Raw genomic sequence first — 57,671 nt, forward strand, 5'->3', positions numbered from 1 at the left:
CCTGCATTGGCACAAGATTGAGAAGCTACAAACAAACCGCTTGTTTTTGTATAGGTCACTGTTCCGGCGCAATTATCTGTAGCCACGGGTGCCTGACTTTGTGCAGCTGTTAATCCTTGTGTGTCGCTGCATTGCAAAGTTACGTTCAGGGCAGTAGCTGCTGTTATCCATGTTGGAGCGGTATTGTCCTCAATGGTTATTACCTGAGTAAAGATTGTGGAAGTATTGTTGCAAACATCTTTGGCAATCCAGGTATTGGTATAGGTTCCTGCATTGGCACAAGATTGAGAAGCTACAAACAAACCGCTTGTTTTTGTATAGGTCACTGTTCCGGCGCAATTATCAGTAGCCACGGGCGCCTGACTTTGGGCAGTTGCCAATCCTTGTGTATTGCTGCATTGCAAGGTTATGTTCAGGGCAGTAGCCGCAGTGGTCCATGTTGGAGCAGTATTGTCTTCAATGGTGATTATTTGTGTGAAAGTTGTTGAAGTGTTGTTACAAACATCTTTGGCAATCCAGGTATTGGTATAAGTTCCTGCATTTGAACATGTTTGAGAAGCCACAAACAAACCGCTTGTTTTAGTATAGGCCACTGTTCCACCGCAATTATCGGTAGCCACGGGTGACTGACTTTGGGCAGTTGTCAGTCCTTGCGTGTCGCTGCATTGCAAAGTAACGTTCAGGGCAGTAGCCGCAGTTGACCATGTTGGAGCGGTATTGTCCTCAATGGTTATTGTTTGCGTGAAAATTGTGGAAGTATTGTTGCAAACATCCTTGGCAATCCAGGTATTGGTATAGGTTCCTGCATTGGCACAAGATTGCGAAGCCACAAACAAACCGTTTGTTTTGGTATAGGTGACTGTTCCGGCGCAATTATCGGTAGCCACGGGTGCCTGACTTTGGGCAGTTGCCAATCCTTGTGTATTGCTGCATTGCAAGGTTACGTTCAGGTCAGTAGCCGCAGTCGTCCATGTGGGAGCAGTATTATCTTCAATGGTGATTGTTTGCGTAAAAATTGTTGAAGTGTTGTTGCAAACGTCTTTGGCAATCCAGGTATTGGTATAGGTTCCTGCATTGGCACAAGACTGAGAAGCCACAAACAAACCGCTTGTTTTGGTATAAGTCACTGTTCCGGCGCAATTATCGGTAGCCACGGGTGCCTGACTTTGGGCAGTAGTCAATCCTTGCGTGTCGCTGCATTGCAAGGTTACGTTCAGGGCAGTAGCCGCAGTTGTCCATGTTGGAGCGGTATTGTCCTCAATGGTGATTGTTTGCGTAAAAATTGTTGAAGTGTTGTTGCAAACGTCTTTGGCAATCCAGGTATTGGTATAAGTTCCTGCATTGGCACAAGACTGAGAAGCCACAAACAAACCGCTTGTTTTGGTATAGGTTACTGTTCCGGCGCAATTATCGGTAGCCACGGGCGCCTGATTTTGGGCAGCTGTTAATCCTTGTGTATCGCTGCATTGCAAAGTTACGTTCAGGGCAGTAGCCGCAGTTGTCCATGTTGGAGCTGATGTATCCTGAATCGTAATTGTATGTGATTTTGTTATTGTACCACAACTTGTAACAACTTTAAAAGTTCTCGTAACGACTATCGGACATGTGCCTGTGGCAGTATCTATATAAGATAATGTATAGCTTCCAATACTTGCACTGTTCGATATAGAACCTCCGGCTGTAGTCAATTGGGCCAAAGTTATAGTGGTATCAGTAGTTTTATATGGTAATCCAGTGATTGCTGCAGTAGCACATCCTGAAATAATTGCATCTTGAGGTGCTATTAATGCAGCAGCCGGACTAATTGTAACTGTTGACGAAGCTGAGGTTAGTTCACAATTTGTTGAACCATTTTTAACTTTTACTTTATAAGCCCCGCTTGAAGTAACAACTAGCGTTGAATTTGTTTCTCCGGGAATTACGGCATTATCTTTATACCAAACATAAGTTGGAGAAGCCGCATTTGTATTTGCTGTTAATGTAGTTGAACCACATGCTGTTAATGTCCCGGTTATGGTTGGTAAACATGGAACAAAATAGTTTGGAGTCGTTATTGTTTTTGAGTCATTAGCGCAAGCAGAATTTTTATAATTAAAAGTTGAAGAGCTAACAGTTTGATTACCACAAGCACTTCCGGTAGGAGTAAGTTGATAATTTAATGTTATAGTTTCACTATTTAAAAAATCGGTATTCCATGTAATAACTTGTCCGGCCGCTGTTGCTGTTCCTTTTGTCGTGGTTATAGAACCTATTGTAAAACCAGCTATAACAGTTTCCTTTTCAACCAAAGTCTGTGCTACCCAGGATAATTGTGTTGCAATCTGATTGTATATAGCAGTTAAATTTGCTCCGCTTTGCGTAATATAAGCGGCACTGCCTTGTATTTGGTCTAAAGTATATTTTGCTATATTTTGCTCGCTATTGTTAGTATTAATATTTCCATCAATTCCTCCAAATAGACCAACGGCAAATACCTGATTGTTATATACAACGCTCGATTTTGTAGTTGTTTTTGCATTTGTAGATGCATTTATAGCATCTGTAACGCATTGAGATGTTTTGCTAAAATTACAACTTGTACCTCCATTTGTACCAGTTCTGTTTGTTACTCCATCTGTCAATACAATTATGCTTCTTCCTGTACTGCAATCAAATCGTCCATTTGTTTCTAATTCGGTTTCAGCTCGTACAATTCCTGAATAGATATTGGTATAATCAGTAGCTTGAAGACTGTTAATTTGGGCTTTTATATTCGTTACACCAGTAGCATCAAGATAAGTAAGTCCTATTTTTAAAGAAGCTGAGGTACTATAGGCTACAATCGCAATTCGATTTTGCGGATTAACCTTAGCCTGATCAACAAATGCAATTGCAGCATCTTTGGCATAATCCATTGATGTTTTTAAATCTCCATCAATAGTATTTGACATACTTCCGGAAATATCAATTGCCAGAATTATATCAGAATTTCTAGTTGTGGGATTTGCTCCAGTTATATCTAATTTTACATCTAAAACTCCACAATTACTAGCATTGGCAGTGACTGTCTTTGTAGTTGTGATAGTTTGGCCTAGAACAATAGAGGATGAAAATAGAAAGAATGCAATGAAGCATAATTTTTTTGCATCTTGAAAATAATTGCTGAAATTGAGTAATGTTTTTTTCATTTTGAAATTATTTTAAGTACTAACAGATGGAAATTGAAAGTTTAATCATTAACAGGATTAATGACAAGAGTGTGTAAAACTGTATCGGACTGAGTAGAACAGTTTTTAGATTTGGCGATAACCTGATCACATGACCACTTGTTAGCTGTGGTACCGGCAGGAACAGTTACATGAATATAAAAATTGTAGGATTGGCCTGGATTGACCGTAATTTCACTGATTTTATTTTTTGCCGAATTAATAAAATCGGTTTTAATCGAAATATTACCAGATGTTGAACTTCCATCAGTATTACTACAAGTGGTATTTACATTGGAAATTTCTAAAGTATAAGTATCTGTTGATGATCCGTTATTCGTTAAGATCATCGAATAATAAGTTCCGTCCAAAGGAGTACTTCTAATATTCCTGTTATTTTCTGCAATCAAAGTTGCATTGCAAGAACCAGATTGTGCAAACGAAATTGTCGTAATTAAACAAAACAGTATAGAAAAAATGTTTTTTTCGAAGATATTTTTTTTGAAGGAAAAAATAAACTTACAATTGCTTACAAATTTTACTGCTTTTTCAAGAGTAGTTTTAGTTTTCATAACTTAGGGATTTTGTTTAAGGTATTTGCTAAATTTTAACACAATCAAAGTTATATAGAGTGTTTTATTTTGATTTTTTTTCTCTGTAACTAACCTAAAAACTCGTTGAAATGACTTTTTTTTGTTAAATAATGATAGAAAAAACATTTTTTTATGTCATTTTTAACAAATAAAAAATCACTGTTTTTTTACTTTTTTACTGCAAAAAGTAAATTTTACAATATTGTAAATAATTAATAATCAGTTATTTAGTTGAATTTTTAATGATTTGAATAAATCGACTAAGTGAATGTTTTAATGGATGAAGTACACTTTTTTTAAAAAATATTTATTTTGATTTTTAATTTTAATGTTTATAGCGCCATCTTTTTTCTTGTTAATTTTTTAGACTAAATGTTAACAGAAATAAAAAAGTGAGAACTATTAAAATTTCTTTTGTAAATTAGAACTTCAATAAATCAGAACTTCTTTTTTGATGTTTCTAAATAACTTCAGCCTATGAAAAATTTAATTTTAATACGTCATGCTAAATCAAGTTGGGAAGCACCATTAAAAGACTTTGACAGACCTTTAATGAAAAGAGGAATTTTAGATGCGCATGATGTATCGGCCAATATTTCAAAATTTCTTCCAAAAACCTACATAATATGGAGTAGTACTGCAGCGCGTGCATCAGAAACTGCTCTAATTTTTGCCCAAAATATTTCATATCCTATTGAGAGTATCGTTTATAAAGACGATCTTTATACTTTTGATGAAAGACAGCTCGAAAAGGTTATTAAATCATGTGATAATAGTTTCGAAAGCGTTATTCTTTTTGGACATAACGAGGCTATTACAAATTTTGTTAATAAATTTGGGGATGTTTTTATCGAAAATGTCCCGACTTCAGGTTTTGTATCATTGCAATTTGATAGTGAAAGCTGGGATAACATAAATAAAGGCAAAACACATAAAACAATTTTCCCCAAAGATTTAAAATAAATAAAGTGTACGAACAGAAATATATCGATAGAGAAAAAAGTTGGTTAGCGTTTAATGCAAGAGTGCTTCAGGAAGCAGCAGATAATACAGTACCACTTTTAGACAGGTTGCGTTTTGTTGGAATTTTTTCGAACAATTTAGATGAGTTTTTTAGAGTTCGTTACGCCGCAATCCGTAGATTAAGCCTTTCAGGAATTTCTGGCGAAAAATATTTAGGAGGCGTTTCTGCCCATCAATTAGTAAAAGATATTACTGAAATTGTTATTCAGCAACAATCTGAAAGTCTTCGTATTTTAGGTAATATTGAAGCCGAATTGGAAGCTGAAAACATATTTATTATCAATGAAGATCAAATTACACAAGACCAGGAAAGATTTTTGAAAGACTTTTTTATTCAAAAATTAAGTCCGGAATTAGTGACTATTATCTTGAATGATCTGGCAGAATTTCCAATTCTTAAAGATACTTTAGGATATTTAGCCGTGCGATTGGAGATGAACCAAAATGATGAAGTCCGTTACGCTGTTATCGAAATTCCTAAAACAATAAACAGGTTTGTCGTCCTGCCATCGCATGATGATAAACATTATGTTATTTTAATTGATGATGTAATTCGTTATAATCTGAAGAACATTTTCAATATTTTCGATTATAAGAGTGTTTCGGCACATATGATCAAAATTACCAGAGATGCCCAGTTGGATATCGATAGTGATTTGAGCAAAAGTATGCTTGAAAAAATTGCAACTTCAGTGAAAGACAGAAGAATAGGGGAACCAGTTCGTTTTATTTATGATAATTTAATTGAAGAGGATACATTGCGTTTTTTCTTGGATAAAATGAAAATTGTAGAAACCGATAGTATAATCCCGGGAGGAAGATACCATAATCGTCGTGATTATATGAATTTTCCAAATTTAGGAAGATATGATTTGCTCTATAAAACCAACGATCCATTACCAATTCCAGGATTGAGTTTAGGCGGAAGTATTTTGGAAAAAATAAATAAAAAAGATTATTTATTACACGCTCCATATCAGTCATTTTCCTATTTGACAAAATTTTTACGTGAAGCTGCTTTAGATCCAAAAGTAACCAGTATAAAAATTACTTTATATCGTTTGGCTAAGAATTCGCAAATTATCAGTTCTTTGATCAATGCTGCTAAAAATGGTAAAAAAGTAACGGTTCAAATCGAACTTCAGGCGCGTTTTGATGAAGCAACCAATATCTCGTATGCCGAGCAAATGCAGACAGAGGGTATTGAACTTATTTTCGGAATTAAAGGATTAAAAGTTCATAGTAAAATATGTGTAATTGAAAGGGTTGAAGACGGAAAAACAAGACGTTACGGATTTATATCAACCGGGAATTTCAACGAGTCTACAGCAAAAATTTATACTGATGTAACACTTTTCACTTGTCATCAGGGAATTTTGAAAGACATTTCTAAAATATTCGAATTTTTCGATATTAATTATAGAGTACACCGATACAAACATTTAATTGTATCGCCACATTATACAAGAACCAAATTTGTCAAACTGATAGATCGTGAAATTCTACACGCACTTGCAGGTAGAAAAACGCATATTAAGCTTAAAATGAACAGTTTATCTGATTTTAAAATGATCGATAAACTATACGAAGCAAGTAACGCAGGAGTAAAAATTCAGTTACAAGTTAGAGGAATTTGTTCTTTGATTCCGGGAATTCCTGGAATGAGCGAAAATATAGAAGCTATAAGTATTGTAGATAATTATCTGGAACATTCAAGAGTTTATATTTTTGGAAATGCCGGTTTAACCGAAGTTTATATTTCATCGGCCGATTTTATGACCAGAAACCTGGATGGAAGAGTCGAAGTTACTTGTCCAATTTATGATTTGGAAATTAAAAAAGAACTTATAGATAATTTTAATATTGCATGGAAAGGGAATGTTAAAGTGAGATATCATTCCTATAAACTAGATAATAAATACAAGCCCAGAAATCATCATGCCCCATTTAGAGCTCAGCTTGAAACCTATAAATATTACCAAAATAAAATTGCGGTATTAGAAGAGGTTCCGCAGAAAATAAATTAATAAAAACCAAAATCAATTTCAAATCATAAGTGAGCATGATTAATATTAAGAAATTTGCAGCAATAGATATCGGATCAAATGCCATGAGGCTGCTAATATCGAATGTTGTAGAACAAGAAGGCAAAGAACCACAATTTAATAAAAGTTCCCTTGTTCGTGTGCCAATTCGTTTGGGACAAGATGCCTTTACTGTAGGTGAAATTTCAGAAGAAAATATAGATCGAATGGTTGATGCCATGAAAGCATTCAACCTTTTGATGAAAGTACATAAAGTAGAACGTTATATGGCATTTGCAACTTCGGCAATGCGTGAAGCTTATAACGCTAAAGAAGTTGTCGCTTTGATTAAGAAAAAAGCCGACATAAAAATCGAAATTATTGATGGTAAAAAAGAAGCGGCAATTATTGCTTCTACAGATTTACATCATTTATTAAAAACAGATGAGACTTATTTATTTGTAGATGTGGGCGGTGGAAGTACCGAATTCACATTATTCTCTGACGGAAAAATGATTAATTCAAGATCGTTTAAAGCTGGAACAGTGCGTTTGTTAAACGATATGGTTTGCGATGTCGTTTGGGATGAAATCGAAAAATGGATAAAAACCAATACTGCAGACTATGAAGAAGTAACGCTGATTGGTTCTGGTGGAAACATCAATAAATTGTTCAAAATGTCTGGAAAACAGCAGGAAAAACCGCTTTCCTACATTTATATCAATTCACAATATGCATTCTTAAATTCCTTGACGTACGAACAAAGAATTGCCGAATTAGGGCTTAACTCTGACCGTGCCGACGTAATTATCCATGCAACAAGAATTTATCTTAACGCAATGAAATGGAGTGGAGCACGTCAAATTTACGTTCCAAAAATTGGACTTTCTGATGGTATTGTAAAAGCAATGTATTACGGTAAAATTTAATTTTACCCTAGTTTTTTTGCCACAAATTCCACAAATTTTCACGAATTAATTTTTGATATTTTGAATAAAAATTAGTGAAAATTACTGAAATTGCTTCGCCAGTTCGCTATCGCTCGGGTCGTGGCAAACTCTTTTTTAATATTAAAACTGATTTTCAATGAATAAAACCAGACTCGAAGCTTTTAGTGATGGAGTTTTAGCAATCATCATAACGATTATGATTTTAGAAATTAAAGTGCCACACGGTGAAGAATTTGCCGACTTAAAACCGCTTATCCCTAAATTTCTAAGTTATATTCTGAGTTTTATTTATGTTGGAATTTACTGGAACAATCACCATTATTTAATTCATAGCTTGACCAAAATGAACGGAAAAATTCTTTGGGCAAATTTACATTTACTTTTTTGGTTGTCTTTAATTCCGGTTGCAACAGGTTGGATGGGAGAGCATAATTTTGCAAAAGCTTCAATGGCTTTGTATGGTATTGTATTGTTATTAAGTTCTATATCTTATTTTATTTTACAGCGAATTATAATTGTTAATGAAGGAAAAAATTCATTATTAGCCAAAGTTATAGGACGGGATTTAAAAGGACACGCATCCTCTGTTTTATATATCTTAGGAATAATTGCTTCTTTTTACAATGAATGGATTTCCGGTGCTGCTTATTTTACTGTAGCTATGTTATGGCTTATACCTGATAAAAGAATCGAAAAGGCTTTTACCTCAAAAGATTGATTTTTGGAATAAAAAAAGGGTAAGTAATCTCCAAAAAAAGAGTAACAAGAATAAAAAATACTAAGTATGCAAATCCAATCCAAATGTAGAACGTAAAAGTTCAATATTCGGGTTGATTTCTAATAAACGATTGTAACGATCCTGGTCATTAAAACTTCTTTTGGTTTCTATGGCTTCATTTACAATAATTTCAATCGTAATGTCGTGATTGTGCAAATGCCCTCTCAAATGCCCTAAAAGTCCGTTTAACTGACTTTCAAAATCTAATTTAGAACCTTCGTTTGGCAATTCAAGTGTAATTGCTGTACCGTTTAATTTAGGGTCGTTAATTAATAATAACGATTCCATGATTTTAAAACCTTTTTCGCCCAAACGTTGCGCATATTTATTCCACTGTACCAACATTTCTGTTTCTGTAAAATCTTCCGTAGGTAAAACAGAAGTAGGTTTTACATAAGATTTATTGCTTTCCTCCATTTCTTTTTTCGCACGAATACTCGCGAGAGAAAAGGCAGAAACCTTTTTAGGTTGATTTTCGGTCGAGATATTTTGATTTTCAACAGCTGGAGAAACAGGATTTTCAGCTTTTGGAGTTGAAACTATTTCTTCTTTTTGTGAAGTTAAAGCTTCAGAAGAATTTTTTGAAGTTTCACTTTGACTTTCGACATTCGACTTTTGACTTTTGACTTCAACTATAGAATATCCTCCATTTTTAAAATAAGTAGGCGGAATTATAAATTGCTCAACTTTTTTTTTTCTCCATCAAAGTTGATAGAGGCTAATTGCATCAGGCATAATTCGACTAAAAGGCGCTGATTTTGACTTAGTTTGTATTTTAAATCACAGTCGTTAGCAATGTCAATTCCCTTTAATAAAAAGTCCTGAGAACATTTTTGCGCTTGCACACCATACATTTGTTGCGCTTGCTCACCAACTTCAAGTAAACTTAAAGTCGCTGGAGTTTTACTAACTAATAAATCTCTGAAATGGGAAGCCAGACCAGCAATAAAATGGTGTCCGTCAAAACCTTTTGCCAGAATATCATTGTAAGCCAATAATAGTTCCGGAATTTTATTTTCTAAAAGTAAATCAGTAATGCTAATGTAAGTTTCGTAATCTAAAACGTTTAGATTTTCAGTTACAGCCTGACGTGTTAAATTAGTTCCGCAATAGGAAACTACACGATCAAAAATAGACAAAGCGTCACGCATTGCACCATCTGCTTTTTGAGCAATAATGTGCAAAGCATCGTCTTCAAAATTAATTCCCTGACTTTGTGCAACATCAGCTAAATGTTCTTTAGCATCTTTTACAGTAATTCTTTTGAAATCAAATATCTGGCAACGAGATAAAATCGTTGGAATAATTTTATGTTTCTCTGTTGTTGCTAAAATGAAAATAGCATGTTTTGGCGGTTCTTCTAATGTTTTCAAAAAAGCATTAAAAGCTGCCGAAGACAACATATGAACCTCGTCAATAATATAAACTTTGTATTGCCCGGTTTGTGGCGGGATTCGAACCTGATCAATAAGGTTACGAATATCATCAACCGAGTTGTTTGAAGCAGCATCTAACTCAAAAACGTTAAAAGCAAAATCTTCATTTGGATCGTCATATCCAGGCTGATTTATTTTACGTGCCAAGATACGTGCGCAGGTCGTTTTTCCAACTCCACGCGGTCCGGTGAATAAAAGTGCAGAAGCAAGATGGTTGCTTTCTATAGCATTTAGCAAAGTGTTAGTAATGGCTTTCTGACCTACAACATCCTTAAAGGTTTGTGGGCGATATTTACGAGCCGATACTACAAATTGTTCCATATTCTTTTTTATTCGATAGCAAATATAGGGTATAATTTAATGATTTAAAAATTTAAAAATTGAAAGATTTTAAGTGTTTTGAATATCAGAAAGTAAGGTCTTATATTTAAACTTTACACTTCGAAATAAGGAATAATAGTCTTGTAAAAATGAATTCTAAATTACTTCGAAGCATCTTTTTTTTCCTGAAAATTATTTTTTCTAAGATTCATTCCATAAGTGTAATTTGTAGAAAGAATTACATCGTTGCAATCAAAATGTTTTATCACTCCATTTTCTTGCAAGGCTACAACCCAGCAAGTATTTTGATGCATTCCGTAATCGATAAGAAAAATAGCCTGACCCGTTCCAAGCGGTGTTTCAACTAATATAGAAGGTTTTAATTGATGTATCATGATTTATAAATTTTTTATAAAAATACATTTACTTAGAAATAAGGTAGTTATATGATTACGGGAATGCTTTACAGAATTAAGGTAAGTGTCGACATAAATAATATTTGTTATAATTTATTGAATTTCAATCATGAACCTATTTAAAAATTAAATTAGATCAAAAATTTTTGTAATAAAGAAATTACTATTTTTAATCCGAAAACGAATTCAATTTTATCAAAAACTAAATATTTTAAGAATCAATGAACGCAAAACAAATAGTTAAATTAAGTAACATCATCGGAATCACTTCAATACTTTTATTAGTTTATTGGGTGTTTACTTTTATAATGATTCAGGTTTTTGGGTTAAAAGTTTTTAGAGAAAATATGACTGAAACTTTTTACTTAAGTGTTTTAGGAATTCTTGCACTAATGTCTGGTTCGCTGATAATTAATTTAATGTTTAATTTGACCAGAATTGCTGAAAAACATAATCTGGATGAGATAAATAATAAGTCAAGCAGATTTAGATTTATTACTTTACTATTAATTTTTCCATTGATTACATTAATTCTCTTTGGTGGTGATTATTTGACTTCGAGCAAAAAAGAAAAAATGTTAATTGAATCTGCGAAATCAATAGTGAGTAACAATAAAGCTAACAATGATAAATTAATAAATTATACTTTTTCTAAAAAATATCTAAAGGAGACCGCAGATGCCTTAAAAATATTATCAAGCACTGACAAAAATTTTCCAAGCGTAACATTAATTGTTAAGGATTCGCTTAAAGGTTCTCCAGTTTATTTGGGTTTTAATTCTTATTTCAGAGAGAGTATAAAGGAAGAAATTCAACCACAAAAAGCAGATTATATTTATGAAACAACTCAAGAAGAAAGAGATTATTTAAATAGTGTTTTTGATAAAAACAATGATGAGCTCAGGTATAGTTCTCATGATGGAAATTATGAATTATTTTATCCGTACAAAAAAAACGGAAAAAAAATAGTGTTGTATTTTTCAGAACAACAGCGTTACGGTAAAATAGGAAGTTAACTAATTATGTATATGAAAAACGTAATTATTTTAACGACATTTTTTCTTTTGCAAAGTTTAAATCTTTTTGCTCAGGATGAATCTGAAATTAATCAAAAGTGGATACAGCTAAAAAATCAATTTAAACAGAAAACAGAGTTGGTTATTGAACTCACATCTAAACTTCAAAACTCAAAAAAAATAGATAAAAAGGAATTAGAAGAAACTGCATTTTACGCCAAGGAATTCAATAAGGTATGTGAGAATAAAGTATTGAACAAGGATACAGTTGGCAAAGTAAAACAAGCAAATGATGTATTGAATACTCATTTGGTAAGAACTTTAGTTAATTTAGAGTTTGATTTTAAACTCAAAAGCCAGGAAACAATACTTTTATTATCTGATCAATTAGCAGCTATTGAAAATCAAATTTTTATTGAAACTAAAAAATATAATGAAGTTTGTATAAAACGAAATAGAAAAGAACTTATGTTCGAAACTCGTGATAAAGATGCTTCACCTTCTATAAAATTTTAGTTTTTTCTTTCCAAAATGTTATCATAATTGTGAATGAATGTTTTGGAATCATTACTGTTTGTATTATAACCCGTCACTAATCATTAAAACATATTTTATGAAAAAATGTTTTTTAGTAATTGCAATTGTACTTTGTTCTATTCAACTTAAAGCTCAAACTGCTCAGGATTCGCTTGACATAAAACGTGTTGCTTTAGCTTATATCGAGTCACAACATACTCCAAATCCAAAATTGATGGAAAGTGCCTTGCATCCTCGGTTGGTAAAAAGATCGGTTTTTAGAAATAAGACTGCCCAGAAAGATTTTGTATCAGAATATTTTGCAGAGAATATGATTATTCTTGCCGAAACGTATAACGTAAAAGGAGATAAATTCCCAAAAAATCCAAGAAAGGATGTGAAGTTATTAGATGTTTCTGCAAGAACTGCATCGGTTAAATTAATAGCAGATGCCTGGATAGATTATATGCATATTGTAAAGGAAAATGGGGAATGGAAAATAATAAATGTGCTTTGGCAGTATAATGATGTAAAGCAGCATGAATAGTTTTTCTTTCTAAATTTGTTGTAAAGCAAAACAATTCAAAAAATGAAAACTTCCAACCCGATCATAACAGTCAACGAATCAGAAGGCCGTCAACTAAAAATTGCCGGTGGAAACTACCGAATTATAATCTCAGGAAAACAAACCGATGGAGAATATGCCGTAATCGAAATGTTGGTTCCTCCGGGCGCCGGACCCAATCCGCATTCGCATCCTGATTTTGCAGAGACTTTTTATGTTTTAGAAGGCGAAGTTTCTTTTAAATCAGAATTAGGAAGTTACGTTGCCAAAAAAGGTTCTTTTGTCAATATCCCAAAAGGTGGAATTGTTCATGGTTTTAAAAACCTTTCAAACGAACCGGCAAAACTTTTATGTACGGTGACGCCGGCTGGTTTAGATGATTTGTTTGAAGAAATAGCTGAATATCTTGAATCGGCTTCTTCAAATACAGAAAGCGAAACGAAAGAAAAAATGAATTTCTTTTTTAAAAAATACGGACAGCAAATGTTTCCACCTGATTATTTGGATTAGTTCTCCGTTTTCGGTCTCAGTTATGCACTAAAAAACGGAGACTACGACTCAATAACAACAAGCTGGAAAATATATAAATTTGATAATATTATTGTATAAAATATTGATGTTTAATTTATTAACTTTAGAAGTAATAAACTAAAAAAATATCATTATGAAAATCAGATCTATTTTATTGGGAATGAGTTTTGCTTTTTCTTTAGTGGCGTGTGCTCCTAAGGATGCAGATGTTCAAAAAGAAATTAACGAAAAACTAAGTAACACACCTAGTGTGCAGGTTACGTTTCATGAAGGTGTTGCCACTATTGTTGGAACTTGTGATGATGATGCTTTTAAAAAAAATATTGAACGTACAGTTAAAGCAGTTAAGGGAGTAAAAACGGTAGTAAATAATTGCCAAATTCCGGTTGCGAATGTTGAACCAGCACCGGCGGCTGTTGTAATTAATTCAGATGCAGATTTAGATAAATCGGTTAGCGAAGTGGTAAAAGCTTACGATGGAGTGAGTGCTACGGTTGTAGGAGGTGTAGTAACGCTTTCTGGAGAAATTAAAAGAAGTCAATTAGCACCTCTAATTCAAAGCGTGCAGGAATTGAAACCTAAAAAAGTAGAAAACAAATTAACTATAAAATAAAAAAGTTATGAGTTTACAAGAAAAATACAAAGAGTTAACAGATTTAGCTTCTACTTTGGGTGTAGCTAATTTGCAAATAAGAGAGCAGGATAATGTATTGTATATTGATGGTACAGCAAAATCAGCAGATGATAAAGAGAAACTTTGGGATAGCTACGGAACATTAGATCCTGATTACAGATCGGCAGATGTGGTGATGAATATTGAAGTGGCAGAAGGAACAACTACAGAATATACAGTGAAAAGTGGAGATTCTTTATCAAAAATAGGGAAAGAATATGGGGTTTCATGGCAGGATATTTTCGAAGCCAATAAAGATATTATTAAAAATCCAGACCTTATTCAACCGGGTTGGAAATTGAAGATACCAACTTCGTAATTTTTATTGCGTTGTTTAGAAAGTCTGTCATTTATGATGGACTTTTTTGTTTTAACTATTTTATTTAACCCTCAAGTAAAGCTTTGCGAACCTTTAAAGCCAACTATTAAACACAATAAAAAAAACTTTGCGTGCTTTGCGGTAAATACCATGAAAAGATTTTATCACTCAGAATCTGAACCGTCAGTTAGAGGCTGTTTTAAAATTGCGGCCCGCAAACGATTTTCATTTTTATCTCCCCAACTGCCCAAAGCTGCAATTATTGGCACTAAGGTTTTACCAAAATCAGTCAGGCTATATTCTACTTTGGGAGGCATTTGAGCATAAATAATCTTAGAAACTAATTCGTGTTGTTCCAATTCTTTCAGCTGAATATTTAAGACTCTTCTGGAGGCATCGGGAATTTTTCGTTGTAACTCGCTTGGTCGCTGAAATCCTTCATTAATAAACCACAGCAAACGGATTTTCCATTTGCCGTAAAGGACTTCTCCAATCAGGTCCAGACCACAATTTAAGTTCAGAGGAATTTTTCTTTCATACATATATACAAAAATAACCTAATGTTCTAAACTGTACAATAGGGGATAAATTTATCCCTATGCAATTCGATTTTCCGTAATTGTGTGAACCAATCATACTGTCGAAATTTGTCTAATAAAAAAAAGACAAATGGAAAAAGAATTTAATTTTAATGAAGAGTTATCAGGTAAAATTGCTTTGGTAACTGGCGGTACAAAAGGAACAGGAAAAGCGATTGCAGAAAGATTATTACAAGCAGGTGCAACGGTTATTATAACAGCACGAAACAAACCTGAAAGTGAAGATAACAAGATGCATTTTATTTCAGCTGATTTAAGTACTTCAATTGGAACCGAAAAAGTAATTGAAGAAGTAAAAACAACTTTTGGCAAACTGGATATTGTGATTAATAATCTGGGAAGCTCTGAAACACCGGGCGGTGGTTTTGAGGTTTTGACAGATCAGGATTGGGAAAAAACTTTTCAGGCAAATTTGTTCGCTGCGGTACGATTAGACCGTGGTTTTTTACCTGAGATGGTACAGCAAAAGTCAGGTGTGATTATTCATATCGCCTCAATTCAGGGAAGGTTGCCTCTATATGATTCAACTTTGCCTTATGCGGCGGCGAAAGCAGGATTGATTAATTATAGCAAAAGCTTATCTAATGAAGTTTCACCAAAAGGTGTTCGTGTCCTGACTGTTTCACCAGGATGGATCATGACAACATCATCAGTCAGAATGATGGAAAGAATTGCGGAGAGTTCGAATGGAACTATTGAGGAAGCTGCTGAAAGTGTTATGAACGCTTTAGGCGGAATACCTTTTGGCAGACCAGCAAATCCTGAGGAAGTAGCAGAATTAGTTGGTTTTCTGGTTTCGCCAAGGGCCAACTATTTAACAGGAACTGAATTTGTAATTGATGGCGGAACAATTCCAACGATTTAATTTAATAAAGTAATAAAAAATATAAAAATGAATTTACCCAATATAATTTCAGACTTACTTAAAGCTTATGCGGCTTGTTTTTCAGAAACGGCTTTAGTTTTTGATGAAAATGAAACTCACAAAGGTCAAAATGAAATAGAGAAATGGAATGAAAAAACCAATAAAATGTATCAGACCCAACTTGAAGTATTAGAATTTTCAACGAACGACACTACAAATATTTTGACAACAAATATTACCGGAAATTTTGAAGGAAGTCCAATTGTTTTCAAATATCATTTTGAATTAAAAGAAGGAAAAATTGATCGTTTGAAAATAACAAATTAATTATTTAAGCCGCTGAGTATAAAATTAAAATTTTAAATTCAGCGGCTGATTATTACCTTCCTTTTATACTCAAATCAAATAAAAATTTTGCGGTTTCCTGATCGGAGTCGGCGGAGAAACCTGCTACATAAACGCCCTTTTTGCCCGAATTCGATTTAATTCCGTATACAACTGCCTCATCGCCTGGATCTGATTCCCCTTCGTATCGATACACATGTACAATTTCAAATTTTTCAGGATTTTTTTTAATCATGTCCGAGTTCAGATTAAAATCACATGTAAATCCTTTTTCATGAAGTTGATCTAAAGCTTTTGAAACAGTTGCGTAGTGATACATTCTTGTCATGATAATTGATTTAAAAATTAAGGATTTTAAAGGTAACCAATTTAAAATTAAATTGTTATGAAAAATTTATAAAAATCTGAAATTTAAATGCCCAATTCTTCGTTGATAAATCGCTACTTTTGCACCGCAGACCGCCTTATCGTCGTTCCGATTCATCGGGAGGGAGGAAAGTCCGGACACCACAGAGAAGCATAGCGGGTAACACCCGTCGGCGTTAGAAATGGCGCAAGGACAAGTGCAACAGAAAGTATGTACAGGTAATGCTGTAGTGAAACCAGGTAAACTCTATGCGGTGAAATACCAAGTATATCAGCATTTAAGGGTTTCTCGTCCGTTGTTGAAGGGTAGGTAGCTCGAGTCCAGTAGTAATACTGGATCTAGATAAATGATAAGGCCCTGATTTATCAGGGACAGAATCCGGCTTATAGGTCTGCATTTTTTATATATTTGTGAAAGCTCTAAATCACTTTCATGAATACAATTACTCCAAATACTTCTCCGAAAATCAGGAAAAGTACTTTTAATACTATAATTACCAATCTTACTTTTTGGGTTTTAATTGCCATTATTGCCGGTGTTTTGCTTGGGCATTTTTCGCCTGAAAATGGTGTGAAAATGGAAATTGTTGGTAAAACATTTGTCGATATCATTAAACTTTTTATTGGACCAATTATCTTTTTGACGATTGTTTTAGGGATTTCCGGAATGGGAAATCTTAAAAAAGTGGGTCGAATTGGCGTGAAAGCTTTGTTTTATTTTGAAGTGGTTTCGACCATTTCACTGGCAATTGGGGTTGGCGTTGCTTATTTCTTTCAACCCGGTAAAATTGATAAATCAGGTTTGGCTTTGCAGGATGCGAGCAAATACACCAATCATGCTGCAGAAAACTTTTCGTGGTGGCAATTTTTCCTTTCTAATTTTACGTTACAGGTTCTTTTAGCTGCAATTGTTTGCGGAATTGCATTGAATTTTTATCAAAAGAGAGAACAGACGATTCTGGTATTGGAACGTTTCTCAAAAGTGGTTTTTACAGGATTAAAATATGTGATGTATTTGGCGCCGATAGGTGCCTTTGGAGGAATGGCGTACACGATTGGTAAATTCGGATTAGAAACATTGATTCCGCTGGGAAAACTAATGCTTTGCGTTTATCTGACGATGGCTTTATTCGTGTTTTTGATTTTAGGAAGTATTTTGAGATATTATAAAATCAGCATTCTTTCGATTCTAAAATACATTAAGGAAGAACTTTTATTAGTTCTGGGAACGTCCTCTTCTGAAGCCGCTTTGCCAAGTATTATGGTAAAACTGGAACAAATGGGCTGTAGTAAATCGGTTGTAGGTTTAGTGATTCCAACTGGTTATTCTTTTAATTTAGATGGAACTTCGATTTACTTGTCGATGTCGGTTATATTTCTCGCTCAATTGTATGATGTGCATCTGAGTTTTGTTGAGATTTTAACTGTAATCGGAATTTTGATGATTACTTCAAAAGGAGCTGCGGGCGTTACCGGAAGCGGATTTATTGTTTTAGCATCGACTTTGACCGCGATTCATAAAATTCCGGTTGAAGGTTTAGCCTTTTTATTGGGCGTTGATAAATTTATGAGTGAAGCAAGAGCGATTACAAACTTAATTGGTAATACAGTCGCAACCATTATAATTTCAAAAACGGAACACGATTTTGTGGAATTGAATCTGGAGCCTGTAATGGAAGAATAATCCACAAAGACAATCAAAAAAGTGAAAAACTTTGTGTCTTTGTGCCTTTGTGGCATTTAATTAGTTTATTATGAAAACAAGAATTGGAATTTTAGGACTTGGTGGAGTAGGAGGATATTTCGGTGCACTTTTGGCGAAAGCCTATTATAATTCAGCTGAGGTTGAAGTTGTTTTTATTGCCAGAGGCGCAACAAAAGAGGCAATTGCTGAGAATGGATTGAAAATTGTCAATGACGATTCTGAAATGGTTGTTTATCCAAAATTGGTTTCGAATAATCTGGATGAAATTGGTGTTTTAGATTATTTAATATGTGCTACCAAAACATATGATATTGAAGAAAGTTTACTTTCGCTGCAAAAATGCATTATTCCAAAAACCGTAATTCTTCCTTTGTATAATGGTGTTGATGCTCCTGATCGTATCAGGGAAATATTTCCGGAAAATAATATTTTGCAAGGTTGTGTTTATATTGTTTCGATGATTGCCTCGCCGGGAACAATTCGCCGATTAGGCTTTTATGAAAAACTGTTTTTTGGTTCAAAGACAACTTCAATTGCTAAATTAGAAGAATTGCAAAGCATCTTCCAAAAAGCTAAAATCGAAAGTTATTTGGTTGAGAATATTGAAGAAACAGTTTGGGAGAAATTTATATTTATTTCAGCTTTAGCTTCGGCAACTTCTTATTTAAATCAGAATATTGGCGAAATTCAAAAGAATAAAAAATCAATGAAAGTTTATGTAGAATTGCTTGATGAAATCGAAGAAGTTGCGAAAGCAAAAGGACTTCAATTGCCAAAAGATATTGTAAATCAAACTATACTTAAGCTTGAAAAATCACCTAAAGAAGCAACTTCATCAATGCACAGAGATTTATTGGCAGGCAGGAAAACAGAAGTAACTTCGTTGACACAATTTGTAGTCAACGAAGGTTTAAAATATGGCGTAAAAACTCCTCTTTACGAAAAGATTGCAAACGCATTATTATGATCTATGATTCGTCTTTTGTAGTTCTAACTAAACTAATTCCTGACGTAAAGAAAACGATTCCCAATATACCGTAGATAATTAAAGTTTTAACATCTCTAGTTTCTCCCGAAGTTCCAGCAAAAACAACTGCTGTATAAATAAGACCTACAATTCCAAGAATGGTAAGTATTCCTCCAAATAATCTTTTTAGGTTCATGATTTTGATTTTTAATGTTTATCAAATTTACTTTCTAAAAACTTTATAGCTGTTATACAATTACTTAGAGAACTTATATGATTTGCAGTTTCCATTAGTGCTTCTGATTTTAAATCCTCAATTGATTTTAGCACACACATCTTACCTATTCTACTGTAAGAAAATATTTTATTTTTTAATTTGATTGTATGGTTTAAATGTTATTTTTGTCTCAACCATTTAAAAACCAACAATGAAAAAAAAATACCTATTCGCTATTTTACTTGCCTTTTTAATTAATTCATCTTATGCCCAGGATGAAGCAGTTACATCTGTTCAAAAAAATCAATTTAAAATTAATATGTTTTTACCAGGCTTCGTTTATGAACATGGTTTTGATTCTAAAAATACTTTGTACTCTGAAGCAAGTTTAGGTTTGGGATTCTCATCGAATTCTAACAATTCAAATTTTGCATTTTTTCCACAAATAGTTGAACAATTTCGTCATTACTACAATCTTGAAAAAAGAGCGGCAAAAGGAAAAAGAACAGCTTTTAATTCGGGAAATTATCTTGGCTTAGCTGCTGCTTATAATTTTGAATCTATTTCGACAAATGATAATTATAGAGAATCGGTTCCTTCATTTACAATAGGAGCACTTTGGGGAATACAACGTACTTACAAAAGAAAGTTTAATCTGGAGTTTAGTGCAGGTCCAGGAGTAAATTTTGATAAATATGACACTGAATTTGTGCCCCTTGTTAACTTTACTTTGGGCTGGGTGATTGGAAATTAATTTTTATAAAAATAAAATATTAAAAAGCCTTGATTTATCAGGGCTTTTCTATTTTAAATTCCAAACCAATATTACGAACACTTTCAATCTTAATTTTTGGATCTGAATTAAAATATTTTCTAAGCCTGCTGATAAAAACATCCATACTTCGGCCAGAGAAATAATCGTCTTTTTTCCAGACAGACATTAAAATTTGATCTCTCTTTAATAATTGGTTGTGGTTTAGATATAAATACTCAATAAGAGAAGCTTCCATTTCTGTGAGCTGCTGAACGTGATTTTTATTATTGAGTGTTAATCGTTCATTATCAAAAACATAAGAGCCAATTTCAATTATGTTATTTCCGTCCAGACTTCTCTTTTGTTCGATTCTCTTTAGAATATTCTGCAAACGCAGAATAAGTTCGTCGACTTCAAAAGGTTTTATGATATAGTCGTCTGCACCCAGTTTTAATCCAATGATTTTGTCTTCTTTTAACTTTCTTGCGGTTAGAAAAATAAATGGAATTTCAGGATTGATTGTAATTATTTTTTCGGCCAGTGAAAAACCGTCCAATTTGGGCATCATTACATCAAAAACGCAAATATCAAAAGTTTGGTTTTTAAAATAGTCCAAAGCTATTTCTCCATTTTCTGCCCAGATTACTTCAAATTGATGCAGTTCTAAATATTGTTTTAAAATTGCAGCAAAATCAAAATCGTCTTCAGCTAAAAGTAATTTTTTCAAAATAAGGTAATTAAACTTTTAATAAAATAGTAAACTGAGTTCCTTTTCCTAAATCACTCACAACGTTAACAGATCCCTGATGCGCTTTCACGATTTGATTTACATAGTAAAGACCTAAACCTAAACCTTTTGTATTGTGCAGATTTCCTTGTTGTACGCGATAAAATTTTTCAAAAAGAAGGGATTGTTTGTTCTTTTCAATTCCGATTCCGTCATCTTCAATACTAATCGAAAACTGATTTGCTATGATTTTGGTTTTTATTGTAATTGTACTTGATCCATATTTTGCAGCATTTTCCAAAACATTTAAAAAAGCGGTTGTCAGATGGAATTTATCTAAAATCAAAATTGTTTTCTGAGTTTGAAAATCGGTTTTAAGATTGATTTTTGGAAATGTAATTCTAAAATCATTTACAATTGAAAGCAGAAAATCTTCGGTTTCTATTTTTTCTTTTTGCAATTCAATCTCATTTTCTGCCAATGAATTTGCCATAACCTGATCAATCAAATTTTGAAGTCTATTGTTCTGACGCGAAATAGTATTGACGATCGAATTAAAATTTTCATCGTTATCACGAATGTTTTTTTGTTCTAAAATTTTGGTAGAAATACTCAAAGTAGCCAAAGGTGTTTTGAGTTCGTGCGTAATATTATTGATGAAATCAGTCTTAACATCGCTCACTTTTTTCTGTTTGATTAAAGCTTTTATAGCAATTACAAAAAGTGTTATGAGCGTTAAAATGGAAAGTAGTGATAAGATCAGAATGAAAGTCATTCTTCTTAAAATAATCATTTCCCAATCAACAACAGAAACATACATCGAATCTTCTGTCAATAATTTATAATCCTGATTTTCAAAAGTTCCGTTGGTTGTTCCAACATAATTCCGAACTAAAAATGCATGATTTAACGAAGCTAAATTGCCGTATAATTTATTCTGAATAAAAGGTTTTTCAGAGAAAATAGTATCTGCTTTTTGGGCATTTTTGTACAGAATATATTTATTGAGTACAATTGCAAAATCGATTTTAAAATTGGGTAAATCTCTTTCTAATTTTCGTTTGATTTTCTGGGTTAATACATCATTGAATTCACTTTGAAGAATAGCTTTTTTAATGCCAATTTTGTTCGTTTTTCCCTGAATATAATTCTCCGATAATAATTTGTAAAGCGCTTCTTTTTTCGAAACAATAACAGAATCAATATCACTATAATTATTCGAAACCTGAGCAATTTCATTTTTGATTTCCGTATGAAACTGTGCCACTTTATAATCATAAGTGGTTTTTACCAAATAGCATTGCACAGTCGATAAAACGATCAACGCGACAACTGAAAATACTATTAATAAATTAATTCTTTGTTTCATTAGTTTATATGGCTCACGGATGAATCTGATTAAACGGATTTATTTTATTTTTAACGCAGATTTAAAAATAATTTTAGCAGATTAAAATTGATCTTTTTAAATCTGCGAAATCTGCGTGAGATTACTGAACGTTAATCAGTAAAATCTCCGGGCAAATTTTCTCAATTCAAAATTAATGCTTTTACGGTATAAAAAGCACGTTAACTCCGCATTAACCTTCAATTAACTTTCGTAACCTTTTTTTAGAAGCATTTTTGCATTCAATCTAAACCAAAATCTTTTTAAAATGAATGTTTATTTGCCTCTAAAACTCTTTATAATCCTATTGCTGTTTTGTTTTTCCCTTTTAGGAAATGCCCAGAATAAAACGCCAAAAGACAGTATTTCGAATAACCTGAACGAAGTTGTCATTACTCAAAATAAAAAATCATTTTCGAATCAAAACGGGAATATAAAATTGGATGTAGCCAATTCGATTTACAATGCAATTCCAAATACAGTTGATTTGTTAGCTAAAATGCCTACCATTCAGGTTAGTGCTGATAGGGAAAGTATTTCGGTTAGGTAAAGGAAACCCGTTGATTTATATTGATAATCAAAAGGTTGGCATGGACGATTTAAATGCTTTGGCTGTCGCCGATATTAAAGCGATAGAAATCATTCAGAACCCTTCTTCTAAATATGAAGCAGAAGCGCGTGTTGTAATTTTGATTACACGAAAGTTTAGTAAAAAAGACAGTTTTAGAACAGAGATTTCTGAGGTTGCTTCGTTTAAGAAAAATTACAATAATTACCTGGGATTCAATTTTAATTTCAAAAAAAACAAATTGGAGTTGAAAGCAAATTTTAATTACAATCTGCTAAAGCCGTGGGAAAATCACAGTATTGATTATAAAATGACAAATGTAGATATCGCTTCAAAATATGATGTAACAGCCGATAGTAAACAAAAGAAGCAGTTTGTTTTTGGGGGTGGTTTGTTCTACAAAATAAATGATGGCGATTATTTTTCATTTAATATAAATAGTAAGCTGCAGACAGACCTTTTTCCTATCAATACAATTACAGAAAATAAAAACCAGGACGTTGTAAATAATGTGGTGACGTATAGCGATAATGATGGTAAAAAGAACTTTGTGAACTCTTCTTTAAATTACAATAAAAAGATAAATTCAATTGATACACAGATTTTTACTGGGATGCAATATTCTGATTTTGACCAGACTTCGTGGAGTGAGGTTCAGAATAATTTTAATGATACGCAATTTGAACTGGCTCAGATTCGCGATCAGAAATTTAAAGTAAATGTTTTTTCGGGCAGAATTGACATTGAGAAAAAGTTTAAAAATGAAATGAAATTTGAAATCGGTGGACTCTATTCAGCGGCAAATTCAAAATCTGATTTTGACATTTTTTATTATGAAACCAATACAAATGAAATAAGTCATTATGATTTTAAAGAAGAGAATTTAGCCGGATACAGTCAACTTTCCGGAAAAATTAAGAAAATTGATTTTTCCGTCGGATTTCGTGTGGAAGATACCAATATAAACGGAAAGTTTAAAACAGATTTATTACCATTAATTGCTAAAAATTACACTAACTTTTTTCCAAAAGCACAGTTTACATTTCCTATTGATAGTGCAAAAAGTATCAGTATAAATTATGCAAAAAGCATTTCGAGACCTAATTATTCCTCACTAAGTCAGGGCTCAACTTATATAAACCCTTATTTTTTGTATGCAAGGAATATTAATTTGGGGCCAACAATTATTGACGAAATTTCGACTACTTTTCAATATCATGATAAATCGGTTAGATTGAGCTTTACGCACGCCAAAGATCCTGTTTATAATAGTTTTTCGTTTGATGATCAAAAAAATATAATGACTTTTCAAGATATAAATTTTGATAAAAGTTCTGGCTTTACGGTGGATTTTACATTGCCTTTTACCTATAAATTTTGGACAACAACTAATTCTTTAATTTTTATTTTAGAAAAAGTTGAAGATCATTCTGCAACATTTCTAGCTTCAAAACCGTATTTGTATTATGTCTCAAATAATGAATTTAAACTTCCAAAAGAATATGTTTTGATGTTGAATTTTTGGGGATTAACTAAACGATATACAGGTGTTTTTGAGACAAATCCGAGATTTATAGTCGATATGGCGGTTTCAAAAATGTTTTTTAAAAAATGGAATTGCACCTTAAGCTGTAATAATGTTTTAAAAAATAACATTGAAACAGAAAAATTCACAATTAATAATATTCATTCTAAAGCAAGATATGTTGTCGATAATCATGAAATTTCTTTAGCAATTAAGTATTCTTTTGGAAAGGTAAAAGAAACTGAATTTAAAGAGAAAAATAACGACGAAAATCAAAACAGAATTCGTTAAAAACAAAAATCCCTTGAAATTCAAGGGATTTTTTTTATGATTGTAAGGAAATTATCCCTCATCTTCTTCTGTTACTTTTTTTAATGAATCATCTGGTAATTCTTCATCATCGTCTGTCGAGTTTAATTCGAAGAAACTAAAAAACGAACCTCCGTAACTTTTCTGAAAAGAAAAATTACTCAAATGTTCCATTTTTGTGTATTTGGAATGTTCGATAATCATCATGCCGTCTTCATGCAATAAATCTCTTTCGAAAACGGTTAGCACAATTTTTTCAAACGCAGCCTGATCTAATCCGTATGGCGGATCGGCAAAGATAATATCATAAGAAGTTTTGCAGTTTTCCAAAAATTTATAAACATCACTTTTAGTAGCGGCGATATCAAAATCATATTCTGATGAAACTTGTTTAATGAATTTTACGCATCCAAAATCACCATCAACAGACGTAATGGGCGCACTTCCGCGTGAAGCGAATTCAAAGCTAATATTGCCGGTTCCCGAAAACAAGTCTAAAACTTTTAAACTGTCAAAACTAAAATGATTGTTCAAAACATTAAATAATGCTTCTTTACTCATGTCAGTTGTAGGTCTTACAGGAAGGTTTTTTGGCGGAAAAATGCGGCGTCCTTTGTATTTTCCAGAAATGATTCTCATGATTGAAATAAGATATAATGTTTTTGATTTTGTGCAGTAGAAAAGTTATTTTTTTCTTGTAATGTGCTTACATCTAAGAAGGAAACATTACGAATGTATTTATACGCGATGGCATAAAAAGGGTCATTTTTTTCTATAGTACCTAACAATTCGAGAGGGAAAATCTCAGGATTTAAATTCGATTGTTCGGCCGTAAAAAGTATATAATAAATAAAATCTTCCGGTGTTTGATATTCAAATGAATTGAATAATAATAACTTTTGATTTTGAACTACAATGATTTCAAAATGCTCCGGATTAAAATTAACGATCATTTTTTTATCGTCATTATTTCTTGAAGCTTCAAGAATTTTTTCGACTAAAATGCTGTTAACGTGTTTGTAATCAAAAGATCCAACATTGTCAATCAGGAAATTATTGATGTTTACATACGGAATGTAAACCGCGTTCATTTCGTAATTTGAAATGGTGTCAAACGTAAAAAAATCGGTTTCAAAAACTTTTGTAGTGTATTGTAAATAGCTACCCAGATAATTTTCATCAAAAAGCGGAGTAGGTACAAAAGTGGAAAGATTGTTATTATGAATTACCATAATTTCATCATAAGTCTCTTTTAATTCCGGATATTTTTTAAAAGCATCGCTATAAGATTCTTCTATTTTGGTCGCTTTTTGATTCGAATCAAAATGAATTTCATTAAACGAAGTAATGGTATTATTTAAAGTATCAAAACAACAAAAAGAAAATCCAGTCAGGGAAACCTGAATAGAAAGCTTTTTATAATTTTTTGATGTAATATTAGTATTTTGAAATGCCATAATTTGATTTTCAATTCATTACCTGTTGTAGTGTCAAGAAAGAATTTAATTCGAACACAAACTTACAAATTAAAAAGCAAGAATAATAATTGCAATTTCAAAAAACAATTTTATATACATTTTAAGGCAATGTTAAGTTTTTTTTCCACCGTATAAGTTATATAAGTTCACAGAATCAAGCTCAAAGTTCAAACATGAATTTTTATAACCCTATAAAACTTAAACTTTAATTTTCTTATATCACTTATATGGTTTAATTTTTTAATTGCCATTTAAAAAACCGTACTTTGTAGTTCAATTTTACCCTATGAATTCAGCATTGTTTTACGGCGTTTTACAAAGAAAATTTCCCTTTGCACCTACTTATAAACAGGATATTTTTTTTCAAAAAATCGCCATCTTTTTAACGGAACCTGTTAACGATACTATTTTTGTACTAAAAGGATATGCCGGAACAGGAAAAACAACGGTGATTTCAACTATCGTAAATAATCTTGGAGAAATTAATAAGAAGTTTGTTTTGCTGGCGCCAACGGGTCGTGCGGCAAAAGTAATCGCTAATTACTCGAATACGCCGGCTTTTACAATTCACAAAAAGATATATTTTCCGAAAAAATCATCTGGTGGAGGCGTAGCTTTTACCAAACAGGTCAATAAACATAAAAACACCATTTTTATCGTCGATGAGGCCTCGATGATTTCAGATAGCAATTCTGATTCGAAATTGTATGATAACGGTTCGCTTTTGAACGATTTGATTCAATATGTATATTCAGGAACCAATTGCAAAATGATTCTTTTAGGAGATACTGCACAGTTGCCTCCGGTCAATTTAGATATTAGTCCCGCGCTTGATATTCAAACTTTGGGCGTTCATTATGATAAGGAAATTGAGCATATTGAGTTGGATGAAGTAATGCGTCAGGAAGAAAATTCAGGTATTTTATATAATGCAACAGAGTTACGGGAATTACTGAAAGAAAGTTTTATTACGGAGTTTAAATTCAATGTAAAAAAGTTTAAGGACATTGTTCGTTTAACGGATGGTTATGATATTCAGGATGCGATAAATACAGCTTACAGTAATTATAGTATTGAAGATACTGCGTTTATTGTTCGTTCGAATAAAAGAGCAAATCAATATAATGAGCAAATCCGAACCCGAATTTTATTTAAAGAAAGCGAACTTTCGGTTGGTGATTTTTTGATGGTCGTAAAGAATAATTATTTCTGGTTGAAAGAAACCGATGAAGCGGGATTTATTGCCAACGGAGATATTATCGAAGTGCTGGAAATGTTTGGAATCAAAGAGTTATACGGATTTACTTTTGCAAAAGTAAAAATCAGAATGGTTGATTATCCGGACCAAAAACCTTTTGAAACGGTTTTACTTTTAGATACTATTAAAAGTGAATCTCCGTCGTTAACTTATGAAGAATCAAATCGTTTGTACGAAGAAGTAATGAAAGATTATGAAGATGAAAGTACAAAATATAAGAAGTTTCAGAAAGTAAAAGAAAACGAATATTTTAATGGTTTACAGGTGAAATTCTCATATGCTATAACCTGTCATAAGTCGCAAGGTGGGCAATGGGACACCGTTTTTATAGAACAGCCGTATTTGCCAAACGGAATCGATCGCGATTACATAAGATGGCTGTACACGGCAATGACGCGTGCCAAAAATAAGTTATATTTGATAGGATTTAAAGACGAGAGTTTTGAGGAGTAAAATTTTTCGCCACGAATTCACGAATTTTATTTGAATAATTCGTGAATTCGTGGCGAAAAAAAACTTTAGCATATGACAACATTAAACGATTTACATTCGATTTCATCAACGTTTTCGAATACAGATAAAATGCCGGTTTTGTTTCTGGGACACGGAAGCCCGATGAATGCGATTGAAGAAAATCAGTTTGTGGCCGGTTTTCGCAATCTGGCAAAAACATTGCCACAGCCGAATGCGATTTTATGTATTTCGGCGCATTGGTTTACCAACGGAACCAAAGTTACTTCGATGCAAATGCCAAGAACCATTCATGATTTTGGAGGCTTTCCACAAGCACTTTTCGATGTTCAATATCCTGCAAAAGGTAGTCCTGAATTGGCTGCAGAAACTAAAAAGATATTGGAACCTGTAAATGTTGATTTAGATGAACATTGGGGTTTAGATCACGGAGCGTGGAGTGTTATAAAACATTTATATCCGGAAGCAAATGTTCCGGTAATTCAGTTGAGTATCGATTATACAAAGTCTGGGCAATATCATTTTGAGTTGGCGCAAAAACTACAATCATTGCGTCATAAAGGTGTTTTGATTATTGGAAGCGGAAATATCGTTCACAATTTACGTTTGGTCGATTTCAGGAATTTTGACAAAGACAATTACGGTTTCGACTGGGCAATTGAAGCTCGCGAAACCATCAATAATTATTTGCTGGATGAAAATTTTCAGCCTTTGATTGATTTTGAAAAAATGAACAAAGCAATTCAATTGGCAATTCCAACTCCGGATCATTATTTGCCTTTGCTTTATACTTTAGGTTTGAAAGATAAAAATGATGAATTGGAATTGTTTAATGATAAACTTTTGGCAGGTTCGTTGAGTATGACTTCGGTAAAAATTATGTAAAAACAACTTTGTGAATCTCTGTGGTAAAATTATAACACAAAGCTGCACAAAGATTTACACAGAGATTCACAGAGATTCACAGAGAATAAAAATAAAAGAAATAAAATGAAAATAATAGCGGTAATTCCGGCGCGATATGCTTCAACACGTTTTCCTGCAAAATTGATGCAGGATTTGGGAGGTAAAACAGTAATTCTAAGAACATATGAAGCTGCGGTTTCAACTAACTTATTCGACGATGTTTTTGTAGTAACTGATTCTGATTTGATCTTTGATGAAATTGTTTCGAATGGAGGAAAAGCCATAATGAGCATCAAAGAACACGAATCTGGAAGTGACCGAATTGCAGAAGCTGTTGCAAATCTTGATGTTGATATTGTAGTAAATGTTCAGGGAGATGAACCTTTTACAGAAGCTGGTCCTTTAGAACAGGTTTTATCTGTTTTTAAAAATGATGAAGATAAAAAAATTGATTTGGCTTCGCTGATGCGCGAAATCACAGATGAAGATGAAATCAATAACCCGAATAATGTGAAGGTTGTGGTTGATCAATCGCAGTTTGCGTTGTACTTTTCAAGGTCTGTAATTCCGTATCCAAGAGAGAAAAATGTTGGAGTACGATATTTTCAGCACATCGGAATTTATGCTTTTAGAAAACAGGCTTTATTAGACTTTTATAGTTTACCGATGAAATCTTTAGAAGCATCTGAAAAGCTGGAACAACTTCGTTATTTAGAATTCGGAAAACGTATTAAAATGGTTGAAACAACGCATGTTGGGATAGGAATTGATACTGCTGAAGATTTAGAAAAGGCTAGGGCAATTTTAAATTCTAAGTAAAATTTTGATTTTATTTTAAAGATATAGTGCTGTCATCCTGAGGAACGAAGGATCATACAAGATATTCGACAAAGATTGGCGAATTACTTTGCGGAATTATCGCCCGGAGTTTCTAGTGTGATCCTTCGTTCCTCAGGATGACAAACTTTAAGTAAAAAAACAAAAAAGCTCCAAAATTTTTGGAGCTTTTCTTTTATCTAAAACATTCTAAATCCTTAATATAAATCAGGAAATTTAGAAGGATTAACTTCATGCATCATGCTATATACTTTTTCGAAAATATCTTCGGCAGATGGTTTCGAGAAATAGTCGCCATCAGTTCCGTAAGCCGGTCTGTGGGCTTTTGCAGCCAATGTTTGTGGTTTGCTGTCTAAATGAACATAAGCATCTTGTTCTTCCAAAATTTGCTGTAAAATGAATGCTGAAGCTCCACCAGGAACATCTTCATCGATTACTAGCAAACGATTTGTTTTAGCAACACTTTTTACAATATCCTTATTGATATCAAACGGAAGTAAAGACTGAATATCAATTACTTCACAATCAATTCCTAAATCTAATAATTCAGTTGCTGCTTGTTCTACTAATCTCAACGTTGATCCGTACGAAACTAAAGTAATATCTGAACCTTCTTTTAATGTTTCAACTACACCAATTGGTGTTTTGAATTCACCAAAATTCAAAGGAGTTTTTTCTTTTAAACGGTATCCATTTAAACATTCAATTACTAAAGCCGGTTCGTCAGTCTCCAAAAGAGCATTATAAAATCCTGCGGCTTGCGTCATGTTTCTTGGAACTAAAACATGAATTCCACGAATGGCGTTGATAATCATTCCCATTGGAGAACCAGAATGCCAGATCCCTTCAAGGCGGTGTCCACGCGTTCTGATAATTAATGGTGCTTTTTGTTTTCCAACAGTTCTGTATTGCAATGTTGCCAAATCATCACTCATGATTTGAATCGCATATAATAAATAATCTAAATACTGAATTTCAGCAATTGGACGTAAACCTCTCAGAGCCATTCCGATTCCCTGACCTACAATTGTAGCTTCACGAATTCCCACATCGGCAACACGAAGTTCTCCGTATTTTTCCTGCATACCTTCTAAACCTTGGTTTACATCACCAATGTTTCCTACATCTTCACCAAAAATTAGTGTTTCTGGATATTTGGTAAACAAAGCGTCGAAGTTATCACGAAGAATCATTCGGCCATCTGAATCCGGTTTAGCATTTTCTGCATATTCCGGAAGTACTTTTTGTACAGAATACACATTCAAATCAGAATCAGAATGTAAATGACTACTGAATCTTGGTTGTGTTTTTGCAATATAATCCGTAATCCAATTAGAAAGCAAAACTTTACTGTTTGGTACTTCTACAAAACGCAATATTTTACGCGCTATAACTAACATTTCCTTTTTTAAAGGCGATTTAATAGCGTTTAATTCTGAAATATATTTTCTAATTCTTTCTTTATGATTGATGCTTGCTTCCGCAATTTGCTCCAATAAAGCCAAAAGATTTTTTTGATCTTCAATAATTGGATTGATGAAAGAATTCCACGCCTCTTTTTTAGCTTCAAGGACTTCTTTTTTCAATTCAAAATCAATTTCTGAAAGTTCTTCAGGAGATGCAATATTGATGGCAATCATCCATAAACGCATCTGACGAATACAATCAAAATCTCTTTCCCAAGCCAGTCTTTCTCCATTTTTGTAACGTTCGTGAGAACCAGAAGTAGAGTGGCCTTGTGGTTGTGTTAATTCGTTTACGTGAATTAAAACCGGAACATGTTCTTCGCGCGCGATTGCTGCAGCTCTTTCGTAAGTCGAAACCAATTCAGCATAATCCCAGCCTTTTACTCTAAAAATTTCATAACCTTTAGAATCTTCATCACGTTGGTATCCTTTAAGAATTTCAGAGATGTTTTCTTTAGTAGTTTGGTGTTTGGCGTGAACAGAAATTCCGTATTCATCATCCCAAACGCTCATTACCATCGGCACTTGTAAAACTCCGGCAGCATTTATAGTTTCAAAAAACAAACCTTCAGATGTACTGGCATTACCAATAGTTCCCCAGGCTACTTCGTTTCCATCTACAGAGAATTTGTCTTTGATTTTGATGCCATCGACATTTCTGTATATTTTAGAAGCCTGAGCCAGTCCCAATAATCTTGGCATTTGTCCGGCTGTAGGTGATATATCTGCGCTTGAATTTTTTTGTTTTGTTAAGTCTTTCCAGGATCCGTCTTCGTTTAAACTGTGCGTTACAAAGTGTCCGCCCATTTGTCTTCCTGCTGACATCGGATCGAAATCTAAATCGGTATGACCGTATAGACCTGCGAAAAATTGTTTTGGAGTTAGTTCACCAATCGCCATCATAAAAGTCTGATCACGATAATATCCTGAACGGAAATCGCCATTTTTAAAGGCTTTTGCCATGGCAAGCTGCGGAACTTCTTTTCCGTCACCAAATATTCCAAATTTGGCTTTTCCTGTCAATACTTCTTTACGACCTAAAAGGCTACATTCACGGCTGGTTACTGCAATTCTATAGTCTTTCAATACTTCTGTTTTGAAATCTTCAAAAGTTAAAGTGGTATTGTTTTTTTCTATAATCATAATCTGGAAGGGTCATGTTGAGACTGCGAAATTACTTAAAAACAATCAATAATCATAATTCTTTAAAATAAATATAATTTAATTATTTGTATTTAAAATCAAAAAACTACGTATTTTATTTATGTAATTTTTAATAAAAACCATAATTTAATAATAAATATGTATCTTTTTGATTAAAATTTATTTGATTAAAGCCATTTTCGGGTAAAAAGATTGACTAATGTTTTAGGCGATAATGTTATCACAAATCTTATTTTTTCGTTATATTTTGTTTGGGTAATTTCCCAGCCATTATTAGAATAAACAGGAAAGAAGAGTTCAAAGTAATCCGGAACTAAATTTAAACGAACACCACTGTCGTAAACAAAATCAGCACTTTGATGTTTACTTTTCATAAAACCAATGTCTCCATAAAGCTCAATCCAGTTCCATACAGAATAGCTTGCATTTAGAGTTGTCATCCATTGATTGGCGAAAGAAGGTTCGATTTTCGATTTAAAACCACCTTCTGCCATCACAAATTGCTGACTGAAAAATCCTGTGCTTTCTGATCTCCCGTAAAAATTATAATCAAACATATAGTCTGTAGGACGGTCTAAGCCAAAACTGAAATAATCTGAATTTGTAGTATTATAAAGGAAACTTCCGGCATATAATCTCAAATTTAGTTTACGATTGTTTTCAAATAATCTTCTGTATTCAATTTCTCCAGCCAATTTTCCAAAATCTCCAGAAAACTGAACATCAGTCATAAAATTAAAATGATTGATTAATTCGGTTTTTGTATTTGAATAACGCGCGTTGAAAATAGAATAATTTGGAGGTGAATTATCAGTGATATAATCACTCGCTTCACGATTTACAATTACTTCACGAACTAAAAAAAGTTGCTTTCTGTTGTCCCTGAAATTTTTCTCCCGAATTCTAAATTGCACCATAGGGTTTAATCTCAAGTAAGTAGCATCTGGCGCATAATGGTAATAATTCTGACTGATCGAATACCGTACATTATAAAGTGTACTTTCACGATAGTATTCGCTCCATGAAAAAGCCGAAGAACCAGAAATTGTTCCTGCATTAATAGAGTAAGCCGGATTGATATCAAAAGTAAACGGCTTGTCTAAAATCGTTTTATTATGAAGACGGATTCCCGGAGTTAGTCCATCGTATAAATTATAACTTAATGTCGGAATATATAATATTTGATTGTAGTAAGGATCTTCCAGATCTTTAGCAAAATTAAATTTAATCGGGCGATTCGTTACTACAAGACTTTTCAATGATTTCCAGTTGTTTCTCTGGTTATATTCCGGAACTTCATTGTCATAATTGATAACAATTTTATCTGCATCTTTTCGATCAAAATGATAAACATAATCATTGTTTTTGGGTTCAATCCAAGTTTTAAAAACAACTTCATTTTTTTTGAGTCCGTAAATCGGAATTGGAGCAAATACGCCGGTTTTGTTCTTTATAGAAAACTGAACACTGTCCTTGGTTCTCGAAACATTTGTAAATTTATAATCGATAATTTCACGAGAATCAATAATAGTTTCAAAAAACCAATTGATTTTTTTGGGACTGTTTTTAGTTAATATATCTTCAAAATTATATCGATTGGTCTGTTTGGTTTTATTCAGATTATAAAATTCCTTAACACTTTCAGGAACAATATCATGATTCAGATAATCATCTAAATAACTCAAACTTAAACCTGCGCGATATTTACTGGCAATTTGCTCGTTGAATTTAATCAAAGTATTTTTCGGGTCTCCAAGCGGTTGATCCAGATTCTTACGAGCCATCAGCATATAATAATAACTGTATTGCTCGTTGAAAGTCAGATTGGTAATATTATAACTTTTAAAGAGTTTCATGTCAGAAAGCCTGCCCAGCATTTTCTGGTCTAAATGGTTTTCTTCCATGTATTTCATCATGGCGTAGATCTGAATTCCGTCATAAACCCAATTGTCTCTTCGTGGATCTAAGCGTAAACTATTCTTCAGATAATTGTTTAGATAAGTTTTTAAGAAAGTAATCTCAAATATAAATTCATCCGAAAACGGACTAATAAATGACGGCAATTGATTTAATCCATAAAAAGGATTTCGATCATAATCAGCCTGAGAAATAGTGATTCGTTCATGAGGATATTTTCCAATAAAATCATTGGCAAAATTGGCAACTCTATTGATAATAATAGCTCTCTGAATCTCATTAAGTTTCTTTGTTTTTAAATCCGAAAGAACTTCTAAGTCGCCATTACTATAACTTCTAAAACTGTTTTGTTTTTCTATAAATAAATTAAAATCAGTTCTGTTGTTCCCTGAAAAAGAATAGGTGCTGTAAGAAGAATTGGAATTCTCTTTTGACACCGAATTCAAATCGGTCGTAATCGTATAATTATTTGGAATCTTTATTTCAACTTGATAATCTATAGTCGCATTTGCAATATCGTCAAGATTAAAATTATTGTTTTTTACAAAATGATGGCTTTCAAATCGGGCGGGAGTTATAAACCAGTTTTTTAGGTTCATTCCGCCATTTTGATCAAAGCCGTAATGGGTAAATTTAGCACTCGGAATTTTAGAAATATAAGTCAGATGCAAATCTATTTTTTCACCCGGATATAATTTTCGGTTTAGTTTTACAACAATAAAATCCGGATTTTTATCCGTTCTTTCCCATTCCAGAGCTAAATTCGCAGAATCAGTCAAATTTAAAATCGTCGTATTTCCTCTTTCTTCTGGTTTGGCAACATGAAAGCCTCTGTAAAATTCATCTGAAAAACGTTTGGCCAAAGGCGTATTTTTATCCGAAAAAGCATTATTCCAATCATTCAAAACAATTGAAGTCAAAGAATCATTTGAAGTATTGTAAAACGTAATATCCTGTCTTACATTCAGTGTTTTAAGTTCAAGATTAACCGCCACATCCATCTTAGACTGATGTTGTGCATATTGTTTTATTGAACTGAATAAAACTAAAATGAAGAATATAAATTTATAAAATGATTTCAAGGATGGCTTAGAAATTAAGGGATATACTTAAGTTACGAGCTTAAAGTTGTTTTGGTTTTTTGTAAAAATAGCATAAAAAAAGCTGTTTAAAAAAACAGCTTTCAATTTTTATAAAAGTTAAGGAAATTTAACCATATAAGTTATATAAGTTCAATTAAGGTTTGCTTAAAAAATGATACAAAACAGATTATTTAATATCATTTATTGAGACAAAAAACACTAGAAATTTGGACTTAAATCGTATTTTTTGTAGAATTTATCCAGAACGTCAACTACTTCATCTTCAGTATCAACTACTTTAAATAAGTTTAAATCGTCAGGGCTTACAGTATGCATTTTTTCAACCAAAACCGTTTTAACCCATTCAATTAATCCTGACCAGAATTCAACTCCAACTAATATAATTGGGAATTTTCCAATCTTCTTGGTTTGGATCAAAGTAATCGCTTCAAACATTTCGTCCAAAGTTCCAAAACCTCCTGGCATTACTACAAATCCCTGAGAATATTTTACGAACATTACTTTTCTAACAAAGAAATAATCAAAATTTAGGTTTTTATCGTGATCGATATAAGGGTTAAAATGCTGCTCAAAAGGCAATTCAATATTCAAACCAACAGATGTTCCACCGCCTAAATGTGCACCTTTGTTTCCCGCTTCCATAATTCCGGGACCACCGCCTGTAATCACACCGTAACCCGCTTTACTAATTTTATAAGCAATTTTTTCGGCTAACAAATAGTATTTATCGTCTGGTTTTGTTCTCGCCGATCCAAAAATTGAAACACACGGACCAATACGTCCCATACTTTCGTAACCGTTTACAAACTCGGACATGATTTTAAAAATCGCCCAGCTGTCATTGGTTCTAATTTCGTTCCACGTTTTTTGTTTCAAACGATCCTGAATTACTTTATCCTCATCATTATCAAAATCTTCTAATCTCATTTTTGGTATATTATAATTTATATTTTTTTAAGGAGCTATTTACTTCGTCAGTCGCTATCGCTCGTGTTCTGCTGTCCACTATATCTTTTATATCCGCCGCGGCGGACACAAAAGGATGCCGTTCCCATCAGGGCTAGGGGACTTGTTTTCAATAGAAGAATCCTTTATTAATAGGTTTGTTCTTCAATTGATTTAGTAATAGGACTTTTAACTTTTCCGGTATGTTCTGTGGTTTTGGATTCAATAAGCATTATTAAACACTCCTCAACAGATGAAACCCTGTGATTTATTCCTTTTTTTACAACAAATAATTCACCTTTTTTCATAGTGAATGAGGGTTCATTTTCAATTTCCATTAAAAGTTCACCATCAACAATATAAAATAATTCGTCTTCATTTTCGTGATTATGCCACGGTATTTCCTGACCTTTTATTTTAGCCACTTTAATATATTGATCATTTACTTCATCAATTATTTTGGGTGAAAAATATTGGTCTACGTTACTGAATTTTTCCTTTAGATTCATAGATTTTATATTAGTCTTACCGGAATGAAAAATTTTTTCAAAAACGGCTAGCTAAATTAAGTCTTTTTTTCAGAATTGTCACAAGAATGTCTATTTATTAATTTAAATGTAACATTTGTGGATAGGTAGGTTTTAGTTTAGAATTCATTTTCAATTGATTATGGAAAATGAAATTTTTCAACATTTACAAAATCTATTAAAGTATGACTTTCCCACAGAACTAAATTATAGGCGTTATCAACGGATTAATCTGGAAGCCTGGGGACGTCGTTACAAATATTTCGTTCTCTCTGGAGCTTGATAAAGAGTTTATGTCAAAAAAAACGTAGGTTCTATTTATTTTGTAGGGATGGATTTTAATCCATCCCATATTGAAAATTGGGTTATTCCAGTTCTTTTTTCAAAAACTTAGCCGTGTAGCTTTTTTTATTTTTAGCTACTTCTTCAGGAGTTCCTTTAGCGATTAATTGTCCACCACCTTTTCCACCTTCAGGACCAATATCGATAATATAATCGGCAAGTTTTATAACGTCCATATTATGTTCGATCACTAAGATTGTATTTCCTTTATCAACCAGTTTATTGATTACATCCATTAAAACGCGAATGTCTTCGAAATGTAATCCTGTGGTTGGTTCGTCCAAAATATAGAATGTATTTCCGGTATCTTTTTTAGACAATTCCCCAGCAAGCTTAATACGCTGCGCTTCACCGCCCGAAAGTGTTGTACTTTGCTGTCCAAGTGTGATATATCCTAAACCAACATCCTGAATGGTTTTTACTTTCCTGTAAATCTTCGGAATGTTTTCAAAAAATGGAACTGCTTCATCAACCGTCATATTCAAAACATCCGAAATTGATTTTCCTTTGTATCGAATTTCCAATGTTTCTCTGTTAAAACGTTTTCCCTGACAGGTTTCGCATTCTACATAAACGTCTGGTAGAAAGTTCATTTCGATTGTTCTAACTCCAGAACCTTCACAAGTTTCGCAACGCCCGCCTTTTACATTAAAACTAAAACGTCCGGCTTTATAACCACGAATCATACTTTCAGAAGTCATCGTAAACAGGTTTCTAATTTCGGTGAAAACTTCGGTATAAGTAGCTGGATTAGAACGTGGTGTTCTTCCAATCGGACTTTGGTCAATATCAATTACTTTATCAATATGTTCCAGGCCTTCAATTTTTTTATACGGTTGCGGTTTTTTTACGCCATTAAAATAATAGGCATTTAAAATAGGGTAGAGTGTCTCGTTAATTAAAGTTGATTTTCCACTTCCTGAAACTCCCGTCACACAAATTAATTGTCCTAAAGGCAATTCGATAGAAACATTTTTAAGGTTATTTCCTGTTGCTCCACTTAGTTTTAAAAACTTTCCATTCCCTTTACGACGTTCTTTTGGAATCTCTAATTTCATTTTACCATTCAGATATTGAGCGGTAATCGTGTTTGATTTTAAAGTTTCTGCTGGTGTTCCAATGCTGATAATTTCGCCACCATATTTTCCGGCTTTCGGACCAATATCAATGACATAATCAGCGCGTTCGATCATGTCTTTATCGTGTTCTACTACAATAACCGAGTTTCCTATATCGCGTAATTGTTCTAAGGAATGAATCAGTTTTTCATTATCTCTTTGGTGTAAACCAATACTTGGCTCATCCAAAATATATAATACACCAACTAATTGTGAGCCAATTTGGGTTGCCAAACGAATACGTTGTGCTTCACCACCTGAAAGTGATTTTGAACTTCGGCTTAAAGCCAAATAATTTAAACCAACATTCATCAAAAAGTTCAAACGATCTTTGATTTCTTTAACGACTTCAGAAGCAATCAAAAGTTGTTTGTCTGATAAATGACTATTTAAATCCTGAAACCACGCTGTTAAATCTGAAATATCCATATCACACAATTCGGTGATATTTTTTCCATTCACTCTAAAAAACTGCGCTTCTTTTTTCAAACGTGAACCTTCACAAACCGGACAATTTACTTCGTCCATAAAATCTTTTGCCCAACGTTTTATAGTAGTTGAAGCGCTTTCGTCATATTGATTTTTGATGAAATGCGAAATTCCTTCAAAATCAATTTTATAATCGCGCGTAACACCTAAATCTTTTGAGTTTACTGTAAATTTATCTTTTCCGCCATGAAGAATCATGTTCATTGCTTCTTCCGGAATTTTCTCAATAGGATCTGTTATTTTAAATCCGAATTTTTCTCCAATAACTTCTAATTGCTTGAAAATCCATGACGATTTATATTCGCCAAGTGGAGCAAAACCACCACTTTTAATTGATAATTTTGGATTCGGAATAATTTTTTTAATATTGATTTCGTGAACCGTACCCAATCCGTTACAATGCGGACAAGCACCTTTTGGAGAGTTAAACGAAAATAAATTTGGTTCCGGATTTTGATATGAAATTCCTGTTGAAGGACACATTAAATTTCTACTAAAATAACGTACTTCATTGGTGTCCTGATCTAAAATCATTAATACATTTTCACCGTGATGCATAGCGGTATTAATACTTTCTGATAATCGTTTTTGATTATCTTCAGTATCTTCAATCAACATTCGGTCGACTACAATTTCGATATCGTGGGTTTTGTAGCGATCCAGTTTCATTCCTGAAACCAAATCCTGAACTTCGCCATTTACACGAACTTTTAAGAAACCTTGTTTGGTAATTTGTTGGAATAATTCGGCGTAATGTCCTTTTCTGGCTTTAATTACAGGAGCCAAAATATTGATTCGTTTTCCATTAAAATCCTCAATAATCAAATCTTTAATTTGCTCATCAGAATAAGAAACCATTTTCTCGCCTGTATTGTAACTGTAAGCGTCAGCACCACGAGCGTATAAAAGTCTTAAGAAATCATATATTTCAGTAATAGTTCCAACAGTAGAACGTGGACTTTTACTGGTCGTTTTTTGTTCGATAGCAATTACTGGCGAAAGTCCATCAATTTTATCCACATCCGGACGTTCGAGGCCACCAAGAAACTGTCTGGCATAAGCCGAAAAAGTTTCTACATAGCGACGTTGTCCTTCGGCATAAATCGTATCAAAAGCCAAAGATGATTTTCCCGAACCTGATAAACCAGTAATTACGACCAGTTTTTCACGCGGAATTGAAATATCGATATTTTTTAGATTATGAACTCTTGCACCAAGAACTTCAATAGTATTGTCTTTTTCTAACATAATTTTGAGCAAAACGCAAAGTTACCACTTTGATTTATTCTTTTTATACTAGAGCACAAAACTTTATGTTACAATTAGTAACAAAATAACTTTCATTATGAATGTTTTTCTTTTTGAAAAATATAGAAATTGAGACTTTTTATTCTATCGTCATTGAACGAAGTTTCATTCTATAAGCTTCAAGAGCTATAGATTTGGAAATGAAGCCATAATATTTGTCATTTCGTAAAACAGGAAGAAAAGCTGATTTTGATTTTTCGAACTTGCTCATCACGATTTCCATGCTGTCAAAAGAGGAAATAGTGGCTGGTGGCGTTTTCATAACATCTTTAATCAAAGTATATTTTACACGATATGTATTAAAAATAATTTCACGGATATCATTAAAATGAACCACACCAACGAGTTCTTTTTCATGTGTCACAACCGCAAAAACAACCTGATTAGAATGCGAAATAAGATCAACTAATTTAGTAAGGTTTTCATCTGGATGGACTGTCAAATAATCGCATTGAATTATAGTATCAATATCTAAAGTTGATAAGATATTGGAATCTTTATTGCTTGTAAAAGCGTGACCTTTTTTGGCCAGGCCTTTTACATCTAGTGAATATTTTTCAAAACGTTTTGAAATCGCAAAACTTATGGAAGATACAATCATTAGCGGAATCATTAAACTGTAACCACCAGTTATTTCAGCAATTAAGAATATCGCGGTTAACGGTGCATGAAATAATCCGCTCAAAATACCTGCCATTCCAACCATAGTGAAATTAGTAATTGGTAATTTTGCTAAACCAATCATGCTTATAAATTTTGAAAAGAAAAAACCTAAATAAGATCCTAAAAATAGGGATGGAGCAAAGTTTCCTCCATTTCCTCCACTTCCGATAGTTAATCCGGAAGCGAAAACTTTTACCATCATGGTGCAACCAACAAAAAGAAGTAAAACCCATTGGTTATTTCTAAAATCTCCAAATAAGGTATTATCTAAAATTTTCCCCGGATCAGATTCAGATAGTGTCTTGATGCTTTCGTAACCCTCACCAAAAAGCGTAGGAAAAACAAAAATAAGTAAAGCTAATAACGAAGAACCAATTAATGCTTTTTTGTAAGCACCCATTTTCAATTTCGCAAAATAATGCTCTACTCTTTGAAAATTTCTGGCGTAATACACAGCAATAAAACCAGTTAATATTCCGAGAATTACATAAAAAGGAATGTTGTGATAATTGAAAGCTTCCTGTTTCTTAAAAGACAACAGAATAGTTTCATCTAAAACAATAGCAGAAACCAAAGCTCCGGTCGCTGCCGAAATCATAATAGGAGTAAAAGCTGAAATACTCACATCGACCAATAAAACTTCAATAGCAAATAAAACTCCGGCAATGGGCGCATTAAAAGCTGCAGCGATTCCTGCCGCCACACCACAGCCAATGAGTAAAGTTCTGTCTTTATATTGTAATTTATAATTTTGGGCAAAGTTAGAACCAAAAGCAGCTCCAGTAACTACGATTGGACTTTCAAGTCCGGCAGAACCTCCTAAACCAACCGTTAACGAACTGGTTACAATTTGAGCATACATTTGTTTCTTCGGAATAATACTTGCTTTTTTTGCAACAGCATATAAGATTTGAGAAGTTCCTTTTTCGATTGTTCCATTCAATATTCTTTTTACAACAAAAACCGTAAGTACAATACCAATAATAGGCAAAATACTGTTGATGAAACTTAATTTTAAAATAGCATTAATATAAGTTGCAAACGAAAAAACGCTATGCGCAAAAGTTTTTAAAACGATAACGGCGAAGGCGCATGAAATACCAATTAAAACACTTGATAAAAAAATAAACTGCTTTGGTGTCATTAAGGATTGCGCCAAAGCAATAATGCTTTCTAGTTTTCTAAAATATTTTTTTAGCATTCTGTTTGTAAAAAGTTAGGGATATTGCAAATTTAGCTCTTAACATTCGAATTTGTATAAATTTAAGTACAAATCTTTATAAAATTTAAAAACCAACTGCTTTGTCATCGCCTCGAAAATCGGCACCAGCTTCAAGGGTTTTGTTTGGAAGTACCAAAATTGCATCAACTTTACCGATTATAGGAGTTGGATTTTCGTTAATTAAATATCCTTTTGCTTTAAGTTTATTGATAGTGTTATTATCAAAAGTACTGGGCTCAAAAGTAATAAGATCCGGAAGCCATTGATGGTGAAATCTTGGTGCGTTTACAGCTTCCTGCATACTCAATTTATATTCGTAAACATTTAATATAGTTTGCAAAACAGAGGTAATAATCGTTGAGCCTCCGGGAGTTCCCACAACCATAAAAAGTTTTCCGTCTTTCTCAACAATTGTTGGTGTCATTGAACTTAACATACGTTTTTGCGGTGCAATACTATTCGCCTCGTTTCCTACTAATCCAAACATATTTGGAGATCCTGGTTTAGCGCTAAAATCATCCATTTCGTTGTTTAAAAAGAAACCTAATTCGTCACAATAATATTTGGATCCGTAGCCATCATTTAAAGTTGTTGTCGCTGCAATCGCATTTCCAAATTTATCGACAATAGAGTAGTGGGTAGTTTCAGTACTTTCATTATAAGTTACGTTTCCTTCTTTTATTTCTGAGGATAAACTGGCTTTATCAACATTAAAAGTAGACATTCTATCTTTTAAATAATCTTCAGAAAGTAGTGCGTTTACTGGAATTTTTACAAAATCTGGATCGCCAAGAAATTGACTTCTGTCCGCATAAGCCCTTCTTTCTGCTTCAACAATTATCTGAATGGCTTCGGCTGAATTATGTCCCATTTTTGCTAAATCATAAGGCGCAACCATCTTTAGAATTTGAGCCAGACAGATTCCGCCGCTGCTTGGTGGAGACATTGAAGTAATCTTTAAATCTTTATAGGTAAACTGAAGTGGTTTTCTCCACTTTGCGTCATATTTGGCTAAATCCTCTAAAGTAATAATGCCGCCTTTTTTCTGAAGATAATCGACTAAAATTTTGGCAGTTTCACCTTTGTAAAATTCATTTCTTCCGTTCTTCGAAATTCGTTTTAAAGTGTTGGCAAGAGCAGGATATTTAATAGTATCATTTTCTTTAAAATTAGTAGCTAATAAAGTTGTTGATCCATTAACTTTTACAATAGCATTACGATAATCATTCAAACTTTTTTCCTGTTTTTTGGTTACAATAACTCCTCTTTCAGCCAGAGCAATAACAGGTTTTAAAATTTCGTACATTGGCATAGAGCCAAATTTTTTATGAACAGCAAAAACGCCTGCAACAGTTCCGGGAACGCCAATTGCTAAAGCTGTTTCAGTACTTTTTCCTTTGATTACATTTCCATCCTGATCTAAAAACATATCTTTTGATGCGGCTAAAGGTGCTTTTTCACGATAATCTAAAGAACCTACTTCCCCATTTGCTTTTCGATACACCATAAATCCGCCTCCGCCAATATTTCCTGCAAACGGAAAAGCAACAGCCAGAGCTAATTCGGTGCCAACCATCGCATCAAAAGCATTTCCTCCTTTTTTCATAATATCTGCACCTATTTTAGAAGCTTCTTCTCTTGCCGAAACAACCATGGCTTTTGAAGTAACCAATCCGGTTGGATTTTGTTGTGCAAAACTAAATGCAGAAATGAAACAGCATAAAAATGTGATTTTTTTCATAACGAGAAAATATTGGTTTTTATAGAATCAATTTGATTTTATAGAGAAAGTAATTTTTGTTTGGCCTGATCTTGTATTTCCTGGAAGAAATCGGTGAATTCCTGCTCAAATTCGGCATAAAATTCTTTTAGTTCTTCACTGGCAAATTGCATTTTGGATACGTTTTTCGACCTTCGGTCCATTTGAGTTAAAATTTGATGTATGCCTTCAACTGTCCTGTAGCTTAAAAGCCAGTTTCTTTCAATCATATAAGGCATTAAACCTTGAGTTTTTTCGGTTAAAACATCATAATTTAAATGAAGTGAATTATAGAACCGATTGATGAAATCTTCTAATTTTTCATCAGAATATTTTGTCCAGTTTTTTGCTAAAAAGTGATCGTAAATAATGTCTACAATCACGCCGGCATAATGATGGTATTTTTCATGTAATCGCTTGGTACTTTGCCTGAAAATATCATGCGAATCGGTATAAGTGTCTATAAAACGATGAAGAATAATTCCCTTTTGTACATCTTCAGGAAAATGTTCAAACTGTTTCCCACGAATGCCATCCGCCATAAAATTGCCGATTTTGATCAAATCATTATCACCAGAAAGATATATGTGGGCTAGGAAGTTCATTTTTTTTAAGTTGCTAAAGTTCTGAGATGCTAAGTTGCTAAGGTTTTTTACAGCTGGTATCTCGAAGTTTCGAGACTGAGTCCTTAAGAAACTAGGTTCTCTCTTGTAAATGTATAAAAACTTTTTCAAATCGTTTTTGTAATAAATCTTAGAAACTTACAACCTTAGCCCGTTAGCAACTTTTTTTTGGAAATCTTAGTATCTTAGTACCTCAGAACCTTAGTAACTTTTCTATATTTGTAAATAAAATAACCATAACTCACAAAGATGACTTTAATAAAATCAATATCCGGAATTCGCGGAACTATAGGAGGAAAAGTTGGTGATAACCTGACTCCTGTTGACGCTGTGAAATTTGCATCGGCTTACGGAACCTTTTTAAAAAATAATACTTCAAAAGAAAAATTAACGGTTGTTATTGGTCGTGATGCCAGAATTTCCGGACCAATGATTCATAATCTGGTTGTAAATACGTTGATAGGTTTAGGAATTAATGTAATTGATCTTGGACTTTCGACTACACCAACTGTCGAAGTTGCAGTTCCTTTGGAAAAAGCAGACGGTGGAATTATTTTAACGGCTTCTCATAATCCAAAGCAATGGAATGCTCTTAAATTATTGAATGAAAAAGGAGAATTTTTAAGTGGAGCTGAAGGTGCAAAAATTCTTGAAATTGCAGAGGCGGAAGCTTTCGATTTTTCTGATGTAGATAATTTAGGAGAAATCACAGTAAATGATGCTTATATGGATATTCACATCGACGAGGTTTTAAACTTGCCTTTGGTTGATGTTGAAGCTGTAAAAGCAGCTAAATTTAAAGTTGTTGTTGACGGAGTGAATTCTTCTGGGGGAATCATTATTCCGAAATTATTAGAATTAATGGGCGTTGAAGTTGTAAAATTATATTGCGAACCAAACGGACATTTTCCTCATAATCCAGAACCTTTAAAAGAACATTTGACTGATATTTCAGAATTGGTAGTTAAAGAAAAAGCACATTTAGGAGTTGTAGTAGATCCGGATGTTGATCGCTTGGCTTTTATCAGTGAAGACGGAGAAATGTTTGGAGAAGAATATACATTAGTGGCTTGCGCCGATTATGTTTTAAGTAAAACTCCGGGAAATACAGTTTCAAACATGTCATCATCACGTGCATTGCGCGATGTTACTAAAGCACATAACGGCAACTATGAAGCCAGTGCTGTAGGTGAGGTGAATGTGGTTGAATTGATGAAAAAAAATAATGCTATTATTGGTGGTGAAGGTAACGGTGGAATTATTTATCCGGAATCTCACTACGGACGTGATAGTTTGGTTGGAGTTGCTTTGTTCTTAACGCATTTGGCAAACAAAAAAATGTCAGTTTCTGCATTACGTGCTTCTTATCCGGAATATTATATGAGTAAAAATAAAATTGAATTAACGCCACAAATTGATGTTGATGCGATTTTGGTTGCCATGACAGAAAAATACAAAAACGAAGATATTACTACAATTGATGGTGTAAAAATTGATTTCGCTACAGAATGGGTTCATTTAAGAAAATCAAATACAGAGCCAATTATTCGTATTTATACTGAAGCTCCTTCACAGGAAAAAGCAGATGTTCTTGCACTTCGAATTATAGATGAAATAAAAGCAATTGCCGGAATTTAGTTAGAAAAAATTCTAAGATTCTAAGTTGCTAAGATTTTTAAATCAGTTTCCAAAAAAAAACTCTTTCATTAATTTGAAAGAGTTTTTTTTATTTAGGTGAGTTGGTTATTAGTTTTTGATGATTTTTATTGATTTTTTTACTGCTCCATAACTAGCATTAACAATGTAAACGCCTGTCGAAAGCTTATCTCCAATTTTAATATCTTCATTTGTAAAATGATTATTTGAAGAGTGGCACACAATTCCTTTCATATCAATAATTTTCAAACTTAAAGGTTCAGTCACATCCGATTTAATATGGAGCGTTGATTGTGTTTTAACTGGATTTGGATAAACGGTAAAGAAATCTTTTTCAAGAATTGGATCATTTACGCCTAAGTTTGCAACAGTAACATCGATAAAGTTAAAATTCATATCATTCGATTTGAATTTAACTTTAAGATAAACTTCTCCTTTTGGTAATGCAACTCCGCTTACAAGTTTGTCTACATAGGTTTGGTAGCCACCTGTAATTGGAAAAGTTTCATCTGTTTTTACTACAACGTCATTAACTAAAACATCAAATTTCCCAGGAATTGTTGGGGATGCCACTCTAAAGTTTAAATTATAAGTTCCGGCATTAGTAACATTTAGCATAAATTCATTCCAGTCTCCGGCTTCAATAAAACATACATTTTGACCAGTTCCGGAATCTGTTGTGTTTTGTAGACCTGTACCTTTTCTTCTGTAATGTTTGTTGGCTGTAATTCGACCAGGAACATTCATTTTTTTAGTTGTATAGGTTGTATTAACATATTCTATTCCTATTGGCTTTAAGACTCCGCTTTCTGGGGCAAATAATTGTCCTTCAAGCATGTCTGTCCAGGTTGGATCAACTCTTCCACTAAACCACGAATACCTGTAAATGTCAGGATCATTTTCAAAACTGGTTATAATTTCTTTCATGAAAGCCGTTTTTTCAGCAGCAGTTTGAATTACCCTGTTAGCAAATTCAGTAACCCAAACAGGGCGATTGTATTTTTTGAGAAGTCCTGTAACGCCAATCACTGCACCGGAAGAGCTGTCATAAGTATGAAAAGCAATATAATCAACTTTACAATTGGGACATAAAAGAAAAAATTGATCATGCCACGCCACAGGGCTGGTATAACCACCATAATTGACAGGGCCATTATAGGCGGGTGCTGCACTTACGATTTCCAGATTTTTTGCAGCTGCTATTTTTTCGATATTAGCCCACGCATTTACTGCTTCCTGGGGTGTTAATCGGGCACCATCATTGAAATTAGGTTCGTTAAAAGCTAATAAATATTTTGCACCGGGTTTTATTTTATTGATGAAGTTTTGTACATCATCAACTGAAGCTTTTCCCCAGGCCATTGGTACAAATTCAACACCAATTGACTCGTAAGTCGGATTAATAGCAGGTTCTGGAGATGGACTCCAATTATACCACCAGGATACACCAGGTTTAAGCGCGGTTAAATCCTCTATTGAATGATATCCGTAAGCGATGCCACGTTTTGGGCTTTGAGCGAAAGTAGCTATTGAAAAAAATAGCACTAAAAATGTAAGAAATAGGTTTTTTGTCATAAATAGATAAATTAGATTGGGGTAAATTTTATCGATTTCAAATGTATGGTTGTTTTTGTAACCAATTGTGTATTTCTTATCAAAAAAAATATTACAAAAACTCATCAGAATTATTTTGACATTTTAATTATTGATTTGAACAAAAAAGTCCAAAAAGCAATACTTGCTTTTTGGACTTTTAAATATTTTAATAAAAGAAATTATTCAACGCGATGTTTCCATCTTTTGTGCGTCCATAAATAATATTCAGGAGCTTCATAGATTTGTTTTTCAACTTCTCTTAAGTATTTTTCTGTGATTTCGAAATTCTCGAATTCTTTAGGATTGTCAGCAATTGGTACAATTGTCGCTTCATAATATCCTCTTCCTATTTTTTTTACTTTAATAAAAATAACACTCAAGTCATATTTTTTGGCCAACATTTCAGCTCCTGTATGAACCGGAACTTCTATTCCCATAAATTTCATCGAATGAAAAATTCTATCTAATTTCGGTGACTGATCACTTGCTAAACCATAAAGACTTAAAATTCCGTCACGTTGGTTTTGTGCCATTAACGGAATTGCTTTCTTGGTTTCAACCAACTCGGCATCGTATTTTCCTCTTATTTTTCGAACCAGTTTATCAAAATAAGGATTGGCAATTTTTTTATAAACACCAACTCCGTTAAAAATCATTCTTTTATTAAGTGTCAAAAGCCATTCCCAACTAGCATAGTGAGAAGCTACTAAAACAACGCTTTTTCCTTTTTTTTCATACTCATGAAAAAGATCCATATTAGTAATGGTAAATCTTTTTTCCATTTCCTCAGGTGTAATGCTCATCGTTTTGACCATCTCCAAAAACATATCACACATGTGCTGATAAAATTTCTTTTCGATTTCTTTTCGCTCTTTATCACTCAGGTGTGGCAACGTTAATGCGAGGTTTTCGCGAACAACTTTTCTACGGTAACCAATAACATGATATACCAGAAAATAAATGAAATCTGATAGCCAGTAAAATATTCGGAAAGGAAGTATAGAAATAAGCCAAAGAAAAGGATAGGCTAAAATATAAACAAGAAATTGCATCTAACTTTTTTTTTACAAAGATAAAGTAAAAATGAATAACGTTGGATGTTTTGGTTTGTACTCAAGTTGTATTTGAGAATGATTATATTTACCACTCATTTTAAACATTTTTTATGAACACCGTTAATACCGTTTTGGTTGGAATTATAGTTGCCAATGCATTGATTAGTTACAAAGGTTTTAATGATCTTGCTTTTTTTAGAAAATATGAATTTCATGTTGGAAGTATTCGTTCTGGTGAACAAATCAGAATGCTGTCTTCTGGATTTTTGCATGTTGATATGATGCATTTAATATTCAATATGTTGACACTTTGGTTCTTCGCGCCAGTTGTGATAGAGTGGCTTGGAACAATTTCTTTCGTTTTAATTTATTTTGGAAGTTTAATTTTTGGAAGCTTGCTAACAATGTTGTTTCATAAAAATGATTATAGTTATCGTGCCGTTGGAGCTTCGGGTGCTGTGACAGGAATTTTGTATTCTGCCATTTTATTACAGCCGGATATGATGCTGGGAATCTTTTTTGTCATTCCGATGCCAGCTTATCTTTTCGGAATTTTATATTTATTATATTCAATTTACGGAATGAAAGCCAAAAATGACAATATTGGTCACACAGCGCATTTTGGAGGTGCTATAGGAGGTTATTTGATTACTTTGCTAAAAGAACCTTCGTTAATTGTAGATCATAGTTTGATGGTTATATTATTGGCAATTCCGATTTTAATACTTTTTGTTATGGCCAAATTAGGAAAGTTGTAATGCTGGCATAACTTTTGAAATGCCCTAATCAATAATTTTAAAATATAACAAAAATGAAAAAAGTAGTATTATTCTTAACAATCATGTTTATGACTATGTCTTACGGCCAAGAAATCAAACAAATCCCTCAGATCAATGTAAATGGAGAAGGAAAAGTAAAAATAGCTCCTGATCAGGTTTCTATTTCAGCTACAGTTGAAACAAAAGGAAATAATGCTAAAGACGTCAAAAAGCAAAATGACGAAAAAATGGATGCTGTTTTAAAATTCATCAAAAAAATGAATATCCCAACAGCAGATTTCAGAACAAAACAAGTAGCGCTTAATCCGCAATATGACTACGAAAAAAAGAAAACAAGTTATAATGCAACACAAACAGTTGAGATTTTAGTGAAAGATTTGTCTAAATATGATGAATTGATGGAAGGTTTAGTTCAACAAGGAATTAACCGTTTAGATAACGTTTCTTTTGAATCATCTAAATTAGCACAATATCAGTCAGAAGCTAGAAAATTAGCAATTAAGGATGCAAAAGCTAAAGCAGAAGATTATGTTTCTGTTTTAGGTCAAAAAGTAGGTAAGGCGTATACTATTTCAGATAATTCACAAATTTATCATCCACAACCAATGTATGCTGCAATGCGAATGAAAGAATCTGCAGATGCCGGAGCTTCAAACGAAACTTTAGCAATTGGAGAAATCGAAATTACAGCCAATGTAAGCGTTAGTTTTATTTTAGATTAAGGATAAAATAAATTTCAATATTTAAAATCCCAAATTCCAATTGTTTAATTGAAATTTGGGATTTTTCTTTAAAGCTATTTGAATAGTAAATAAACAGGATGGCTTATTTAAAATAGTAATTATTTTTAAGATTTTGTAAGCAAGAGATTGAAATTCACCTTAATGTCATCGGCCACTTTTTTACTTACCAGTTTCGGAATTTCAATATCAAAATCTTCAGGCTTTACTACAAAATTCCCTGTTACAGTAATTTTATCACCAGATTTTAAAATTTTGGCATTTGTAGTTATTTTTTTTGTTTTTCCGTGTAAGGTCATGTCTCCCGAAATCTTAAATATTTTAGCTGTTGATGAAAGTTTTGAGACATCAAAATCTTCAACCGCACCTTTAAATGTTGCTTTAGGAAATTTATCTGATTCTACATAGTTTTCATTAAAATGTTCTTCCATTAATGCAATCTTAAATCGAAAGCCTTTCATAAGAGTTAAAACGGCAATTTCTCCAGTTGAAGATTCTAAAATGGCAGACGTATTTTTGTTTTCTGCTGCAACTTCTTCAAAAGATTCAACAGAAGCTTCAAATTTTAAGTTTCCGGTTTTTGTTATATATTTCTGAGCCGAAATAGGGAGTATTCCAACAAACAAAAAGAGAAGTACAATTATTTTTTTCATTTTTACTGTTGATTTAATTTTCCAATAATCCATCTGTATTCCATTGCAGAATGATATTTATTTTATCCTGTGGCATTCTTCCTGATTGTGGCATTTGCCCGGGCGTTCCGTTTTGCTTCTGAATTCTGTCTAATAAATCAGTATTTAATGTTGCGTCTTTAACCTGAGTATAAGTTTCTAAAGGCCTCAGCCCTGAGCCAGAAGCATGACAGGCAATGCAATTTGCATCAATAATAGACTTGACATTTGCTGTATAAGTAACTTCATCAACTATAACAGTTGGTTCTTGTAAATCTTCATAAGTTCTAGATTCACAACTGTATAAGGATAGTATAATACCAGATAAGTAAATATATTTTTTCATATTTTATACTTTTAAAAAACTCTATATAAATTAAATCCAAAGAAAAAATCGCCTTTGCCCCAATCGCCAGAAGCACTTGTGAGGTAACCACTTTCGGTCATTGATTGAGAATTGGTAAAAAGCAATTGAAAAACGTGACCTCCGGTTTCTATGTCTAATCCAACGGATAGTGGATTATTATAAAAGTCTGGTTTATTAAAATTCTGACCATATTCTAAATTAAGAGAAAGTCTTTTCGTTAATTTTAATCTTCCACCGGCTCCCAGAGTAAATTGGTTATCGTTTTCTATCTCGGGATTATACAGGTTTTTATGGATAAATGAAGGAGCTAATTCTAAAGATAGTTTATTAGAGAATTTTCTTGAAATCAGAATTTGATTTATATAAGTTAATCGATCTGAAAATTCAATTTTAGGATAATCGTCCTTCTTTAATCCACTATTAAAATCTATCGTACTGTAACCAACAATATCAACAGGAAACGTTTCACTTTGTCTTATAAGCTTAAATTTTGCCGATGCTTCATTTATTTTTAACAAAGTATGATGAGATGCACTTACAGAAAGCCAATCGGTTACGCCATAAATTCCTCCAATTTTTGTAGTTGCATCATCAAAACCGAAAAATTCTGAGATTCCACCTTTTACAGAACCAAATCGATGAGAAATAACAAGATAAAATTCTTTTTTGGCAGCTAGTTTGGTAGATTGAAGGGTTATAATTTGCAAAGCTTTAAATGTGGCTGTCACGCTTTTATCGACTACTTGGGTTGAATCCAGTGTAGAGAGCAAATCGTCTTGAGCATTGCTATAAAGACAGATTAAAAAACTGGCTATTATGAATATTTTTTTTTTCATATTTTAATTTTGTTGAATACTGCATTGATCAAATTTTACTATTTCGAATAAATCATCAAAACCAATACATCTCCCTTTTATATTGATTTGTTTATTTATCAAAGCCTTTTTTACTTTTCCGTTCATTTTGCAAAACACTTTTTTGTCTATGACCATGGTAGAATCGGTAACTTCTGAAACTATTCCTTCAATTTCAATTGTTTTATTTAAGTATTTAGAATCAGCTTGTGACGGATCTACAGCATATTCTTTTTCTAAATTTTCAGCTGTAATTGTAAGTATTGATTTTTCATTATTGATGTCTCTGGCATCTTTGTATAAAATATTTTGGTAGATATAATAAGGGCCAAAACTTATCACTAATAAAAATATCAGAATCTTGATTCTTGTTTTATTCATGTTGATTTTGTGATTTTAAATTTTGCAGTAGTATGCAGAGATTTTCGGTTTTTATTATTTCAAATTAGCCCAATTTCTATTGGACTAATTTGAAATGCTATTTACTGTTTTATATAGCAAGAGGTATGTCTTTTACGGGTACTGGCCAAATTCCCGGACTAGGAAAACTAATTCCTTTATTTGCACCTCTAACGTTCGCATCTTGTCCAAAATAATACAAAGGCCAGCCATTGTAAACCAATTGAGACTTACCAAATACTGTTATAACACTAAATTTAGATTTGTCAAGAATAGATGGAACAACAATTTTGTCTGTTTCATATATTGGCCAAACAGCATTGTTTGAAAAATCTGCTTTTGTGAAATTGTTCTTCTTGAAATTATCACTTTTAAAAGTATAAAGTGTAAGCCCTTTAGCATCTGTAAAGTAGGTGGTTAAACCATCTCCAACGGTATAATCTGATTTATAGTTTTTACCATCGTGACCTATAAGTTGACTTCTTACTATCATAATAGAATAGTCTGGTTTTGCGATAAACCAGGTGCCATCAATTCCATCGCCTGTTGTTTTGCCAGCAGCTTCTGGAGTATTGACTCCACCGCCTCCGTATCCATCGCCTGCAGAAACAGGTGCGTAGTAGTACAATGGCCAGCCCATATAGGTTAATTGTTTTTTACCCGATGTAGTGGTTATAGTTGCAAAATCTGACAATGTTAATCCTGCACCTAATTTATCTGCAGTTAAATTATCTACAAAAAAAGCAGGCCATAGGGCTTCACATCCTCCGGTACATGATGTTTGACCGTTCGCATCTGTTGCGAAAAAATATAAAGATCTTCCGTTTTTATCTGAAAGATAAGATCCTAATGTCACACTTGTAGAAAGCTTAACCCCATCATTTTTTACTTCTGGAGGGGGAGTTGTAGTATTGTCATTACCGTTATCACTACTACAGCTTAGAAAAAATGTTGCTGCTACAAGGGCAACTAAAGCGAATTTAAGTTGTTTTAATTTCATTGTTTTTTTGATTAGATTAATTATAGAAAAGGGAAAAATATACTTTACAGAAAGAGTAAAGTGTTTTGTTGTTTGATTATATATCAAGGATCACATAAGTATTCGTTCAATAATTTTTACGTTACGAACTGTCATAAAAAAAATAGCTGCGCTGGTTTAATACTAAGTTTTCTAAAAAAGTCATGTTTTATTCTTTTGATAGGTTCAATAGTAAAACAGCCTTGATGTAGATTACCCTACCAAAGAAGTGATGTTTTTATAAAAAAAAATAAAAAGAGGACAAAAATCTCTTACAAACTTTGTAGAAACTGGATTAGAGAGAAATTCTAAAGCTCAGATTAGGAGTTCTTTGCAGTGCGAATGTTTCAACTTCTTCTATAGAATTTGTTAGAGAACTTATTCTATAATATTCGCTGATTTCATTTTTCCTGTTTAAGATATTTAAGATGGATATTCCTAATTTGTATTGAATTCCATTTGCGGTTTCCCATTTATAAGTAGAGGAAATATTAACCTGCGAAAAAATATGCAGATTGGTATTGTTTGGTTTATTGTAAACCAATATTGGATCTGACGGATCAATTTGAGAGAGGTTAGGAGAAGTTTTTGGCCTTCCGGATGACCATTTTGTTCCCAAAGCAATTTTGAAATTATTTTTCTCGTAGATTCCCGCCCACGATACAGTGTGCATTACTTCAAAATTGTTAGGGAAACTTGGATATTCATAATTAGAAAAATGATAATTATTATGGTTATAAGTATAACTTAGCCAAGTCAGAAAGTGATTCATTTTTTTCTGAATCAGCATCTCTGTTCCCCAAACTTCATAATCGCCTGTCATTCTAACAAACTCTAACTGGTTCTGAAAACCCTGGCTGGAAGTTGTAATACCATTTACTTTTTTATAGAAATTTTCTATATCCAGAAGCCAGTCATTCTTTTTGTAGAATAAGTTTAAAGATAGTTGTTTACTTTTTTGAATAGGAATTGTGGTGTTATTAGAGATGATCCACCGCCTTTTTTCAATGCCAAAATAATCTTTTTGTAAATCAATAATTTGTTGTGAATTTTGACTTTTTAGCTCACCCAATAATTCTAAATTCAGGCTTTTATTAATGCCGTAGCTAAACTGTATTCGGGGTTCTACAATATATTTTTTAAATTTTTCAATATAATTCAATCGGGCTCCTGCCTTAAAATATATTCGGGAAAGCGTATCGTTGTATTTTCCTTCTACAATTAAAGCGTGGGTTCTCAGAACGTCTTTAACTTTACGATAGAAATCCGGATTGGTTACCTGTTCTAAATTAGTAACGCCTATTTCGTTGAATTGATACCCATCATTAAAACTAAATTTAGAGGTAATCGTATGGTTGTTTTCTAAATTAATTCCATTATTATTAACTGTATTCTCCTGAATAACGATTTGATCTCCAATGGTGGTTTTTTGGTTGGCCAAAAGTTCATACGAAGAGTTATAGACATTAATCTTAGTTGTATTGAAATTGTTCCAGTTTCTTTTCCATAATAAATTCCCGCCATAATTTTGTTGGCGTAAAACATTGTTTTCTGATCTGTTTATGTCATATACAGTTGCACTTTGAAAAACCTCCAGATTATCTTTAATAGTAATTAAATCGAGTATTATTTGGTCTTTACTTCCAATTTTTTGAGCATATTTAAGGGTAGCATCGTAGAAACCAAATTTTTTGTCACTATGATAATTGACATTTTGTTTTTCTGAAAAATCAGTTATTGTAGTGTTTTGAAATACTTTATTAAAGTACTCTTTATATGTAGGCGTTTCTACAAAATCGGTAATAGATTTACGTGCGGAAATTTCGACATAACTTTTTTTCGAAACATTGTACTTAGCATAAATATCAGCATTAATCATATTTATTCCTGCACTAAAAGTATTTTTCTCTGCTGTTTCGGGAGTAGAAGAAATAGCTACGACACTGGATACACTTTCTCCGAAAAAGGCAGAACTCCCATTTTTATAAATAGAAATGGTATGTGCCAAATTTGGATTGAATACCGAGATTAAACCAAAAAAATGCCCCGTTTGAAACATTCGTATTCCGTTCCATAAAAATAAATTCTGATCGTGTGTACCACCACGGACATTGATGCTCGATACACTTTCGTCAATACTGTTTACACCAGGTATTTGCTGCATTGTTTGTAAAGCATCAGGTTCAATAAGCCCTGGAAGGATACCAAATTTCTTAGGTTTAATTTCAAATGAGCCGTCTTTGTTTTTTGAAATTCCTGAAGCCAAAATCGCATTGGTTTTAATTTCTGCAAGTTCTGTAATTTCAGGTTCTAATAGTATTTGAAGGCAATTTTTAGAATCCGTATTATTAACTACAATTTTTTTGGTTGTAAATCCGATGTGACTAATCAAAAGTGTAGTTGCTTCTTCTTTTTTAAACTCAAAATAGCCATTTAAATCAGTTGTAACCTGAGTTTTGTTAGGTAAACTAATATTTGCTTTTTCAATAGGTTTTTTATCTGTATTAGAAAAAATATATCCACAAATTATCTGTAATTCATTATCTTTTTTATAAATATTAATGAATTTGTTTCCTATATTTTCAAATGATAAATTGGTGTTTTTTGCCAAATATTGCAATTTTTGATCTAAAGAAAGAGATCTTTTAGGAGGGATTAATTGCAGGCCGGCAATATTATCTTCAGTGTAATTAAAGCTAACCTGATGTTGTTGCTCAATATCAATTATGATTTTTTTAAAAAGCATAACTTTCCCTTTGTCCTGAGCAAAAAGATTCAGGACAAGGAAAAATGTAAAAAACAAAAAATGAAATTGTTTGGGGAGCAACATTTATTTTTCGTCAAAAATTATTTTATTTTCTGAGACTTTTTTCGCCTCTAAATGATACGTTGTACTAATAATTTGCAAGGCTATATCCAGGTTTTTAGCAGGTAACTTTCCTGTAAATAAGGAAATTGTATCTTTTGTGTTTAATTCGATTTTAATATTATATTGCCTTTCAACTTCGTCTAATAAGGTTCTGATATTTTCTTTATAAAAACATATTTGATTTTCTGTCCATTCTGGTTTTAAGGAATGTATACTCATTTTAGTTTGTTTACCATTTTCAAAACTAACGCCTTGTCCGTGAGTTAATAAAATTTGAGTATCGGCATAATTTACCTTAACACGCCCTTCATAACACACTACATCAAATCTGTTTTTTCGGGCTTTAACATTAAATTGAGTTCCTAAAACCGACACTTTTCCAAGATTGGTATGCACTTCAAATCGTCTGCCCTTGGCTACTCTGAAATAAGCTTCTCCTTTTAATTCGAGATTTCTATTATTGTTCCAGTTCCATTTTTTATAGTTTATTTCAGAACCGGAATTTAGTACCACCTCAGAATTGTCGGGTAATAAAAAAGTTGTTTTTTCGCCATAATTTGCTGTTTGTGTTTGAGGAATAAATAACTTCAACGCAAATGTAATTCCAAGAGCCAAAACCAATATTGCCGCAGCTCTAAATGCCCATTTTTTATATAAAGGAACTACTTTTGGAGTTACTTTTTTCTGACTCAGAATACTAGACAACATAACGCTTTCATCCAAATCACCTACTTCTAAATGATCCGTATAATTTTTTATTTTTTGATATTTTTCAAAATCGGGACTTGCTTCAAATTCAGCCAATTCATCTTTCGATAAATCATTGTTGAGCCATTTTGCTAATAAGCGATTTTTTTTCATTGTACTTGTATTATATATTAAAACAATTGGAACTAAATTTACCCTACTTTTATAAATCAATTTCTTTACGTAAGCTTAATAAAGCTAAATGAATTCGTTTTTCTACTGCTTTTACGCTAATATTTAAATCAAGAGCAATTTCGCTATATTTCTTTCCGTCAATACGATGCATTAAAAAAGCTGTACGTTGTTTTTCATTTAAGTTTTCAATAGCTTTTAAAAGTTTGGCTTGAAATTGTTTTTCCTCTAAAAGATATTCGGGATTTTCATTAGTTTTATCTAAACCGGTAAAGTTTTTTTCATATCTCAAAACGACTTTTTGATGAGCAATTTCGTTGAGACTGCTATTGTTTGCAATCGTATAAATATATGATTTTGCTTTTTCCAGTGGTACAGATGCACAGTTTTGCCAAAGTTTAACAAATGCTTCCTGTGCCACATCTTCTGCCTGATCGATATTTCCAAATTTGTAAAAAAGAAAATTTCGAAGCGCTTTTATGTGACTTTTGAAAAAAGACGAAAAAATTATT

At 32.8% G+C, this 57,671-nt stretch carries 53 protein-coding genes and 1 other RNA gene (1 of these 54 cut by a window edge); 24 read left to right on the forward strand and 30 right to left on the reverse strand.

What is annotated here, in order from left to right:
- Both AC1RRN_RS06770 and AC1RRN_RS06775 read right to left on the reverse strand, forming a co-directional pair.
- Positions 1-3,167 (reverse strand): VWA domain-containing protein (locus AC1RRN_RS06770; RefSeq protein ID WP_492966577.1); only part of this gene is annotated, 3,167 nt, incomplete at its 3' end.
- 41 nt (positions 3,168-3,208) lie between these two features.
- Positions 3,209-3,757 (reverse strand): hypothetical protein, encoded by a 549-nt coding sequence (locus AC1RRN_RS06775; protein WP_492966578.1) that lies wholly within the window; start codon positions 3,755-3,757, stop codon positions 3,209-3,211.
- Positions 3,758-4,255: 498 nt separating this feature from the next.
- On the opposite strand from AC1RRN_RS06775, the gene AC1RRN_RS06780 reads away from it, so the two are divergent.
- The 4 genes from AC1RRN_RS06780 (at position 4,256) to AC1RRN_RS06795 (ending at position 8,493) form a co-directional block, all read left to right on the forward strand.
- Entirely contained in the window at positions 4,256-4,741 is a 486-nt protein-coding gene (locus AC1RRN_RS06780; RefSeq protein WP_072976070.1) for a SixA phosphatase family protein, read from the forward strand.
- Between the two features lie 5 nt (positions 4,742-4,746).
- Positions 4,747-6,828, forward strand: coding sequence for a polyphosphate kinase 1 (ppk1, locus tag AC1RRN_RS06785; protein WP_492966579.1), 2,082 nt, complete (start codon positions 4,747-4,749; stop codon positions 6,826-6,828).
- Between the two features lie 35 nt (positions 6,829-6,863).
- Positions 6,864-7,754: a Ppx/GppA phosphatase family protein gene (locus AC1RRN_RS06790; RefSeq protein WP_072976074.1), complete on the forward strand. Its 891-nt coding sequence runs from the start codon at positions 6,864-6,866 to the stop codon at positions 7,752-7,754.
- A 157-nt stretch (positions 7,755-7,911) separates the two neighbouring features.
- Positions 7,912-8,493 carry a TMEM175 family protein gene (locus AC1RRN_RS06795; protein ID WP_492966580.1) on the forward strand — a complete coding sequence of 194 codons (582 nt, stop codon included), beginning with the start codon at positions 7,912-7,914 and terminating at the stop codon, positions 8,491-8,493.
- A gap of 60 nt (positions 8,494-8,553) precedes the next feature.
- Here the strand turns inward: AC1RRN_RS06795 and AC1RRN_RS06800 are convergent, their stop codons facing one another.
- The 3 genes from AC1RRN_RS06800 to AC1RRN_RS06810 all read right to left on the reverse strand — a co-directional run bounded on the left by AC1RRN_RS06800 (position 8,554) and on the right by AC1RRN_RS06810 (position 10,705).
- Positions 8,554-8,970, reverse strand: a complete 417-nt coding sequence (locus AC1RRN_RS06800; RefSeq protein ID WP_492966581.1) for a DUF8439 domain-containing protein — start codon at positions 8,968-8,970, stop codon at positions 8,554-8,556.
- Between the two features lie 254 nt (positions 8,971-9,224).
- The gene (dnaX, locus tag AC1RRN_RS06805) at positions 9,225-10,310 is read right to left on the reverse strand and encodes a DNA polymerase III subunit gamma/tau (protein ID WP_492966582.1); all 1,086 of its coding nucleotides are present in this window, start codon (positions 10,308-10,310) and stop codon (positions 9,225-9,227) included.
- Between the two features lie 161 nt (positions 10,311-10,471).
- Complete coding sequence (locus tag AC1RRN_RS06810; protein ID WP_492966583.1) at positions 10,472-10,705, reverse strand: hypothetical protein; 234 nt, start codon at positions 10,703-10,705, stop codon at positions 10,472-10,474.
- Between the two features lie 242 nt (positions 10,706-10,947).
- Between AC1RRN_RS06810 and AC1RRN_RS06815 the strand changes: the two genes are divergently transcribed.
- The 6 genes from AC1RRN_RS06815 (at position 10,948) to AC1RRN_RS06840 (ending at position 14,346) form a co-directional block, all read left to right on the forward strand.
- On the forward strand, positions 10,948-11,742 hold the full coding sequence (locus AC1RRN_RS06815) for a hypothetical protein (protein ID WP_492966584.1): 795 nt from the start codon (positions 10,948-10,950) through the stop codon (positions 11,740-11,742).
- 12 nt (positions 11,743-11,754) lie between these two features.
- Positions 11,755-12,258 carry a LemA family protein gene (locus tag AC1RRN_RS06820; protein WP_492966585.1) on the forward strand — a complete coding sequence of 168 codons (504 nt, stop codon included), beginning with the start codon at positions 11,755-11,757 and terminating at the stop codon, positions 12,256-12,258.
- A 97-nt stretch (positions 12,259-12,355) separates the two neighbouring features.
- Entirely contained in the window at positions 12,356-12,805 is a 450-nt protein-coding gene (locus AC1RRN_RS06825; protein WP_492966586.1) for a nuclear transport factor 2 family protein, read from the forward strand.
- A 42-nt stretch (positions 12,806-12,847) separates the two neighbouring features.
- On the forward strand, positions 12,848-13,333 hold the full coding sequence (locus tag AC1RRN_RS06830) for a cupin domain-containing protein (protein ID WP_492966587.1): 486 nt from the start codon (positions 12,848-12,850) through the stop codon (positions 13,331-13,333).
- 154 nt (positions 13,334-13,487) lie between these two features.
- The gene (locus tag AC1RRN_RS06835; protein ID WP_492966588.1) at positions 13,488-13,967 is read left to right on the forward strand and encodes a BON domain-containing protein; all 480 of its coding nucleotides are present in this window, start codon (positions 13,488-13,490) and stop codon (positions 13,965-13,967) included.
- Between the two features lie 7 nt (positions 13,968-13,974).
- Positions 13,975-14,346: a LysM peptidoglycan-binding domain-containing protein gene (locus AC1RRN_RS06840; protein WP_492966589.1), complete on the forward strand. Its 372-nt coding sequence runs from the start codon at positions 13,975-13,977 to the stop codon at positions 14,344-14,346.
- A 164-nt stretch (positions 14,347-14,510) separates the two neighbouring features.
- Here the strand turns inward: AC1RRN_RS06840 and AC1RRN_RS06845 are convergent, their stop codons facing one another.
- A complete protein-coding gene (locus tag AC1RRN_RS06845) occupies positions 14,511-14,888 on the reverse strand; it encodes a winged helix-turn-helix transcriptional regulator (RefSeq protein ID WP_492966590.1) in 378 nt (125 codons plus the stop codon).
- A 127-nt stretch (positions 14,889-15,015) separates the two neighbouring features.
- Between AC1RRN_RS06845 and AC1RRN_RS06850 the strand changes: the two genes are divergently transcribed.
- The gene (locus AC1RRN_RS06850; protein WP_492966591.1) at positions 15,016-15,810 is read left to right on the forward strand and encodes an SDR family oxidoreductase; all 795 of its coding nucleotides are present in this window, start codon (positions 15,016-15,018) and stop codon (positions 15,808-15,810) included.
- A gap of 27 nt (positions 15,811-15,837) precedes the next feature.
- Positions 15,838-16,137, forward strand: coding sequence for a nuclear transport factor 2 family protein (locus AC1RRN_RS06855; protein WP_492966592.1), 300 nt, complete (start codon positions 15,838-15,840; stop codon positions 16,135-16,137).
- 52 nt (positions 16,138-16,189) lie between these two features.
- Here AC1RRN_RS06855 and AC1RRN_RS06860 read toward each other — a convergent pair whose 3' ends face one another.
- Complete coding sequence (locus AC1RRN_RS06860) at positions 16,190-16,483, reverse strand: SH3 domain-containing protein (RefSeq protein WP_056194495.1); 294 nt, start codon at positions 16,481-16,483, stop codon at positions 16,190-16,192.
- A 123-nt stretch (positions 16,484-16,606) separates the two neighbouring features.
- On the opposite strand from AC1RRN_RS06860, the gene rnpB reads away from it, so the two are divergent.
- From rnpB to AC1RRN_RS06875, 3 genes are all read left to right on the forward strand, one after another.
- Positions 16,607-16,924: RNase P RNA component class A (gene rnpB, locus AC1RRN_RS06865), an RNA gene on the forward strand.
- Positions 16,925-16,954: 30 nt separating this feature from the next.
- Positions 16,955-18,205, forward strand: a complete 1,251-nt coding sequence (locus AC1RRN_RS06870) for a cation:dicarboxylate symporter family transporter (protein ID WP_492966593.1) — start codon at positions 16,955-16,957, stop codon at positions 18,203-18,205.
- A gap of 70 nt (positions 18,206-18,275) precedes the next feature.
- Positions 18,276-19,193 (forward strand): ketopantoate reductase family protein, encoded by a 918-nt coding sequence (locus tag AC1RRN_RS06875; RefSeq protein ID WP_492966594.1) that lies wholly within the window; start codon positions 18,276-18,278, stop codon positions 19,191-19,193.
- A gap of 1 nt (position 19,194) precedes the next feature.
- On the opposite strand, the gene AC1RRN_RS06880 is transcribed toward AC1RRN_RS06875, so the two are convergent.
- Positions 19,195-19,389, reverse strand: coding sequence for a hypothetical protein (locus tag AC1RRN_RS06880; protein ID WP_492966595.1), 195 nt, complete (start codon positions 19,387-19,389; stop codon positions 19,195-19,197).
- A gap of 232 nt (positions 19,390-19,621) precedes the next feature.
- Here AC1RRN_RS06880 and AC1RRN_RS06885 point away from each other — a divergent pair, with 232 nt between their 5' ends.
- Positions 19,622-20,164, forward strand: a complete 543-nt coding sequence (locus AC1RRN_RS06885; RefSeq protein WP_492966596.1) for a hypothetical protein — start codon at positions 19,622-19,624, stop codon at positions 20,162-20,164.
- Positions 20,165-20,201: 37 nt separating this feature from the next.
- Here AC1RRN_RS06885 and AC1RRN_RS06890 read toward each other — a convergent pair whose 3' ends face one another.
- Positions 20,202-20,891, reverse strand: a complete 690-nt coding sequence (locus AC1RRN_RS06890; protein ID WP_492966597.1) for a response regulator transcription factor — start codon at positions 20,889-20,891, stop codon at positions 20,202-20,204.
- A gap of 10 nt (positions 20,892-20,901) precedes the next feature.
- Positions 20,902-22,260, reverse strand: coding sequence for a sensor histidine kinase (locus AC1RRN_RS06895; protein WP_492966598.1), 1,359 nt, complete (start codon positions 22,258-22,260; stop codon positions 20,902-20,904).
- 286 nt (positions 22,261-22,546) lie between these two features.
- Here AC1RRN_RS06895 and AC1RRN_RS06900 point away from each other — a divergent pair, with 286 nt between their 5' ends.
- On the forward strand, positions 22,547-22,828 hold the full coding sequence (locus AC1RRN_RS06900; protein WP_492966599.1) for a hypothetical protein: 282 nt from the start codon (positions 22,547-22,549) through the stop codon (positions 22,826-22,828).
- Positions 22,829-22,868: 40 nt separating this feature from the next.
- Positions 22,869-24,662 (forward strand): TonB-dependent receptor domain-containing protein, encoded by a 1,794-nt coding sequence (locus AC1RRN_RS06905; RefSeq protein WP_492966600.1) that lies wholly within the window; start codon positions 22,869-22,871, stop codon positions 24,660-24,662.
- Between the two features lie 51 nt (positions 24,663-24,713).
- Here AC1RRN_RS06905 and AC1RRN_RS06910 read toward each other — a convergent pair whose 3' ends face one another.
- Together AC1RRN_RS06910 and AC1RRN_RS06915 are read right to left on the reverse strand one after the other, a co-directional pair.
- The gene (locus tag AC1RRN_RS06910) at positions 24,714-25,319 is read right to left on the reverse strand and encodes an RsmD family RNA methyltransferase (RefSeq protein ID WP_072976100.1); all 606 of its coding nucleotides are present in this window, start codon (positions 25,317-25,319) and stop codon (positions 24,714-24,716) included.
- Positions 25,316-26,137, reverse strand: coding sequence for a DUF3822 family protein (locus AC1RRN_RS06915; protein ID WP_492966601.1), 822 nt, complete (start codon positions 26,135-26,137; stop codon positions 25,316-25,318). Before AC1RRN_RS06915 ends, AC1RRN_RS06910 begins: the two co-directional genes overlap by 4 nt.
- A 307-nt stretch (positions 26,138-26,444) precedes the next feature.
- On the opposite strand from AC1RRN_RS06915, the gene AC1RRN_RS06920 reads away from it, so the two are divergent.
- The 3 genes from AC1RRN_RS06920 to kdsB all read left to right on the forward strand — a co-directional run bounded on the left by AC1RRN_RS06920 (position 26,445) and on the right by kdsB (position 29,612).
- A complete protein-coding gene (locus tag AC1RRN_RS06920; RefSeq protein ID WP_492966602.1) occupies positions 26,445-27,869 on the forward strand; it encodes an ATP-dependent DNA helicase in 1,425 nt (474 codons plus the stop codon).
- A 72-nt stretch (positions 27,870-27,941) separates the two neighbouring features.
- Positions 27,942-28,772, forward strand: coding sequence for a 4,5-DOPA-extradiol-dioxygenase (ygiD, locus tag AC1RRN_RS06925; protein ID WP_492966603.1), 831 nt, complete (start codon positions 27,942-27,944; stop codon positions 28,770-28,772).
- A gap of 105 nt (positions 28,773-28,877) precedes the next feature.
- Entirely contained in the window at positions 28,878-29,612 is a 735-nt protein-coding gene (gene kdsB / locus AC1RRN_RS06930) for a 3-deoxy-manno-octulosonate cytidylyltransferase (protein ID WP_492966604.1), read from the forward strand.
- 215 nt (positions 29,613-29,827) lie between these two features.
- Here the strand turns inward: kdsB and AC1RRN_RS06935 are convergent, their stop codons facing one another.
- From AC1RRN_RS06935 to AC1RRN_RS06970, 8 genes are all read right to left on the reverse strand, one after another.
- Positions 29,828-32,239, reverse strand: a complete 2,412-nt coding sequence (locus tag AC1RRN_RS06935) for an alpha-ketoacid dehydrogenase subunit alpha/beta (RefSeq protein ID WP_492966605.1) — start codon at positions 32,237-32,239, stop codon at positions 29,828-29,830.
- 188 nt (positions 32,240-32,427) lie between these two features.
- Positions 32,428-35,178 (reverse strand): gluzincin family metallopeptidase, encoded by a 2,751-nt coding sequence (locus AC1RRN_RS06940; RefSeq protein ID WP_492966632.1) that lies wholly within the window; start codon positions 35,176-35,178, stop codon positions 32,428-32,430.
- A 300-nt stretch (positions 35,179-35,478) separates the two neighbouring features.
- Positions 35,479-36,207 carry an LOG family protein gene (locus AC1RRN_RS06945; RefSeq protein WP_074663622.1) on the reverse strand — a complete coding sequence of 243 codons (729 nt, stop codon included), beginning with the start codon at positions 36,205-36,207 and terminating at the stop codon, positions 35,479-35,481.
- A gap of 167 nt (positions 36,208-36,374) precedes the next feature.
- Positions 36,375-36,734, reverse strand: a complete 360-nt coding sequence (locus AC1RRN_RS06950; protein WP_492966606.1) for a cupin domain-containing protein — start codon at positions 36,732-36,734, stop codon at positions 36,375-36,377.
- A gap of 383 nt (positions 36,735-37,117) precedes the next feature.
- Positions 37,118-39,949, reverse strand: a complete 2,832-nt coding sequence (gene uvrA / locus AC1RRN_RS06955) for an excinuclease ABC subunit UvrA (protein ID WP_492966607.1) — start codon at positions 39,947-39,949, stop codon at positions 37,118-37,120.
- 139 nt (positions 39,950-40,088) lie between these two features.
- Positions 40,089-41,873: a chloride channel protein gene (locus AC1RRN_RS06960; protein WP_492966608.1), complete on the reverse strand. Its 1,785-nt coding sequence runs from the start codon at positions 41,871-41,873 to the stop codon at positions 40,089-40,091.
- An 85-nt stretch (positions 41,874-41,958) separates the two neighbouring features.
- Positions 41,959-43,635, reverse strand: coding sequence for a gamma-glutamyltransferase (ggt, locus tag AC1RRN_RS06965; protein ID WP_492966609.1), 1,677 nt, complete (start codon positions 43,633-43,635; stop codon positions 41,959-41,961).
- Between the two features lie 38 nt (positions 43,636-43,673).
- Complete coding sequence (locus AC1RRN_RS06970) at positions 43,674-44,258, reverse strand: acyl carrier protein phosphodiesterase (protein WP_492966610.1); 585 nt, start codon at positions 44,256-44,258, stop codon at positions 43,674-43,676.
- A 267-nt stretch (positions 44,259-44,525) separates the two neighbouring features.
- On the opposite strand from AC1RRN_RS06970, the gene glmM reads away from it, so the two are divergent.
- Positions 44,526-45,914: a phosphoglucosamine mutase gene (gene glmM / locus AC1RRN_RS06975; RefSeq protein WP_492966611.1), complete on the forward strand. Its 1,389-nt coding sequence runs from the start codon at positions 44,526-44,528 to the stop codon at positions 45,912-45,914.
- A gap of 108 nt (positions 45,915-46,022) precedes the next feature.
- Here the strand turns inward: glmM and AC1RRN_RS06980 are convergent, their stop codons facing one another.
- Together AC1RRN_RS06980 and AC1RRN_RS06985 are read right to left on the reverse strand one after the other, a co-directional pair.
- Entirely contained in the window at positions 46,023-47,507 is a 1,485-nt protein-coding gene (locus AC1RRN_RS06980; RefSeq protein ID WP_492966612.1) for a glycosyl hydrolase, read from the reverse strand.
- A 200-nt stretch (positions 47,508-47,707) separates the two neighbouring features.
- Entirely contained in the window at positions 47,708-48,580 is an 873-nt protein-coding gene (locus AC1RRN_RS06985) for a lysophospholipid acyltransferase family protein (protein WP_492966613.1), read from the reverse strand.
- Positions 48,581-48,693: 113 nt separating this feature from the next.
- Here AC1RRN_RS06985 and AC1RRN_RS06990 point away from each other — a divergent pair, with 113 nt between their 5' ends.
- Together AC1RRN_RS06990 and AC1RRN_RS06995 are read left to right on the forward strand one after the other, a co-directional pair.
- Positions 48,694-49,341 (forward strand): rhomboid family intramembrane serine protease, encoded by a 648-nt coding sequence (locus AC1RRN_RS06990; protein WP_492966614.1) that lies wholly within the window; start codon positions 48,694-48,696, stop codon positions 49,339-49,341.
- A gap of 53 nt (positions 49,342-49,394) precedes the next feature.
- Complete coding sequence (locus AC1RRN_RS06995) at positions 49,395-50,084, forward strand: SIMPL domain-containing protein (protein WP_492966615.1); 690 nt, start codon at positions 49,395-49,397, stop codon at positions 50,082-50,084.
- A gap of 125 nt (positions 50,085-50,209) precedes the next feature.
- Here AC1RRN_RS06995 and AC1RRN_RS07000 read toward each other — a convergent pair whose 3' ends face one another.
- From AC1RRN_RS07000 to AC1RRN_RS07035, 8 genes are all read right to left on the reverse strand, one after another.
- Positions 50,210-50,755 (reverse strand): YceI family protein, encoded by a 546-nt coding sequence (locus AC1RRN_RS07000; protein WP_492966616.1) that lies wholly within the window; start codon positions 50,753-50,755, stop codon positions 50,210-50,212.
- A gap of 13 nt (positions 50,756-50,768) precedes the next feature.
- The gene (locus tag AC1RRN_RS07005) at positions 50,769-51,119 is read right to left on the reverse strand and encodes a cytochrome c (protein ID WP_492966617.1); all 351 of its coding nucleotides are present in this window, start codon (positions 51,117-51,119) and stop codon (positions 50,769-50,771) included.
- A gap of 11 nt (positions 51,120-51,130) precedes the next feature.
- Positions 51,131-51,976 carry a DUF5777 family beta-barrel protein gene (locus AC1RRN_RS07010; protein ID WP_492966618.1) on the reverse strand — a complete coding sequence of 282 codons (846 nt, stop codon included), beginning with the start codon at positions 51,974-51,976 and terminating at the stop codon, positions 51,131-51,133.
- A gap of 3 nt (positions 51,977-51,979) precedes the next feature.
- Entirely contained in the window at positions 51,980-52,375 is a 396-nt protein-coding gene (locus AC1RRN_RS07015; RefSeq protein ID WP_492966619.1) for an OB-fold protein, read from the reverse strand.
- 109 nt (positions 52,376-52,484) lie between these two features.
- The gene (locus tag AC1RRN_RS07020; protein WP_492966620.1) at positions 52,485-53,393 is read right to left on the reverse strand and encodes a COG4315 family predicted lipoprotein; all 909 of its coding nucleotides are present in this window, start codon (positions 53,391-53,393) and stop codon (positions 52,485-52,487) included.
- Positions 53,394-53,706: 313 nt separating this feature from the next.
- The gene (locus tag AC1RRN_RS07025) at positions 53,707-56,214 is read right to left on the reverse strand and encodes a carboxypeptidase-like regulatory domain-containing protein (protein ID WP_492966621.1); all 2,508 of its coding nucleotides are present in this window, start codon (positions 56,212-56,214) and stop codon (positions 53,707-53,709) included.
- A 27-nt stretch (positions 56,215-56,241) separates the two neighbouring features.
- Entirely contained in the window at positions 56,242-57,141 is a 900-nt protein-coding gene (locus AC1RRN_RS07030; RefSeq protein ID WP_492966622.1) for a FecR family protein, read from the reverse strand.
- A 49-nt stretch (positions 57,142-57,190) separates the two neighbouring features.
- On the reverse strand, positions 57,191-57,671 hold the 3' portion of the coding sequence (locus AC1RRN_RS07035; RefSeq protein WP_492966623.1) for an RNA polymerase sigma factor. The gene runs 35 nt beyond the window's last position; 481 of the gene's 516 nt are visible here — the last part of the coding sequence; the start codon falls outside the window, past its right edge — the gene reads right to left on this strand; it ends in the stop codon at positions 57,191-57,193.

The sequence above is a fragment of the Flavobacterium sp. GW821-FHT11G01 genome, assembly GCF_058808175.1.

What these genes read in the sequence shown, in the direction of transcription:
- AC1RRN_RS06820 (WP_492966585.1), top strand. Translation starts at nt 11,755, where the DNA reads ATGAAAAACGTAATTATTTTAACGACATTTTTTCTTTTGCAAAGTTTA.
- AC1RRN_RS06940 (WP_492966632.1), bottom strand. Translation starts at nt 35,178, where the DNA reads ATGGATGTGGCGGTTAATCTTGAACTTAAAACACTGAATGTAAGACAG.
- AC1RRN_RS06935 (WP_492966605.1), bottom strand. Translation starts at nt 32,239, where the DNA reads ATGATTATAGAAAAAAACAATACCACTTTAACTTTTGAAGATTTCAAA.
- AC1RRN_RS07015 (WP_492966619.1), bottom strand. Translation starts at nt 52,375, where the DNA reads ATGAATAAAACAAGAATCAAGATTCTGATATTTTTATTAGTGATAAGT.
- AC1RRN_RS06920 (WP_492966602.1), top strand. Translation starts at nt 26,445, where the DNA reads ATGAATTCAGCATTGTTTTACGGCGTTTTACAAAGAAAATTTCCCTTT.
- AC1RRN_RS06895 (WP_492966598.1), bottom strand. Translation starts at nt 22,260, where the DNA reads ATGAAACAAAGAATTAATTTATTAATAGTATTTTCAGTTGTCGCGTTG.
- AC1RRN_RS06870 (WP_492966593.1), top strand. Translation starts at nt 16,955, where the DNA reads ATGAATACAATTACTCCAAATACTTCTCCGAAAATCAGGAAAAGTACT.
- AC1RRN_RS06945 (WP_074663622.1), bottom strand. Translation starts at nt 36,207, where the DNA reads ATGAGATTAGAAGATTTTGATAATGATGAGGATAAAGTAATTCAGGAT.
- AC1RRN_RS06885 (WP_492966596.1), top strand. Translation starts at nt 19,622, where the DNA reads ATGAAAAAAAAATACCTATTCGCTATTTTACTTGCCTTTTTAATTAAT.
- AC1RRN_RS06825 (WP_492966586.1), top strand. Translation starts at nt 12,356, where the DNA reads ATGAAAAAATGTTTTTTAGTAATTGCAATTGTACTTTGTTCTATTCAA.
- AC1RRN_RS06915 (WP_492966601.1), bottom strand. Translation starts at nt 26,137, where the DNA reads ATGGCATTTCAAAATACTAATATTACATCAAAAAATTATAAAAAGCTT.
- AC1RRN_RS06880 (WP_492966595.1), bottom strand. Translation starts at nt 19,389, where the DNA reads ATGAACCTAAAAAGATTATTTGGAGGAATACTTACCATTCTTGGAATT.
- AC1RRN_RS06910 (WP_072976100.1), bottom strand. Translation starts at nt 25,319, where the DNA reads ATGAGAATCATTTCTGGAAAATACAAAGGACGCCGCATTTTTCCGCCA.
- AC1RRN_RS06790 (WP_072976074.1), top strand. Translation starts at nt 6,864, where the DNA reads ATGATTAATATTAAGAAATTTGCAGCAATAGATATCGGATCAAATGCC.
- AC1RRN_RS06810 (WP_492966583.1), bottom strand. Translation starts at nt 10,705, where the DNA reads ATGATACATCAATTAAAACCTTCTATATTAGTTGAAACACCGCTTGGA.
- AC1RRN_RS06875 (WP_492966594.1), top strand. Translation starts at nt 18,276, where the DNA reads ATGAAAACAAGAATTGGAATTTTAGGACTTGGTGGAGTAGGAGGATAT.
- AC1RRN_RS06985 (WP_492966613.1), bottom strand. Translation starts at nt 48,580, where the DNA reads ATGCAATTTCTTGTTTATATTTTAGCCTATCCTTTTCTTTGGCTTATT.
- AC1RRN_RS06860 (WP_056194495.1), bottom strand. Translation starts at nt 16,483, where the DNA reads ATGACAAGAATGTATCACTACGCAACTGTTTCAAAAGCTTTAGATCAA.
- AC1RRN_RS06960 (WP_492966608.1), bottom strand. Translation starts at nt 41,873, where the DNA reads ATGCTAAAAAAATATTTTAGAAAACTAGAAAGCATTATTGCTTTGGCG.
- AC1RRN_RS06905 (WP_492966600.1), top strand. Translation starts at nt 22,869, where the DNA reads ATGGACGATTTAAATGCTTTGGCTGTCGCCGATATTAAAGCGATAGAA.
- AC1RRN_RS07010 (WP_492966618.1), bottom strand. Translation starts at nt 51,976, where the DNA reads ATGAAAAAAAAAATATTCATAATAGCCAGTTTTTTAATCTGTCTTTAT.
- AC1RRN_RS06970 (WP_492966610.1), bottom strand. Translation starts at nt 44,258, where the DNA reads ATGAACTTCCTAGCCCACATATATCTTTCTGGTGATAATGATTTGATC.
- dnaX (WP_492966582.1), bottom strand. Translation starts at nt 10,310, where the DNA reads ATGGAACAATTTGTAGTATCGGCTCGTAAATATCGCCCACAAACCTTT.
- AC1RRN_RS06840 (WP_492966589.1), top strand. Translation starts at nt 13,975, where the DNA reads ATGAGTTTACAAGAAAAATACAAAGAGTTAACAGATTTAGCTTCTACT.
- AC1RRN_RS06775 (WP_492966578.1), bottom strand. Translation starts at nt 3,757, where the DNA reads ATGAAAACTAAAACTACTCTTGAAAAAGCAGTAAAATTTGTAAGCAAT.
- AC1RRN_RS06845 (WP_492966590.1), bottom strand. Translation starts at nt 14,888, where the DNA reads ATGTATGAAAGAAAAATTCCTCTGAACTTAAATTGTGGTCTGGACCTG.
- AC1RRN_RS06950 (WP_492966606.1), bottom strand. Translation starts at nt 36,734, where the DNA reads ATGAATCTAAAGGAAAAATTCAGTAACGTAGACCAATATTTTTCACCC.
- AC1RRN_RS06815 (WP_492966584.1), top strand. Translation starts at nt 10,948, where the DNA reads ATGAACGCAAAACAAATAGTTAAATTAAGTAACATCATCGGAATCACT.
- AC1RRN_RS06780 (WP_072976070.1), top strand. Translation starts at nt 4,256, where the DNA reads ATGAAAAATTTAATTTTAATACGTCATGCTAAATCAAGTTGGGAAGCA.
- AC1RRN_RS06800 (WP_492966581.1), bottom strand. Translation starts at nt 8,970, where the DNA reads ATGGAGGAAAGCAATAAATCTTATGTAAAACCTACTTCTGTTTTACCT.
- uvrA (WP_492966607.1), bottom strand. Translation starts at nt 39,949, where the DNA reads ATGTTAGAAAAAGACAATACTATTGAAGTTCTTGGTGCAAGAGTTCAT.
- ggt (WP_492966609.1), bottom strand. Translation starts at nt 43,635, where the DNA reads ATGAAAAAAATCACATTTTTATGCTGTTTCATTTCTGCATTTAGTTTT.
- AC1RRN_RS07030 (WP_492966622.1), bottom strand. Translation starts at nt 57,141, where the DNA reads ATGAAAAAAAATCGCTTATTAGCAAAATGGCTCAACAATGATTTATCG.
- AC1RRN_RS06850 (WP_492966591.1), top strand. Translation starts at nt 15,016, where the DNA reads ATGGAAAAAGAATTTAATTTTAATGAAGAGTTATCAGGTAAAATTGCT.
- AC1RRN_RS06900 (WP_492966599.1), top strand. Translation starts at nt 22,547, where the DNA reads ATGAATGTTTATTTGCCTCTAAAACTCTTTATAATCCTATTGCTGTTT.
- AC1RRN_RS06995 (WP_492966615.1), top strand. Translation starts at nt 49,395, where the DNA reads ATGAAAAAAGTAGTATTATTCTTAACAATCATGTTTATGACTATGTCT.
- AC1RRN_RS07005 (WP_492966617.1), bottom strand. Translation starts at nt 51,119, where the DNA reads ATGAAAAAATATATTTACTTATCTGGTATTATACTATCCTTATACAGT.
- ygiD (WP_492966603.1), top strand. Translation starts at nt 27,942, where the DNA reads ATGACAACATTAAACGATTTACATTCGATTTCATCAACGTTTTCGAAT.
- AC1RRN_RS06855 (WP_492966592.1), top strand. Translation starts at nt 15,838, where the DNA reads ATGAATTTACCCAATATAATTTCAGACTTACTTAAAGCTTATGCGGCT.
- glmM (WP_492966611.1), top strand. Translation starts at nt 44,526, where the DNA reads ATGACTTTAATAAAATCAATATCCGGAATTCGCGGAACTATAGGAGGA.
- kdsB (WP_492966604.1), top strand. Translation starts at nt 28,878, where the DNA reads ATGAAAATAATAGCGGTAATTCCGGCGCGATATGCTTCAACACGTTTT.
- AC1RRN_RS06835 (WP_492966588.1), top strand. Translation starts at nt 13,488, where the DNA reads ATGAAAATCAGATCTATTTTATTGGGAATGAGTTTTGCTTTTTCTTTA.
- AC1RRN_RS07020 (WP_492966620.1), bottom strand. Translation starts at nt 53,393, where the DNA reads ATGAAATTAAAACAACTTAAATTCGCTTTAGTTGCCCTTGTAGCAGCA.
- AC1RRN_RS06830 (WP_492966587.1), top strand. Translation starts at nt 12,848, where the DNA reads ATGAAAACTTCCAACCCGATCATAACAGTCAACGAATCAGAAGGCCGT.
- AC1RRN_RS06795 (WP_492966580.1), top strand. Translation starts at nt 7,912, where the DNA reads ATGAATAAAACCAGACTCGAAGCTTTTAGTGATGGAGTTTTAGCAATC.
- AC1RRN_RS06980 (WP_492966612.1), bottom strand. Translation starts at nt 47,507, where the DNA reads ATGACAAAAAACCTATTTCTTACATTTTTAGTGCTATTTTTTTCAATA.
- AC1RRN_RS07000 (WP_492966616.1), bottom strand. Translation starts at nt 50,755, where the DNA reads ATGAAAAAAATAATTGTACTTCTCTTTTTGTTTGTTGGAATACTCCCT.
- AC1RRN_RS06990 (WP_492966614.1), top strand. Translation starts at nt 48,694, where the DNA reads ATGAACACCGTTAATACCGTTTTGGTTGGAATTATAGTTGCCAATGCA.